The sequence below is a fragment of the Ewingella sp. AOP8-B2-18 genome (genome assembly GCF_052376015.1).
GTDB classification, from domain to species: domain Bacteria; phylum Pseudomonadota; class Gammaproteobacteria; order Enterobacterales; family Enterobacteriaceae; genus Ewingella; species Ewingella allii.
The window spans coordinates 287,520-345,062 of sequence record NZ_JBQSVB010000004.1 but is presented as its reverse complement, the minus strand read 5'-3'; the positions used below and the strand labels follow the sequence as shown (position 1 = coordinate 345,062).

Annotated in this window: 54 protein-coding genes (2 of these 54 running past the window's edge); 30 read left to right on the top strand and 24 right to left on the bottom strand. The window is 54.6% G+C overall.

Translation table 11 applies throughout. From position 1 onward, the window contains the following. The 9 genes from fliN to fliF form a co-directional block, all read right to left on the bottom strand. A protein-coding gene (gene fliN, locus ACT3RR_RS11295; protein WP_353501909.1) for a flagellar motor switch protein FliN crosses the window boundary here: on the bottom strand, positions 1-271 show its 5' portion. The gene continues 149 nt to the left of window position 1, outside the view; 271 of the gene's 420 nt are visible here — the first part of the coding sequence; the start codon lies at positions 269-271; its stop codon lies beyond the left edge, outside the window. Then, positions 264-1,280 carry a flagellar motor switch protein FliM gene (fliM, locus tag ACT3RR_RS11290; RefSeq protein WP_353501910.1) on the bottom strand — a complete coding sequence of 339 codons (1,017 nt, stop codon included), beginning with the start codon at positions 1,278-1,280 and terminating at the stop codon, positions 264-266. The genes fliN and fliM overlap by 8 nt, the downstream gene beginning before the upstream one ends. A gap of 7 nt (positions 1,281-1,287) precedes the next feature. Next, positions 1,288-1,782 carry a flagellar basal body-associated protein FliL gene (gene fliL, locus ACT3RR_RS11285; RefSeq protein ID WP_353501911.1) on the bottom strand — a complete coding sequence of 165 codons (495 nt, stop codon included), beginning with the start codon at positions 1,780-1,782 and terminating at the stop codon, positions 1,288-1,290. 149 nt (positions 1,783-1,931) lie between these two features. Beyond that, positions 1,932-3,290, bottom strand: coding sequence for a flagellar hook-length control protein FliK (locus tag ACT3RR_RS11280; RefSeq protein WP_496200335.1), 1,359 nt, complete (start codon positions 3,288-3,290; stop codon positions 1,932-1,934). Beyond that, positions 3,287-3,733 (bottom strand): flagellar export protein FliJ, encoded by a 447-nt coding sequence (gene fliJ / locus ACT3RR_RS11275; RefSeq protein ID WP_353501913.1) that lies wholly within the window; start codon positions 3,731-3,733, stop codon positions 3,287-3,289. Before fliJ ends, ACT3RR_RS11280 begins: the two co-directional genes overlap by 4 nt. Positions 3,734-3,751: 18 nt before the next feature. Then, positions 3,752-5,116 (bottom strand): flagellar protein export ATPase FliI, encoded by a 1,365-nt coding sequence (gene fliI / locus ACT3RR_RS11270; protein WP_353501914.1) that lies wholly within the window; start codon positions 5,114-5,116, stop codon positions 3,752-3,754. After that, on the bottom strand, positions 5,116-5,916 hold the full coding sequence (gene fliH / locus ACT3RR_RS11265) for a flagellar assembly protein FliH (RefSeq protein WP_353501915.1): 801 nt from the start codon (positions 5,914-5,916) through the stop codon (positions 5,116-5,118). The genes fliI and fliH overlap by 1 nt, the downstream gene beginning before the upstream one ends. Beyond that, entirely contained in the window at positions 5,909-6,901 is a 993-nt protein-coding gene (fliG, locus tag ACT3RR_RS11260; protein ID WP_034790081.1) for a flagellar motor switch protein FliG, read from the bottom strand. The genes fliH and fliG overlap by 8 nt, the downstream gene beginning before the upstream one ends. Beyond that, entirely contained in the window at positions 6,898-8,622 is a 1,725-nt protein-coding gene (fliF, locus tag ACT3RR_RS11255) for a flagellar basal-body MS-ring/collar protein FliF (protein WP_396130809.1), read from the bottom strand. Before fliF ends, fliG begins: the two co-directional genes overlap by 4 nt. Positions 8,623-8,938: 316 nt before the next feature. On the opposite strand from fliF, the gene fliE reads away from it, so the two are divergent. Continuing rightward, positions 8,939-9,253, top strand: coding sequence for a flagellar hook-basal body complex protein FliE (gene fliE, locus ACT3RR_RS11250; protein ID WP_353503957.1), 315 nt, complete (start codon positions 8,939-8,941; stop codon positions 9,251-9,253). A gap of 67 nt (positions 9,254-9,320) precedes the next feature. Here the strand turns inward: fliE and ACT3RR_RS11245 are convergent, their stop codons facing one another. Continuing rightward, positions 9,321-9,521 (bottom strand): DUF7736 domain-containing protein, encoded by a 201-nt coding sequence (locus ACT3RR_RS11245; protein ID WP_353501917.1) that lies wholly within the window; start codon positions 9,519-9,521, stop codon positions 9,321-9,323. Positions 9,522-9,839: 318 nt separating this feature from the next. Here ACT3RR_RS11245 and ACT3RR_RS11240 point away from each other — a divergent pair, with 318 nt between their 5' ends. After that, the gene (locus ACT3RR_RS11240) at positions 9,840-10,112 is read left to right on the top strand and encodes a hypothetical protein (RefSeq protein WP_353501918.1); all 273 of its coding nucleotides are present in this window, start codon (positions 9,840-9,842) and stop codon (positions 10,110-10,112) included. 111 nt (positions 10,113-10,223) lie between these two features. Here the strand turns inward: ACT3RR_RS11240 and ACT3RR_RS11235 are convergent, their stop codons facing one another. Together ACT3RR_RS11235 and ACT3RR_RS11230 are read right to left on the bottom strand one after the other, a co-directional pair. Then, entirely contained in the window at positions 10,224-10,508 is a 285-nt protein-coding gene (locus ACT3RR_RS11235) for a hypothetical protein (protein WP_034790093.1), read from the bottom strand. Between the two features lie 252 nt (positions 10,509-10,760). Next, complete coding sequence (locus ACT3RR_RS11230) at positions 10,761-11,282, bottom strand: DUF1003 domain-containing protein (protein WP_353501919.1); 522 nt, start codon at positions 11,280-11,282, stop codon at positions 10,761-10,763. A gap of 213 nt (positions 11,283-11,495) precedes the next feature. Here ACT3RR_RS11230 and ACT3RR_RS11225 point away from each other — a divergent pair, with 213 nt between their 5' ends. Continuing rightward, on the top strand, positions 11,496-11,654 hold the full coding sequence (locus ACT3RR_RS11225) for a YqaE/Pmp3 family membrane protein (protein WP_034790096.1): 159 nt from the start codon (positions 11,496-11,498) through the stop codon (positions 11,652-11,654). A gap of 252 nt (positions 11,655-11,906) precedes the next feature. After that, positions 11,907-13,130, top strand: coding sequence for an MFS transporter (locus ACT3RR_RS11220; RefSeq protein WP_496200334.1), 1,224 nt, complete (start codon positions 11,907-11,909; stop codon positions 13,128-13,130). A 51-nt stretch (positions 13,131-13,181) separates the two neighbouring features. On the opposite strand, the gene ACT3RR_RS11215 is transcribed toward ACT3RR_RS11220, so the two are convergent. Continuing rightward, positions 13,182-13,580: a nuclear transport factor 2 family protein gene (locus tag ACT3RR_RS11215; RefSeq protein ID WP_496200333.1), complete on the bottom strand. Its 399-nt coding sequence runs from the start codon at positions 13,578-13,580 to the stop codon at positions 13,182-13,184. A gap of 99 nt (positions 13,581-13,679) precedes the next feature. Between ACT3RR_RS11215 and ACT3RR_RS11210 the strand changes: the two genes are divergently transcribed. After that, entirely contained in the window at positions 13,680-14,426 is a 747-nt protein-coding gene (locus tag ACT3RR_RS11210) for an AraC family transcriptional regulator (RefSeq protein ID WP_496200332.1), read from the top strand. 12 nt (positions 14,427-14,438) lie between these two features. Here the strand turns inward: ACT3RR_RS11210 and ACT3RR_RS11205 are convergent, their stop codons facing one another. From ACT3RR_RS11205 to fliD, 5 genes are all read right to left on the bottom strand, one after another. Beyond that, positions 14,439-14,615, bottom strand: coding sequence for a GhoT/OrtT family toxin (locus ACT3RR_RS11205; protein ID WP_034790125.1), 177 nt, complete (start codon positions 14,613-14,615; stop codon positions 14,439-14,441). 167 nt (positions 14,616-14,782) lie between these two features. After that, on the bottom strand, positions 14,783-15,604 hold the full coding sequence (locus ACT3RR_RS11200; protein WP_353501923.1) for a helix-turn-helix transcriptional regulator: 822 nt from the start codon (positions 15,602-15,604) through the stop codon (positions 14,783-14,785). 214 nt (positions 15,605-15,818) lie between these two features. Next, positions 15,819-16,178, bottom strand: coding sequence for a flagella biosynthesis regulatory protein FliT (gene fliT, locus ACT3RR_RS11195; RefSeq protein WP_353501924.1), 360 nt, complete (start codon positions 16,176-16,178; stop codon positions 15,819-15,821). Further along, positions 16,153-16,590, bottom strand: a complete 438-nt coding sequence (gene fliS / locus ACT3RR_RS11190) for a flagellar export chaperone FliS (protein WP_034790131.1) — start codon at positions 16,588-16,590, stop codon at positions 16,153-16,155. Before fliS ends, fliT begins: the two co-directional genes overlap by 26 nt. Before the next feature lie 9 nt (positions 16,591-16,599). Then, positions 16,600-18,036: a flagellar filament capping protein FliD gene (gene fliD, locus ACT3RR_RS11185; RefSeq protein WP_496200331.1), complete on the bottom strand. Its 1,437-nt coding sequence runs from the start codon at positions 18,034-18,036 to the stop codon at positions 16,600-16,602. 292 nt (positions 18,037-18,328) lie between these two features. Here fliD and ACT3RR_RS11180 point away from each other — a divergent pair, with 292 nt between their 5' ends. The 8 genes from ACT3RR_RS11180 to tcyN all read left to right on the top strand — a co-directional run bounded on the left by ACT3RR_RS11180 (position 18,329) and on the right by tcyN (position 26,015). Next, entirely contained in the window at positions 18,329-19,456 is a 1,128-nt protein-coding gene (locus tag ACT3RR_RS11180; protein ID WP_496200330.1) for a FliC/FljB family flagellin, read from the top strand. Between the two features lie 111 nt (positions 19,457-19,567). After that, the gene (gene fliB, locus ACT3RR_RS11175) at positions 19,568-20,773 is read left to right on the top strand and encodes a flagellin lysine-N-methylase (RefSeq protein ID WP_496200329.1); all 1,206 of its coding nucleotides are present in this window, start codon (positions 19,568-19,570) and stop codon (positions 20,771-20,773) included. Between the two features lie 224 nt (positions 20,774-20,997). Beyond that, a complete protein-coding gene (locus ACT3RR_RS11170) occupies positions 20,998-21,720 on the top strand; it encodes an RNA polymerase sigma factor FliA (protein ID WP_034790139.1) in 723 nt (240 codons plus the stop codon). A 55-nt stretch (positions 21,721-21,775) separates the two neighbouring features. After that, on the top strand, positions 21,776-22,282 hold the full coding sequence (gene fliZ / locus ACT3RR_RS11165) for a flagella biosynthesis regulatory protein FliZ (protein WP_034790141.1): 507 nt from the start codon (positions 21,776-21,778) through the stop codon (positions 22,280-22,282). A gap of 197 nt (positions 22,283-22,479) precedes the next feature. After that, a complete protein-coding gene (locus tag ACT3RR_RS11160) occupies positions 22,480-23,490 on the top strand; it encodes a D-cysteine desulfhydrase (protein WP_496200328.1) in 1,011 nt (336 codons plus the stop codon). Between the two features lie 197 nt (positions 23,491-23,687). Next, positions 23,688-24,491, top strand: coding sequence for a cystine ABC transporter substrate-binding protein (gene tcyJ / locus ACT3RR_RS11155; protein ID WP_496200327.1), 804 nt, complete (start codon positions 23,688-23,690; stop codon positions 24,489-24,491). Between the two features lie 106 nt (positions 24,492-24,597). Further along, positions 24,598-25,266: a cystine ABC transporter permease gene (gene tcyL / locus ACT3RR_RS11150; protein WP_496200326.1), complete on the top strand. Its 669-nt coding sequence runs from the start codon at positions 24,598-24,600 to the stop codon at positions 25,264-25,266. Continuing rightward, entirely contained in the window at positions 25,263-26,015 is a 753-nt protein-coding gene (gene tcyN / locus ACT3RR_RS11145; protein WP_100938354.1) for an L-cystine ABC transporter ATP-binding protein TcyN, read from the top strand. The genes tcyL and tcyN overlap by 4 nt, the downstream gene beginning before the upstream one ends. Here the strand turns inward: tcyN and ACT3RR_RS11140 are convergent. Then, positions 26,012-26,188 (bottom strand): hypothetical protein, encoded by a 177-nt coding sequence (locus tag ACT3RR_RS11140; RefSeq protein WP_496200325.1) that lies wholly within the window; start codon positions 26,186-26,188, stop codon positions 26,012-26,014. The two genes, tcyN and ACT3RR_RS11140, sit on opposite strands and share 4 nt — an antisense overlap. Positions 26,189-26,257: 69 nt before the next feature. Continuing rightward, positions 26,258-30,229, bottom strand: coding sequence for a trifunctional transcriptional regulator/proline dehydrogenase/L-glutamate gamma-semialdehyde dehydrogenase (putA, locus tag ACT3RR_RS11135; protein ID WP_496200324.1), 3,972 nt, complete (start codon positions 30,227-30,229; stop codon positions 26,258-26,260). 418 nt (positions 30,230-30,647) lie between these two features. On the opposite strand from putA, the gene putP reads away from it, so the two are divergent. From putP to phoH, 7 genes are all read left to right on the top strand, one after another. Then, positions 30,648-32,132, top strand: a complete 1,485-nt coding sequence (gene putP / locus ACT3RR_RS11130) for a sodium/proline symporter PutP (RefSeq protein WP_496200323.1) — start codon at positions 30,648-30,650, stop codon at positions 32,130-32,132. A gap of 316 nt (positions 32,133-32,448) precedes the next feature. Beyond that, positions 32,449-33,297, top strand: a complete 849-nt coding sequence (efeU, locus tag ACT3RR_RS11125) for an iron uptake transporter permease EfeU (protein WP_496200322.1) — start codon at positions 32,449-32,451, stop codon at positions 33,295-33,297. Positions 33,298-33,380: 83 nt separating this feature from the next. Next, positions 33,381-34,520: an iron uptake system protein EfeO gene (gene efeO, locus ACT3RR_RS11120; RefSeq protein WP_353501934.1), complete on the top strand. Its 1,140-nt coding sequence runs from the start codon at positions 33,381-33,383 to the stop codon at positions 34,518-34,520. A 218-nt stretch (positions 34,521-34,738) separates the two neighbouring features. Then, on the top strand, positions 34,739-36,058 hold the full coding sequence (gene efeB, locus ACT3RR_RS11115; RefSeq protein WP_496200321.1) for an iron uptake transporter deferrochelatase/peroxidase subunit: 1,320 nt from the start codon (positions 34,739-34,741) through the stop codon (positions 36,056-36,058). 151 nt (positions 36,059-36,209) lie between these two features. Continuing rightward, on the top strand, positions 36,210-37,379 hold the full coding sequence (locus ACT3RR_RS11110; protein ID WP_496200320.1) for an N-acetylmuramoyl-L-alanine amidase: 1,170 nt from the start codon (positions 36,210-36,212) through the stop codon (positions 37,377-37,379). A gap of 95 nt (positions 37,380-37,474) precedes the next feature. After that, complete coding sequence (locus tag ACT3RR_RS11105) at positions 37,475-38,743, top strand: chloride channel protein (protein ID WP_496200319.1); 1,269 nt, start codon at positions 37,475-37,477, stop codon at positions 38,741-38,743. A 742-nt stretch (positions 38,744-39,485) separates the two neighbouring features. Further along, a complete protein-coding gene (phoH, locus tag ACT3RR_RS11100) occupies positions 39,486-40,274 on the top strand; it encodes a phosphate starvation-inducible protein PhoH (protein WP_034790157.1) in 789 nt (262 codons plus the stop codon). A gap of 79 nt (positions 40,275-40,353) precedes the next feature. On the opposite strand, the gene chaA is transcribed toward phoH, so the two are convergent. Further along, positions 40,354-41,454, bottom strand: a complete 1,101-nt coding sequence (gene chaA / locus ACT3RR_RS11095; RefSeq protein WP_353501937.1) for a sodium-potassium/proton antiporter ChaA — start codon at positions 41,452-41,454, stop codon at positions 40,354-40,356. Positions 41,455-42,050: 596 nt separating this feature from the next. Here chaA and chaB point away from each other — a divergent pair. The 8 genes from chaB to ACT3RR_RS11055 all read left to right on the top strand — a co-directional run bounded on the left by chaB (position 42,051) and on the right by ACT3RR_RS11055 (position 50,976). Continuing rightward, on the top strand, positions 42,051-42,281 hold the full coding sequence (gene chaB, locus ACT3RR_RS11090; protein WP_396130792.1) for a putative cation transport regulator ChaB: 231 nt from the start codon (positions 42,051-42,053) through the stop codon (positions 42,279-42,281). 316 nt (positions 42,282-42,597) lie between these two features. Next, positions 42,598-43,287 carry a gamma-glutamylcyclotransferase gene (locus ACT3RR_RS11085; RefSeq protein ID WP_353501938.1) on the top strand — a complete coding sequence of 230 codons (690 nt, stop codon included), beginning with the start codon at positions 42,598-42,600 and terminating at the stop codon, positions 43,285-43,287. Positions 43,288-43,451: 164 nt separating this feature from the next. Next, positions 43,452-45,674, top strand: coding sequence for a TonB-dependent receptor (locus ACT3RR_RS11080; RefSeq protein ID WP_496200318.1), 2,223 nt, complete (start codon positions 43,452-43,454; stop codon positions 45,672-45,674). A gap of 220 nt (positions 45,675-45,894) precedes the next feature. After that, entirely contained in the window at positions 45,895-47,463 is a 1,569-nt protein-coding gene (locus tag ACT3RR_RS11075) for an ABC transporter substrate-binding protein (RefSeq protein WP_353501940.1), read from the top strand. Next, positions 47,463-48,515, top strand: a complete 1,053-nt coding sequence (locus tag ACT3RR_RS11070) for an ABC transporter permease (RefSeq protein WP_353501941.1) — start codon at positions 47,463-47,465, stop codon at positions 48,513-48,515. The genes ACT3RR_RS11075 and ACT3RR_RS11070 overlap by 1 nt, the downstream gene beginning before the upstream one ends. A gap of 13 nt (positions 48,516-48,528) precedes the next feature. Beyond that, positions 48,529-49,398: an ABC transporter permease gene (locus tag ACT3RR_RS11065; RefSeq protein WP_496200317.1), complete on the top strand. Its 870-nt coding sequence runs from the start codon at positions 48,529-48,531 to the stop codon at positions 49,396-49,398. Continuing rightward, a complete protein-coding gene (locus tag ACT3RR_RS11060; RefSeq protein WP_051899443.1) occupies positions 49,388-50,302 on the top strand; it encodes an ABC transporter ATP-binding protein in 915 nt (304 codons plus the stop codon). The genes ACT3RR_RS11065 and ACT3RR_RS11060 overlap by 11 nt, the downstream gene beginning before the upstream one ends. Next, on the top strand, positions 50,299-50,976 hold the full coding sequence (locus tag ACT3RR_RS11055; protein ID WP_353501943.1) for an ABC transporter ATP-binding protein: 678 nt from the start codon (positions 50,299-50,301) through the stop codon (positions 50,974-50,976). The genes ACT3RR_RS11060 and ACT3RR_RS11055 overlap by 4 nt, the downstream gene beginning before the upstream one ends. 53 nt (positions 50,977-51,029) lie before the next feature. Here the strand turns inward: ACT3RR_RS11055 and ACT3RR_RS11050 are convergent, their stop codons facing one another. Next, positions 51,030-52,991: a glycoside hydrolase family 3 protein gene (locus ACT3RR_RS11050; protein ID WP_496200368.1), complete on the bottom strand. Its 1,962-nt coding sequence runs from the start codon at positions 52,989-52,991 to the stop codon at positions 51,030-51,032. Positions 52,992-53,247: 256 nt separating this feature from the next. On the opposite strand from ACT3RR_RS11050, the gene ACT3RR_RS11045 reads away from it, so the two are divergent. Continuing rightward, complete coding sequence (locus tag ACT3RR_RS11045) at positions 53,248-54,822, top strand: ABC transporter substrate-binding protein (RefSeq protein WP_496200316.1); 1,575 nt, start codon at positions 53,248-53,250, stop codon at positions 54,820-54,822. 74 nt (positions 54,823-54,896) lie between these two features. Here the strand turns inward: ACT3RR_RS11045 and ACT3RR_RS11040 are convergent, their stop codons facing one another. Continuing rightward, positions 54,897-56,624 (bottom strand): alpha-amylase family glycosyl hydrolase, encoded by a 1,728-nt coding sequence (locus tag ACT3RR_RS11040; protein WP_496200315.1) that lies wholly within the window; start codon positions 56,622-56,624, stop codon positions 54,897-54,899. A 218-nt stretch (positions 56,625-56,842) separates the two neighbouring features. Between ACT3RR_RS11040 and ACT3RR_RS11035 the strand changes: the two genes are divergently transcribed. Further along, complete coding sequence (locus ACT3RR_RS11035) at positions 56,843-57,508, top strand: DUF998 domain-containing protein (protein WP_496200314.1); 666 nt, start codon at positions 56,843-56,845, stop codon at positions 57,506-57,508. Between the two features lie 18 nt (positions 57,509-57,526). On the opposite strand, the gene ACT3RR_RS11030 is transcribed toward ACT3RR_RS11035, so the two are convergent. Continuing rightward, positions 57,527-57,543: the final stretch of a YbhB/YbcL family Raf kinase inhibitor-like protein gene (locus tag ACT3RR_RS11030; protein ID WP_496200313.1), read on the bottom strand. It continues 550 nt past the right edge of the window; the window shows 17 of its 567 coding nt (coding positions 551-567); its start codon lies off the right edge, out of view; its stop codon occupies positions 57,527-57,529.

The following is a 57,543-nucleotide window of genomic DNA, read 5'->3' as shown; positions in this document are numbered from 1 at the left end:
GCGCCACTACAGAACCCTGCGAAAGACGCAGCAGCTCTTTGATGGTCATCTTGGTGCGGCCCAGTTCCACCGTCAGCTTGACCGGAATATCCAAGATCATGTCGATATCTTGCAGGCTGCCGGTGCCTTCTTGCGCGCCCAGCGCCGCGAATACGCCATCGGTGGAAGCTTTTTCGTTGCCACCGGCGGCTTGCTGTTCGTTAAACGCATCAGCCCATAAATCGTCTACGTTTTCCGATCCGCTGTCAGACGGTTTATTGATGTCACTCATGGGGCTGTTCCTCATCCAGGGAATTCAAAATTGGGTTAATCAAATGTTCAACGCGCAGGGCGTATTGTTCGCCAAGCGTGCCGTATTTACTGGTCAAGACCGGGACGCCGTCGACGTGAGCGATCAGGCGGTCCGGTTTCTCAATCGGTAAAACGTCACCCGGCTGTAATTTGAGGATTTGCGACAGTCGCAGTGGAATATCGACGAAGTTTGCCACCAGTTCGAGCTGTGAATGCTTCACCTGATGTACTAAGTTTTCGCGCCACTGACTCTCTTCATTGCGAGAGTTTTCTACCGGTGGGTTGGTTAACAGCTCGCGTATCGGTTCAATCATGCTGAACGGGATACAGATGTTGAAATCGCCGCTCAGCGCGCCGATCTCCACATGGAAGGGGGTCGTCACCACAATGTCGTTTGGCGACGAGGTGATGTTGGTGAACTTCACCTGCAACTCGGCGCGCACATACTCCACGCTGAGCTTATACACGCCGCTCCACGCATCCTGATAGGCGTCGAGCGCCAGCGTCAGCATGCGTTTAATCACGCGCTGCTCGGTATGGGTAAACTCGCGGCCTTCCACTTTGGTGGGGAACCGACCATCGCCGCCGAACAGGTTGTCCACCGCGATAAACACCAGACTTGGCGCGAACACGAACAGCGCCGAACCGCGCAGCGGCTTAAGGTGAATCACGTTGAGGTTGGTCGGCACCGGCAGGTTGCGAGCAAACTCATGGTAGGGCTGGATCTTGATCGGGCCAACCGTGATATCCGGGCTGCGGCGCAATAAGTTGAACAGCCCCATGCGGAAGTGACGGGCAAAGCGCTCGTTGATGATCTCCAACGCCTGCAAACGCTCGCGGATAACGCGTCGCTGCGTGGTCGGGTCAAACGGCTTTACGCCATCGTCAGCCTTGAGGGGACTGGTATCAACCTGTTGCGCACTGTCGCCGTCGCTATCGCCGTTAAGCAGTGCGTCAATCTCGGCCTGTGAAAGAATGCTGTCGCCCATAATTTGATTATCGCAGTATGAAAGCAGTGAAAAGCACGTCGCTGATCACCTGATTAGGCTGACCTTTGACAAAAGGAGTACTCAAAGCTTGTTTAATGTCCGTGATCAGCTGCTGTTTGCCCGCTTCGCTGACCAGATCAGAGCTTTTCTGGCGAGAGAGCAATAACAGCAGGCGGCTGCGGACTTCTGGCAAATATTCGTTCAGCGCGGCGCGGTTTTTCTCATCCGGCAGGCGCAACGTCAGGCCGATATATAGCACGCGATCCGGGTTGTTATCCGCGTTTTGCAGATTAACCGTGAAGGTGTCCAGCGCCAAAAAAACAGGCGGAGCAGGCGGTTCCTCTTTCTTAACCTGAGCTGCGCCCGGCGCAGACGAATGACCTTGCAGCATCCACCAGGCGTAACCACCTCCGGCCGCGGCAATCAGAGCCAGCAGAACCAATATGATGATTAATTTTGAGCGCTTACCTTTTCGCTTGGTCGCAATAGCAGAGTCAGACATGGATAAGGGAATTTCCTGTAAATGATAATTCTGTGGATGATTATCCCGCCTATCCCCAATTTCAATAGAGGGAATAGGCGGGTTAAACGCGGTTAGCTCTGCCGTTTACCCGCGATCTTTCAACGTATAGCGGGGGCAAATAGGGTCAATCAGGCGAAGATATCGACGCCGCCTTTGCCGCTGGCTAACTGCTGAAGCGAGGCTGGAACGGGAAGGGCGTCGCTGGCGGAGGCCGCGCCAACGCCGTTAAACGCGGCCCAGCTGGCGTCGCTGCCTTGCGATGAACCTGACTGCTGGCCAAATTGCTGCTGTGCGCCGTTAGAGGCTTGCTGCCACTGCGAGGTATCGCTGCTGACGTTGGTCTGGTTCAGGTTGATGCCGCTATCAGCCAGCGAGGTGCGCAGCTGAGGCATGGCCGCTTCCAGCGCGGCACGCACGCCGCTGTGGCCGGAAACAAAGTGCATCTGCGCCTGACCGTCTTCAATCTTCATGCTGATCTGGATAGAACCCAAATCTTGCGGATGCAGGCGAAGTTCGGCGGTCTGCTGGCCTTGACGATTAAACATCAACACCTGCTGACCTAGCTGCTGCTGCCACTCCGGGCTACCCAACTGGGCGTTGAGCTGCGGCACGTTAGGGGCGGATACCAGCGTGGTGCTGGTTGGCGTGCTGGACACCGGCACCGAAGAGGCCGCCATCGCCGCGCTGTTGATCTGATTAATATTTTGCAGCAGTGCGCCGTTATCGCTGTTTTTCAACTCGCTATTCGGCTGCTGGCTGGCTGCGCCGTTAGCCGTGCTCATTGCCGTCAGGGCATTATTGAAATCGCTAGATTTGCTGCTCGCCGCGCGGGCATCGCCGTGCTGGCTGACCCCTTTGCCGCTGGTGTCGGTCACGGCGGTTTTATGTTCAGCAGCCTTGTCGTCACCCTGCGTGAGCAGTGATTTGGCGTCGCCACTGAGTGACTGAAGCAGGGCGGTTTTATCTTTGCTATCGCCGCTATTTGGCAAAGCGCCATTTTGCGCCGTCGCTGGCGTCACCTGGGCCGCCGGTTGGGCGGCGAGCATGGCAAACAGTGCCTGAATCGGCAGGGCGTTGGCGTCTTGGCTTGTCGGGTCTTTGGCGTCTTCTTTATCGCTCAAAGCGGCATTTTTCAGCTGGCTGGCATCGGCGGTTTTTAAATTGCCGTTTGGCAGAGCCTGAATCGCCGCCATGATTTGGCTTAGCTGATTGTCATCGAGCGACAGCGTGCCCTCCTGCTCGCCGGTATTCACGGCTTGCGTCAGGCTGTTTTTATCCACCACCTGCCCCTTGGCTGCGAGCTGCTGGCCTAACTGACCCAGCTGGGAACTGAGTTTTGGCCCGAGCTGGGCTTCCAGCTGGCTGGCAAAATCCTGCGTCGCGTTACCGGCGTCGAGATCGGCCAGCAAGGCGGCTGCCCCCGTAGGTTTGCTGTGACCGGCACCTTTCACCGTGGAGGCCGCGGCGGGCTGAATATTCATATTCATGACTGTGATTTCCTATAGGTGCCGCGCTGGGCGAATTCATCCGTTTGCTTTTGATCCAGCCGATTAGCCTGCACGCGTTGCTGCTCGCTGGCGCGACTTTGCAGGGTCTGGTAGGCATTGAGCCGCTGCTGCTTGTCCTGCCACTGGCTGACGGCGGCGTCCAGACGCTGGTTCCACTGCATTAGCTGCTGGCGATGCTGGTCAATAGCCACTTCCAGCGTCGAAATAAACTGCTGGTAGTTTTGCCACGTGTTGGCGGCAATCCCGCCGGTCATGGTGGTGTTGAGCTTCTGCCGGTACTCATTCTGGTAATTAAGTAGCATCGACAGCTGTTCTTGCACCTGACTGTGCGACTGTCGGACCTGACCTAAATGGTTGGTCGCCTGATCCAAGGCTTTCTGCGCCAGAGAGCAGAGAGTGACTAAAGGTGATGAACTTTCCATACACAAGTCCTCTGGTTATTAGCTCGGTAACATCATCTTCAATTGCAAACAGGCATCTTCGTAGGAGCTGCGCTCCATGATGTCCTGCTGCAAGAAGTCTTCCATTTGCGGGTAGAGCCGAATGGCGCGATCCAGCATCGGGTCACTGCCTGCGGCATAAGCGCCGACGCTCACCAGATCGCGGTTACGCTGGTAGCTCGACAGCAGTTGTTTGAAATCGCGCACGCGCCCGTACTGGGCATCGTCAATCAAGGCGGTCATGGCGCGGCTGATAGAAGCTTCAATATCAATCGCCGGATAGTGGCCAGATTCCGCCAGACGGCGCGACAGCACCACGTGGCCGTCGAGGATGGCGCGCGCGGAGTCGGCAATCGGATCCTGCTGGTCATCACCCTCGGTCAGTACCGTGTAGAAGGCGGTGATCGAGCCGCCGCCGCTGATGCCGTTACCGGCGCGCTCAACCAGCGCGGGCAGTTTGGCGAACACGGATGGCGGATAGCCTTTGGTGGCCGGAGGCTCGCCGATGGCCAAGGCAATCTCACGCTGGGCCATGGCGTAGCGTGTCAGGGAGTCCATGATCAGCAACACGTGCTGGCCGCGATCGCGGAAATCTTCCGCAATACGGGTGGCATAGGCCGCGCCCTGCATACGCAGCAGCGGCGACACGTCGGCCGGGGCGGCGATCACCACCGCGCGAGCGCGGCCTTCGTCACCCAAAATATTTTCGATAAAGTCTTTAACTTCGCGCCCACGCTCGCCAATCAGCCCGACCACGATCACGTCGGCCTGGGTGTAGCGCGCCATCATGCCGAGCAGTACCGATTTACCCACGCCGGAGCCGGCGAACAGGCCCATACGCTGCCCGCGGCCGACGGTCAGCAGGGAGTTAATCGCCCGCACGCCGACGTCGAGCACGTCAGTGATTGGCGTGCGCTGTAATGGGTTGAAAGGAGGGGTTATCAGCGCGGCGCGATAGCCGGTATCCGGCGGCGGCAGGCCGTCGAGCGGCTTGGCACTGCCGTCGAGCACGCGGCCAAGCAGCTGTGGCCCGAGGGGCAGCTGTTTACCGGCGGTGTGGCCCTCTGGCGAGATGCGGGCATACACCCGCGCGCCCGGCAGAATGCCTTCCACTTCTTCCAGCGGCATTAAAAACAGGTGTTGGCCGTTAAAACCGACCACTTCGCTTTCGACTTCCTGCACGACGTTGCCGTCATGGCGTTCAATCAGGCAGGTCGCGCCAAGAGGGAGTTGCAGGCCGGTGGCTTCGAGCACCAGCCCGGTCGCGCGGGTTAGGCGACCGTAGCGGCGCAGCGCGGGAGTACGCTCCATGCGCTTTTCAGCATCATCGAGGGTTTTCAGCAATCGGCTAAGGCGGGCGGTCATCAGAGATCACCCGGCGCCGCGAGGCGGCAGAGTTCGTGCCAGCGAGTGGCTAGCGAGGCGTCCATGTCGCCATCTTCTGCGCTGACTTTGCAGCCGCCGGCGTGGATCTGGCTGTCAGCCAGCAGACGCCAGCTGTGCAGGCTCAGGGTGACGCCAAGGTGCTGCTCAACGCGTTCGAAATCAGCCGGGTTAACCCGCAGCTGCGGCTTGCCTTTGAACATCGGCTCTTGCTGGATCAGCTGTTGAATTTGGGTCAGCAGGGCGGAGCCGTCGCAAATCGGCGGCTGGCCGAGCACCTGCTTGGCGGCGGTCAGCGCCATTTGCATCAGGCGCGAGGCGATCACGCTGTCCAGCGCGTCCAGCGTCTGCTGGAAGTCAGTGACCAGATGCTGCCAGTGCTCGGTGAGCACCGCCTGATGCTGTTGGGCTTCTTGCAGCCCTTGCTGCTGGCCCGCTTCCTGACCGGCCTGATAGCCAGCCTGATAACCTTGCTGCTTGCCCGCCTCAAAGCCTTGCTGATGACCCTGCTGCTGTGCCTGAATTTGCAGACGTTGCAGCTCGTTCTGGTCAACCTGAAACTGACTCAGAGGCTCGCTGCTCTCAGTGTCATGCTCTTCGCCATCTTCTTCACCAAACAGCGGTTCGATGGCGTTTTTATACTCTTTACTAGAGTAAGAGGGCGTATTGAGGTCGTTGAGCTTCCACGGCTGCCACGGCAGGGCGTTGAGCTGTTCGGCTTTGCGCTCGGCCAGCGTCTTTTTCTCGGCCGGCGGGTCTTGTGGCGTCAGGGCATCAGACATAGGTATCCTCGCCTCCGCCAATCATCATCTCGCCAGACTCGGCCAGACGACGCACGGTTTGCAGAATGGCTTTCTGTTCGTTTTCCACCAGCGACATGCGCATCGGGCCACGGTTTGCCAAGTCGTCGCGCAGAATATCGGCAGCACGCTGGGACATGTTGCGCAGGAATTTCTCGCGCAGCGGCGCTTCGGCACCTTTCAATGCCACCAGTAGCGACTCGCCCTCGATCTCTTGCAACAGGCGTTGGATGCTGCGGTCGTCGACATCCACCAAGTTCTCGAACAGGAACATTTCGTCGATGATTTTCTGCGCCAGCTCGCCGTCGTAGCCACGCATGGCTTCGATAACCGCTTCTTCCTGCTGGCTTTTCATCAAGTTGATGATTTCCGCCGCAGTACGAATACCGCCCATCTTCGAACGTTTGAGGTTTTGGCCGTCGAGCAGGTTGTTGAGCACTTCGGTCAGCTCGGCCAGCGCGGCTGGCTGTACGCCGCCGAAAGTGGCGATACGCAGCATGACGTCGTTACGCTGGCGCTCGTCGAACAGGGCCAGAATATCGGCTGCCTGGCCGCGTTTCAGGTGCACCAGAATGGTGGCGATGATCTGCGGATGCTCGTCGCGGATCAGGTCGGCCGCAATCTGTGGCTCCATAAAGTTGAGCGTTTCCATGCCGGTGGTGGTTTCGCGCGACTCGAGAATGTCTTCCAGCAGGCTGGCGGCGCGCTCTTCACCCAAGGCTTTGGTCAGGACCGAACGCAGGTATTCGCTGGTGTTGACACTCAGCGCGGCGTACTGCTCGGACTCATCTTCAAACTCGCTCAGCACGTCGCTTAGCTGTTTGTTGGAGATCTGATGGATGTTGGCCATCGCGCCGCTGATTTGCTGAACTTCACGCGGGTTGAGGTGCTTGAACACCTCCACCGCGCGGTCTTCACCCAGCGTGACCATTAGGATGGCGCTTTTTTCGGTTCCGGTCATAGTCATGGTTGTTCTGTACTCATCCATTGGCGGATAACCAGGGCGACGATGCGAGGATCTTTATCCGCCAGCTCCTGAATTCGTTGGGTTTGAACTTCAACACTGACGCGCTGCTGTGAACGGCGGCGTTTGGCCAGCTCGTCGTTAGACAGTTTGGCTGGCTGCGTGCCTTCCGGCGCTGGCATGGCTGCCGCGACGGTCGCCGCAGCTTGGGCTTCGCGGTCGGCCTGCTGTTTGAGCAGGAGAGGGCGAACCATCTTGCGCCACAGCAGCCAGGCAACAATCAGTACCAGTAACCAGCGACCGGCGTTCAGCAGTTGGTCGAAGAAGGCCGGAGATTTCCAGAACGGCAGTTCGGTGGATTCATCGGCGGTTTCATTAAACGGCGTGTTGACCACGTTCAGGGTATCGCCGCGTTCGGTGGAGAAGCCCATCGCTTCGCGCACCAGAGAGTCAACCTGCTTCAGCTGCTCATCGGTCAGTGGCTTGGCTTTGCCATCCACGCCCGGCTGATAGTTAACCACTACCGCCGCCGACAGGCGCTGGATGCCGCCCGCGCTGTGCTGGGTGTGGGTGATGGTGCGATCCAGCTCGTAGTTGGTGGTTTCATCATGGCGATTGCTGCTCGGACCGGACGGCGCGGCGGTGGCCGCATTGCGGTTAGCCGCGTTGTTCTGCCCATTCGCCTGCTGGCCATTGGCGGCGTTCGGGTTATTAACGTTGGTCGCCTGATTAGTAATAGGCGCTGTCGCCGGAGCCGTGGGCTGGTTGGAGAGGGCACCCGGCACGCCGCCGACGCCTGAACCGCCAATTTGCTCATTGGTGCTCAACTGGCGGGAGCGCACTGCGGCTTTATCTGCCGAACCGTTCGGCTGGTAGTTTTCGTCAGTCTGCTCGCGCACGGCGTAGTCAATCTGCGCGGTGATTTGTGCATGCACGTTGCCGCTGCCGACCACGGGTTGCAGGATGGCTTCGATCCGGCGCTGCAGGCGGCCTTCCACTTCATTGGCGTATTTCAGCTGCGCGGCGTTGAGGTCGCGCCCGTTGCCGTCGGCCTGAGTCAGCAGGTGGCCGCTCTGGTCAACCACGGTAACGCTGGCCGGAGGCAGGCCGGAGACGCTGCTCGATACCATATAAACGATGGCGTTGATCTGGCCGTCATCCAGCGCGCGGCCGGATTGCAGATTCAACGTCACCGAAGCTGAAGGGTTCTTCTGTTCGCGCACGAACAGTGAAGGTTTAGGGATAGCTAAGTGAACGCGGGCGCTCTGTACCGGCCCCAAAGTCTCAATGGTGCGCGAGAGTTCGCCTTCCAGCGCGCGCTGATAGTTGATCTGCTCGCTGAACTGGCTGATACCAAACTTCTCTTGGTCCATCAGTTCGAAGCCTACCGCGCCGCCCTTTGGCAAGCCGGAAGAGGCCAGTTTCAGGCGAGTTTCATAGACTTTATCCGCCGGGATCAAGATGGCACCGCCGTTATCAGAGAACTGATAAGGGATGTTCATTTGGGTCAGCTGGGTGACGATGGCGCCACCGTCTTTGTCGTTCAGATTGCTGAACAGTACGCGATATGTCGGCGCTTTGGCCCACAGCGTCAGGACAACAACAATGGCCACTGCGGCGGCTGCGGCAATGGCCAGAGGGATTTTTGGATTCGCACGCAGGCGGTTGATAAACGCTGTCAATCCGCTTTCAGGGTTTTCTGCGCCAGCAATTGCAGAACTCATACCAGATCCCTATTCAGCTGTTGAACGTTGATGTTCGTGTTGTGTCGTGACAAAACAGACTCCCAAGTGCGCAATCCTGCTGATGTAAAACAGACAAGCGTGTCATTTTTTTAGCCCCTCTCCACAATAAGAGAAGAACCTGATTTTTCAGGTGAGCCATTATTTGCTGCTTTATGCAAAGTTAATGGCCCGATAAGCCATGGTTTTTGCGGTCAATTAGCGCGTTTAGGGAAATTCCTATGTGATAGGGTGTCGTTCCATGAAACACAAATCGGTTTCATCCCCCATTCAGAACCGTGCGAAAATTGAGGAATCTATGGCAATTCAAGGCATTGAGAGTGTTTTGCAGCAGTTGCAGGCCACCGCGCTGCAGGCAGGAATGAAGCAACCTGTCGAACCCCTACAGGAAGCCGGTTTCGCCAGCGAGATGAAAGCCGCGCTGGGCAAGATCAGCGAAACGCAAAACACCGCCAAATTGCAGGCGCAGAAATTCGAACTCGGCGTGCCGGGCGTAGGCTTAAATGACGTGATGGTCGATATGCAGAAATCATCAATTTCTCTGCAATTGGGCATTCAGGTGCGTAACAAGCTGGTGGCGGCGTATCAGGATGTGATGAACATGAGCGTCTGATTGCTCAGAAAGCTTTTTGCCCACATGCAGCGATGGCCTGTGGGCGGGGGCGAAAAAGGCGTGATGCTTACTCCGGCATCAACCCATTAAAATCTTCTTCATACAGTGCCTTACACTCGTCCATAAACTCTGGATAGCCAAGTTCAGAGGTTTGTACTTCGCGGCCGAGGCGGGCTTCCAGATCAGCGTGGAACCACTCAAACTCGCCGTGGAGAATGCCGGTAAACCCGGTGAGGATCACACACTGCTCTTGCGTTAACTTTTGCATTTCAATTCCTTGTTTCGTTTCAGGCTGACGGTAGCGGGCCATCGACAGGACATTCATTTCACAAATCTTCCATCAGCAGAGATCAACACTCCGCCCTCGGGTGGTCAGGGATGCCGTCATTATTACGGCCATGGCTATGCCATGCAATCACCCATTCTCAGTATAGGTCGACGGCGTCAATCTCAGGTTACGCAGCGGCTCGCGGTGCAAATCCACGACGGTCTGCGACACGGATTCCAGAAGACTTTCATTTTCAAGCGGCGGCACCGGAATTGTTCTATCCTCTTATTAATCAACCTGAAAATAAGGAAAAGCCAGATGAACGAGGACATTTTCGAACAAGCCCCATTGCCGATGCTGACCCGCTGGCAAGTTGGGGATAAGGTGAAACTGCTGACTTTTCCCGTGGGTGATGACTCGGCGAGCTACCAGTTGGATGTCGCCATTCGCCAAATCATCGATGGCGAGTTTGAAGGGGAAGTGATTAAAGCCGCGCCGGTAGGGCGCATTCCAGCCTCGGCAAAACGCCATTTCGAAGCCGGGACGGTAGTGGAGTTCCGCGCCGCGCATATTCAGGGCAATGCCGGGTGAGATTAAGCATTCCGACCCGCTAAAAACAAGAAACCCCGCGAAGGCGGGGTTTTTACTTCATTGAACGTCACTTCACAGCGCTGATGAGAGTAGAACTTAGCAGCCGCTGTGTTACATCATGGGCTTAACGTTGTTATCCAGTATCAAATCAGTCAGTTCATCCACGGGGATCTCAGGTCTTGCCCCACAGTAACCGACCAGATACCAATTGCCGTCAGCACATTTCTCTGGAGATACTTTATAACGCTCGTTTTGCACTGCAAAAATTGCTGAGTCAGACTGACGCTCTTCGAGCCGATTGTCTGCCCAGAAATAGAGTGAAAACTGATGACAACGGTCGACATGTTTCTGTCCATGCCGACTTCCTCCCAGAAGCAAATAATGGTATTCAGACATTATTACTCCTCCAAATAAGTGATTGATGATACAAGCACTTTCTCCCACACGGGAACGCTCAAATGAGGCGCTGCGAACAATGAATGAAATCGCGCAGCAAAAACAGGACATCAAGCAACCCGCCAATTACCTGCCTGAATGGCAGATAATTAGCTTGGTATAAATTATAGGGCAGGACTGAGAACACGACTTAAGCAAAAACTTAAATGTGATCGCTATCACAAAATGTTTTTGGCAGTAGAAGGGCGACAATTACTGTTCGAGCATTTTCTTATGTAGCTGCGAGGTCAGGACTTCAATCCGTTCGCTTAGCTGTTTAGTGATATTGGTCAGGTCAGTATTCTGTTTTAACAGCTCGAGCATCTGCTGAGTGTGCTGCGCCGCCATCTCCTGCCGCTGCTCATTGGCCTGAGCTAACTCTTCGCGATGCTGGGCATCGGCATCGGCATGGGCCTTATCGCGCTCCGCCTGGCGAGTTTGCGCCAGTAGGATCAGCGGCGCGGCATAGGCGGCCTGCAGGCTGAAGGCCAGATTGAGTAAGATAAACGGGTAAACGTCGAACTTCACTAGCCCGGTGACGTTGATGATGATCCACACGGCCACCACCAGAGTTTGTGCGCCTAAAAACAGCGGCGTGCCGAAGAACCGGGCGAAAGCTTCTGCTTTCAGCGCAAACCAGCCCTCGCCGAAGGTCGGAGCTAAATGGGAATGTTTACGGTGAAAACGGAAGGGGTCACGTTTTTTGGCTGGCGTATCTGAAGAGATGGGCTGCATAAATACTTCCTTTATGGGTGCTGAGTAGCGTGCTGATAAGAGTCACCTTAGGATGAAATGCCAGAAACCGATATCTTATTATTGTCACCCTTGCTGTTTGTTGACTGATTATTTATCTATCAGGAAGCTCGGCAACTTTTCCCGAACTATCTGATTGTTAGGTCGGATTTACTGCGCTACTTTTAACTCAGCAATCATGAAAAGGAGAGAAGCATGGGTTTTTGGAGAGTTTTGATTACGATTTTGGTACCGCCGCTGGGCGTGTTGATTGGTAACGGCCTTGGCTTGCAGTTCCTGCTGAACATTGTGCTGACACTGTGCGGCTATTTGCCAGGTTTGATCCACGCATTCTGGATCCAGACGCGTAAGTAATGAATTAAGGCGCTTTTTGCCTAAAAGTTCCTCAATTTCATAAGCCCGACCAATAGGTCGGGTTTTTTATTGCCTAAATATCACAAACATTTAACACGAAACGAAAAGACTCTTTATTGCCTCTCAGGCATCATGTCGCCTCTAAATTGAGCTTTATATTGATGTTTTTGTTAGCCGCCGCGTGCATTGGGCAGGGTATTCGGCTGCTCTTTTTAATTGAAATCATGCCTCTCTGTGAAATAAGGAACTTTCATGTCTAATCCATACGCCGAGATATTCCGGCGCCCAGGAACCAAAGGCTTTTCTGCCGCAGGCTTTATTGCTCGTCTGCCTCTGCCGATGACCACCATTGGCATTGTGGCGATGTTATCCCAAACCCATGGTGAATATTGGCTGGCCGGCGCGGTGTCTGCCACCTTTGCCATGGCCAATGCCTTTATCGCTCCACAGATTTCGCGCTGGGTGGATGTCAAAGGGCAGGCGAAAGTGCTGATCCCGATGGTGACCTTGGCCTTTTTGGCATTAATCGGTTTATGTCTGGCGGCGTGGCTCAATGCACCCAATGAAATGCTGTTTATACTGGCGTTAATCGCCGGCGTGATGCCGAGCATTGGCTCCATGGTGCGCGCGCGCTGGACTGAGATTTATCGCGGCAAGTCGCAGCTGCACGCGGCCTTTGCCTTTGAATCCGTGCTGGATGAGCTGGTGTATATGGCCGGGCCGGTGTTTGGCATCGGCCTGAGCATCGCGCTGTTCCCCGAGGCGGGCGTGCTGGCGGCGGCGACCTTCCTCGCCGTCGGGGCATTGCTGTTTGTGGTACAGAAATCCACTGAGCCAAAAGTGAATCCTATCAAGCAGAAGCGCACGCAGTCGGTAATGAAGCACGGCGCGATGTGGTACGTGGTGACGGTGTTTGTGGGTATCGGCATGATTTTTGGCACGGTGGAAGTGGCGGTCATTGCCTTCGCGCAGGATCTAGGTAACAAGGGCGCGGCGACCTATATCTTATCCACCTATGCTCTAGGTTCTTGCGGCATTGGGCTGGTATTCGGCGCCATCAAATTCAAAAAGCCGTTGGCGAATCGTCTGTTAATCGCAAGCGTGGTGGCGGTGCTGACTACCTTGCCTCTGCCTTTCGTCACGTCGCTGTGGATGATGACGCTGATGGTGTTTGTGGGCGGGGCGATCAGTTCTCCCACCTTCATTACCGGCATGACCCTGATCGAGCGTATCGTGCCCACCACGCAGATAACCGAGGGTATTACGTACGCCATGACCGGCGTGCTGATTGGCTTCTCCGCCGGATCGGCCGCGTCGGGCTGGACTATCGATAACTTCGGCGCTTCAAACGGATTCTGGATCGCGGTAGTGGGCGGCGGTGTGGCATTAGTCGCCATGCTGACGGGTTATCGCCTGCTGGCGGCCCTGTCGCAGCAGGGCGCGCAGGAAAATGACTTTCATCTGAGTCACGAGTAATAACACCCTTCCGGCAGAGAGCAATCTGCCGGAAGGGGCCTTGGCCTAAGCCTAATGGTGGCGCGTGCCTAAATCCCTGTCTCCATCCTCCCCTTCGAGCAAATGACTGAGTTCATCCACGCGACAAATTAGCCCATTTTCCACCTCATACAGCGCCACGACTTTCACTTTTAACCTCTGCCCATTGTGTTTGATGGCATCAACGATGTGTACGCTAGCCAGTGACTGGCCGCAGGCGATCACCTTTTCAAAAATGACGGTGGCGGATTGAAGCGTGGCCTTTAAGGTGCGGGCGTGCTCGACGAATAAGGCGTGATCTAACACTTTCCCATCGGCGAATTGCAGATACTCCGGGGCGAAATAGCGGCCCGTCTGCTCCGCCGTTTCAGCAGGATCAAACAGCGAATTGAAAATCTGGCCGAGAAATTGGCGTGCCTGAGTGTGTGTCATAGGATGTTCCTCGCGTTGGTTGCATTGACGAGGTTGACTATAGAGGGTTATTTTTGGCGTCATGACTGCTATCAGGCCAACTTATACGGTGATTACGCCATGATCTCAGAATCTGACATGGGGAACGGATTGCGCTGGACAGATTTCGTCGAGCCGCAAGGAAAAACCACGCCTGTACATCACCACGCTGACGGCCAGCTGCTGGGCACTCATCGGGGGTTGCTGAGTCTGGATTTTGAGCATAGCCAGCGGGCTATCCCTTCAAGCTACGCCGTCTGGGTGCCTTCTGGCTATCCTCACGGTATGCGTTCGCACGGCGCTTTTGACGGCTGGAGCCTCTACATCCGTGGAGATTTGACCCGCGAGCTGCCGCAAACGCCGAAAACCTTTCGTGTGGAAGGGTTACTGCGCGAAGCGTTAAAGCGCGTAAAAAGCTGGGGCGAAGAGAGTGTCCCGGAGCAGGCCAGAGGGGCATTGACGCAGGTCATTTTGGACGAAATCAGGACGTTGCCCGCAGCGGCGTTGGAACTGCCGATGCCCCAGGATCCGCGTTTAATGCGTCTTGTGCGGCGATTGCTGAGTGACGTGAGTGTGCAACTGCGGGAAGAGCAGTGGGCAGAGTATGCAGGATTATCTGTTCGGACGCTGGTGAGGCTATTCCCGGCGCAGACCGGTCTAACTTTTACCGCCTGGAGGCAGAGGGCCAGGATGATGCGGGCGATGGAGCTTTTAGCTCAGGGGATGGCGGTGCAGAACGTCGCGCTGGAGGTGGGTTACGACAACGCCAGCGCTTTTATCGCGGTGTTTCGTAGGCTGTCCGGCACGACGCCGGGTCACTATTTCTGAACAATTCAGTCGTTAGAACAGAGAAAACAGCACCACCACGGGCAAACTCATTGGCCACGTAAAACCGATCAGCGCCGAGGTTAACAGACGGATTTTGAACGTATCGCGGCTGACCAACAGGGTAAACACCGCTGCCAGCGCCAAACCACCCCAGTAAATTGTTTTAATGACTTCCCACCACACGTGCACGACATACCCCTAATACAGCCAAAATAGATAAAGCAGGGCATATTCTAGGGCGTTAACATTTGGTAATCAAATAATGTGTGTTTTAGGTCACATTTTTACAGAGTTTACATCTGCACATGAGATTTACGCGTTGAAATAACAGGGCGTTAACCTTCCGCCCTGAAAGCTTACAGCGAGCGCAGGTGGCCGCGGATCGAGGTGGGCGCAAAGCCAAAGCGTTTGCGAAAACGTTCGGCAAAGCGTGAGCTGCTTTCGTAGCCAACCTGATGGGCAATGTGGGAAATGGCTAAATCCGTGCATTGCAGCAGGCGCAGGGCGTGGGTCATGCGCACATCTATCATCAAATTACGCAGCACGCTGTTCTCTGTCGCCAGCCTGCGGCGCAGCATCACTTCATTCATCATCAATTTTTCAGCCACTTCGGCAGCCGTAAATGACTTGTGCAGATTGTTGACCAGTAAATCGCGAACTTGCTGAGTGATGCTTTCACTATGCTGCCTCGAGTAGCTGATCCCCAGATGAGACAGCCACAGCAGTTGCTCAATCATGCGATGGCGGGCAATGGTCGGCGGCAGGCTCTTGTGCCACATCATCGAATGGTGGGTATCAGTAAACGATTGCCTAAAGGCCGGCGGAATGTGCGGGATGACGCGAATGTCTTCGACCGTGGTCAGTACGCCTTCAAATGGCGAGACGTAGAGGCGGGAATCGCAAAAAAGCGAGCTGTCCCACGCCATAATCGCGCAGCTGAAAATGCCCTCATCAGAGGGAACATTGGTAATGCTCAGCGAGTGGCCGCTATTGACCGCCAGCATCTCGCCACTTTGAATGCGGCTTTCTTGCATGCCGTGGCGCAGTGTGGAATGCCCCTGCAGGATTAATATGAGTTCGGGTTTATCGACGAAAATATCGCTGGTAAGCAGCTCACTGTGCTGAATAAGCAGTGAGGATGTACCAATCCCTGGAGATACTTTTATTTTACGAACCATCGCGATTTTGCCCGAAGCCGCACGTCATATTGCCGACGTTGTTCCAGAGTTTAATTACCCTTGAACAGTTGCCGATATTTTCGTCGGTGAAAACGATATTAGTGAGGGCGACAGAGAAAAGACACCGGGTAAGGGCGGCTTATTCTCTGTCTCTGAAGCCTTTAATATACACAAGAAGCTAAGAAAGTGGCTAGCAATGGTATTAGGGAAACTATTATTGATCGCGCATAGCGATTGCTCTGTCGGTAAAACGCCCATAGGTCGAATTGACCTCCTGCTGTTTTACGGACTGGCCAATAAGCTCAGCCAGCTGATCCATTCGTGCCTGCAATAGCGTTTTAATCTGAGTTTCATTATCCAGAATACGTCGCAGACTCTGACGAATAATATTCTGGATATTTAATGAGGTCTCTTCTGACAGCGGCAGTGTAGTGGTTGCCTCTACCGCCTTCAGGTAACTGACTTCAAGTTCTACCAATTCATCCCACTTTTCGTCTTTCGCCAGCAGCAACATTTGTTCGCTTAGCGTCAGGATCATCTGATACTCATTAACCAGGTACTGATGTCGATCCATTATATTGGTCCTGCGAGGGGTGATAGTTAGGGCCGATTTGCCGCCAGGCATCGGCTATATTTTCCAGCAATGCCATAACTTCAGTAATAGCCTGCTGATCGTTATGCAAATTGGCATGAATTAAACGGCGAACCATGTAGGAATAGAGCGCCTCCAGATTATCAACTAATTCTGGATCGCCTTTCTCACGGCTTAAGCCAGCAATGAGTCCGTTATCGATAATATTAATGGCCTTCGACAGCGCATTGCCTTTCCCTGGAATATCCCCCTGCTGGATAAGAATACCGGCGCGGATAAGGGCGCTGCGCGCCCCGTCAAATAACATCACCACCAGCTGATGGGGTGATGCACTCATTACCGCACTTTCCAGACCGACTTGCGCATAGGCTTTAGCGCCGGAGTTCTTGTACATAATCAGTCCTTATTGACTTCCACTCATCGCGGCAAATTGCTGCGTTAAGTAGCTACCGGTGTTGGTTAATTTGTTAACCAGTACGGATAGGTTAGTAAATTGGTTTTTGTAGTTAGTCAGATTGAGCGTGATGCTGGCTTGGGTCTTGGTCATCTGATCTGACAGGTTTTTCAGCGATTTATTGATACCGTCTTCAGCGGCTTGCACTGTGCCGTTGGTTGGGTCGAGCATCTTGGTCAGCATGTTGGTCGCTTGCGTACCGAAACCGGTAGTTTTGCCGTCGCCCGCGAAGAACTGCACCACGCTGCCCGGCTTTTTAGTGATCGCGTTGTTTAATTTGGTGCTGTCTACCGTCAATTTGCCATTGACGTCTTGGGTGATACCCATGCTGGCTAAGGTTGAGAAGTCAGTATTTGGCTGGGAAGACGCAATACTGCCGCGCAGCTGGGTAGAAATAGTACGCACGGTGCCGTCGCCGAACAGGGCGCCGTTGCTGGCGTTTTGGCTATCAGCCCCTTTATCAACCGCGGTGTAAGCAGTCTGGCTGGCGATAGTGGTTTGCAATGAGTTATAGGCATCAACGTAGTTTTGAATCGCCTTGGTCATCGCGCTAGGATCTTGCGTCAGCGTTAAGGTCTCAGGGCCAGAACTGTTGGCGTTGGCGCTGGTCAGCGATTTTAAGGTCAGCGTCACGCCATCCAGCGCGTCGGAAATCACGTTGCTGCTACGGGTGATTTCAACATTATTATTGATAGTGAATTTGGCGTCTTGCGCTGCCGTGGTGACTTTCATGCCGTTGGTGCTGGAAGAGGGGTTGTAACCCACTACGCTGTTCAGCGCGTCATCACCAGATACGCTGACGGTCATGGCATTCGCTACGCCGGTATCATTTGCGGTGATAGACAAATAATAGGTGTTGTCGTTCGCTTTAATCACGCTGGCCGTGACGCCGGCCTGCTTGGCGTTGATGGCATCGCGCATACCGTTCAGGCTGGTTTGATCATCCGTCAGCGGAATAGTGACCGGATCTTTGCCCGTCTGCGCAATAGTGATAGAGCGGTTAGCTGCGCCCGTGGTGCCTAACGCGGCTTTTGGGTCAGACTTTGAAGCCGACAGCAGAGACTGCGCCTGCGCCAACTGCGTGACATTGATTTGGTATGAGCCTGCCGGAGCAGAAGCATTTGGCGTCAACGCTGCGCTAAAAGAGGTATTGGTGCTGGTAACAGAAGTGCCCGCGATTTGGCTGGCGTTTTGCAGCGCGGTGGCGGCAGTCTTCAGCTTATCCAATGATGTTTGCAAAATACTGAAAGAGGTCAGCTTCGCTTTATAAGAAGTTTGTTGATTGGTCAGCGGTGTTAGACGGTCATTTTCAGCTTTGGTCAGTGAATCCATCAAGCTGTTAAGGTCAAGACTGGTACCTGCACCGAGAGAACTTACACTAGCCATTATTTATATTCCTTAGAGAGAAGGGTGTTACCAGTGTTATCGGCAAGGATGGCACGAAGTTTATACCCGGCTGGATAAATTTTATGGCAAGAATAACCGCGCATATTAGGGGCAATTTGCGCCATTATTTGCAGGTGCAATAAAGGAAAGAATTTGCTTTCGGGGATTATTTTATAATTTTTTTAAATTCTGACTAAAGGTTCTGGGTGTAGCGCCGATACAAGTTTGGACGGTGATAAAGCCGTAGGCCGAAAGCCTAAACCTAAATAACAGAATTTAAGGAAATCATACTATGGCGGTAATCAACACTAACAGCTTGTCCCTGATGACTCAGAACAACCTGAACAAATCTCAAGCATCCCTGGGCACCGCCATTGAGCGTCTGTCTTCAGGTCTGCGTATCAACAGCGCAAAAGACGATGCAGCGGGCCAGGCGATTGCCAACCGCTTCACTTCTAACATCAATGGCCTGACCGTTGCTTCCCGTAACGCAAACGACGGTATCTCTCTGTCACAGACCGCTGAAGGCGCACTGAGCGAAATCAACAACAACTTGCAACGTGTTCGTGACCTGACCGTTCAAGCGCAGAACAGCTCTAACTCCGCATCTGACATCGACTCCATCCAGTCTGAAGTTAACCAGCGTATGGAAGAGATCAACCGCGTAACTAAGCAAACTGACTTCAACGGCATCAAAGTTCTGGACAACCGTACTGCGGCGACCAACAACTATGATTTCCAGGTGGGTTCTAAAGATGGCGAGCAAATCAGCATCGGTATCGGTTCAAGCGCTGGCTGGAACCTGGCTGCTTCTAACGGTGACGGCACTTCAAGCGACAACATCAACACCTATGCTCCTACTACTTTGACAGCTCTGAAAACAGCTCAAACTGCAGCGACTACATCTAACACTGCTTACTTAGCTGCTAAAGCAATTTCTGACGCAGATCCAACTGATACGACTAAAGCAGGTAACACAGCAACTGCTAAAACTGACTTGGATGCTAAAAACACCGCAGTAACTTCAGCATTGAAAACTTCAACTGATGCTAAAGAAGCAGTAAACGGCAACGCGCGTACTGTTGCTGCAGAAGGCTTCGACGTTCTGAAAGGCACTGTTGATAAAACTGGTAAAGCTGCAGGCTCAAGCCCACTGGCTGACATCGATGCTGCTCTGAAAGCGGTTGATACTCAACGTTCAGCTCTGGGTGCTTCTCAGAACCGTTTCGAATCTACCATCACTAACCTGAGCAGCACTGTTGATAACCTGACTTCAGCTCGTAGCCGTATTCAGGATGCTGACTACTCTACCGAAGTTTCCAACATGAGCCGTGCGCAGATCCTGCAACAGGCTGGTACTTCAGTACTGTCTAAAGCTAACCAGGTTCCTCAGTCAGTGTTGTCTCTGCTGCAAGGCTAATAGCTTCTCAGTTTTAACCCTTATAAAGGCGGCCATTTGGCCGCCTTTTTCTTTGATTGAATGCCGAACTAACAGGGCATACTGCTGGCTGGTTATTGGAGGTATAACGCAATGAAAGAGATTCTGGTGAGCCAACCTGAGTATGTGCAGAACTTCAGCTGTATTGGGTCCGCATGCGAAGATCACTGCTGTAAACAATGGAATATCACACTGGATAAGAGTACCTATAAAAAATATCTAAAAAGTGAAATTCCCGGCGTTAAAAATATTGCGGTTGAAAGCATTATCAAGACTAAAAAAAGCCACAGTAATTGGGCGCTGGTTAAGCTCAATGGGGAGGGTAACTGTTCATACTTAGAGTCCGATAATCTATGCAAAATCCATAAAACTATGGGGCCGGAAGCGCTGAGTGATACCTGTTCTGACTACCCGCGACAATATGTATTATATAAAAAAGAGCGTATTGAGAGTCTCAGCCTCTCTTGCCCGGAAGCAACGCGCAAGGTGCTGCTCAATGACACCGCACTCAATATTAATAATCACTCTGTGGCGCAGACTAATTTCAATGCTAGAGCTGATATAAGCGTTGAAGGTAAAATTATTAATTTATTCTGTGCCAATCTCATGATGTCCAACCAGAATAAAGTCGAGCATAATCTCTATGCTATGGCGTGTTTCCTGCTTTACGCGGAGAAACTAACGGGGTCGCTAGATCACAAATTCTCCAGTATGGAGCAGGTTTACACAGCACTCGCTCAGCAATTGTCCAATGGCGAAATTTCGCAATCTATTGCGAAAATCAATGGTGAACCTTTACTAGAACTTGCTCTGTTTAGTGGAATACATGGCGCGATTCAAACGAACCCTCATACACGTGGAAGAGGGACGTTGTACCAATATACTGAGAGACTCAACCAGCATTTTGTAGGCACTTTCACTCAGTTAGCGCTTGAAGAAAATCTGAGCGCACTCAAACAAAGTTGGGACAATATTGTTCTGCCATGGCTGAACGAGCGTCCGTATATTCTGCGCAATTACTTCCAGTATCGGCTTTACCATGACCGTTTTGCTATCGATAAATCGGTGCCCATTCTTAAGCAGTTCTACTTGCTGGTGGTGGACTATTTCTACGTAAAATCCTTGTTATCGGCCTATGCTCTTGAGAAGGGGCAAATCGATGAGAAGACGCTTGTCGAGGTCATGTATAGCTACCATTCTTATCGCCAGCATAGTGATACGACTAAAGCGGAATTCATGGCAGGCATCGACAGCGTCAAACGCAATGACGATCTTTCCGTCCTCCAGCTTCTGGTTTAACCCGCATTTGCGGGTTTTTTCGTTTTTCTTCATCACTTATTCACTTTTACTTACTTTTTTACTGTAATCTGCGCGGCGCATTCACTGATATAGTCACTGTGCGTTATTTGTACAGGTGCGCCGACATAATCCAAATAGCCGCGCTTTTCAGTCCTTATTCTGGCGATTGGAAAAAGCGGGCATACGCATAATAGTACAGACCCTCAATTTGCCAGGTTACGACAGTGAGCGATCTGTATACCGCCAGCGGCGTGATAGACAAAAATTCTTTGTGGCAGCGCTATGTTCCTCTAGTGCGCCATGAAGCCCTGCGTTTGCAGGTTAGGCTTCCCGCCAGCGTAGAGCTGGACGACCTGCTGCAAGCGGGGGGCATTGGGTTATTGAATGCGGTTGAACGCTTTGATGCCATGCAGGGCACGGCCTTTACAACCTATGCAGTGCAGCGCATTCGCGGCGCGATGCTCGATGAGCTTCGCAGTCGTGACTGGGTTCCGCGCAGCGTGCGGCGTAATGCGCGTGAAGTGTCTCAGGCTATGCATCATGCCGAGCAACGGCTAGGACGCCCACCGAGCGAAGGCGAAGTGGCACAGGCGTTAGATATTCCCATTGAGGAATACCGCCAGATATTGATGGATACCAATAGCAGCCAGTTGTTCTCTTATGACGAATGGCGCGAAGAACACGGCGATACCGCCGAAGCGTTAATGGAAGGGCACGAAGAGGCCAACCCATTGCACCATTTGCTGGAGGGTAATTTACGCCAGCGGGTAATGGACGCCATTGACGCACTGCCAGAACGGGAAAAAATGGTTCTGACACTTTACTACCAGGAAGAGTTGAATTTAAAAGAGATCGGGGCAGTACTGGACGTCGGGGAATCCCGCGTTAGCCAGCTACATAGCCAAGCGATCAAGCGTTTACGCGCTCGCTTGGCAAATGACCATTGATCCGCTTTTTCCTGGCCGGTTTTACATTTGATCATCCTTCACCAGGAATAAGTTTATGCCAGCCGGACTCAAAACGCGGCCGTTAAGCCGTTACTTAAAAGACTTTAAACATAGCCAGACTCAATGTTCACAATGTGGCAAGGAGCTGGATCGCATGGCGTTGGTGTTTCGCGGCCAGATCATCAATAAAGAGGCCATCGCCAAGATGGACCAGCCTATTGATGACGAAGTCTGGAACAACCTGTCGCAAGAACTGACCGCACTATGCCGCTTTTGCAGCGAAATTAGCTGTAACAGCCATTGGTCTTACTTCGACATCATGGCGTTCAAACAATATCTGTTCGAACAAACCGAGATGAACCACAGCACGGTGCGTGAATACGTTGTCCGATTGCGTCGTTTGGATGAGATTCTGGTTGCCCAGAACTATCCGCATGAGCGCACCAAGGGTGATAGCATTCACGAGCGTATTATCAATGACTTGCCGGTGGCAGCTCATGATAACTACCGTATCGCGCTGCGTAAGTATGACCAGTATTTGGCGTGGCAAAAATCAGCCTAATCGGCAGATTCGTTGCTTACATCATGCGAAATATAAGAAGCAGGCTCCCCCGGGAGCCTGTTTTTTTTGCCTGACATCTGTCATCGCTTGTATAAATTCGCTATATAATTTATTGATATCAACCTGAACATCTTATCTCGATCTGACTTTATACATCATAACGATAGCGGCTTTCGCAAGCGCTTCAGGGGAACACTGTGCCTGCTCAAATTTCATTGCTTAAAAATCGGCTGGAAGCCTTCTCGCGCGTGGACTTGTTGGGTAGCGTCACGCCGCTCGAAAGACTTAACCGTCTTTCCGACTATTTTGGTCGCCCGATCTACATTAAACGTGACGACGTCACGCCGTTGGCGCTCGGTGGTAACAAACTGAGAAAGCTCGAGTTTCTGGCCGCCGCCGCGTTGGAAGAGGGGGCCGATACCCTGATCACCGCCGGGGCCATTCAATCTAACCACGTGCGCCAAACCGCCGCCGTCGCCGCCAAGCTGGGCTTGAAATGCGTCGCGCTGCTGGAGAACCCGATTGGCACCACGCAGGCTAACTACCTGACTAACGGCAACCGTCTGTTGCTGGACTTGTTTAATGCTGAAGTAGTGATGTGCGACGCGCTGTATGACCCGATGAGCCAGTTAACCGAAGAAGCCGAAAAGCTCGAAGCACAGGGTTTCCGCCCCTATATCGTGCCGGTGGGCGGCTCTAACGCGTTGGGCGCTTTGGGCTACGTGCAGTGCGCGCTGGAGATTGCCGAGCAGAGCGCGTCCAGCTTTGTTGATTTCAGCGCCATCGTCGTGGCATCGGGCAGTGCGGGAACCCATGCCGGGCTTGCCGTTGCATTAAAGCATTTGATGCCGGAAACCAAGCTGATTGGCGTGACGGTGTCACGGACTGCCGAGGCTCAGCGCCCGAAGGTTGAAGCTATTGCTCGCGATGTCGCCAAAAGATTGCAGTTCGACGAGGCTTTGCCAGAGATCCACCTGTGGGATAGCTATTTCGGCCCGCGCTACGGTGAGCCGAGCGAAGAGGGGTTAGCCGCCATCAAACTCCTCGCTGAGAAGGAAGCCATGTTGCTGGATCCGGTTTATACCGGCAAGGCGATGGCCGGGCTGATTGACGGTCTGGAACGCGGGCTTTTCCCCGGATCCGACCCGATTCTGTTCATCCATACTGGCGGCGCACCGGCGCTGTTTGCCTATCATCCTCAGGTTTAAAACTGTCCTAACTGGCTGATATTTATTGCAAGCGGGGGCGGCAATGGCATTGATAGGCCTAGCCTTTTGCCGCGCTTATGCTTGCTGGCTCCTACTTATGCATTTCTGCACTAAGATTAGAGGATTATATTCCTGATAATCTTTTCAACCGATGCTAACGTGCGCCACTAACAAAATAATTAATTCATGAGGTGAATATGGGTTTCTCAACACTGCGTCGTCGTTTACTTCTGGGTGCGGTCGCTGTCACGTTGACCAGCGGCATGGTTACAAGCAGCTTCGCGGCTGACGAAGGCCTGCTGGCTAAAGTCAAAGAGCGCGGCTCGCTGATTGTCGGCCTTGAGGGAACTTACCCGCCATTTAGTTTCCAGGGTGAAGACGGCAAACTGACCGGCTTCGAAGTCGAATTCGCACAATCTCTGGCCCAGCACATGGGGGTTAAAGCCAAGCTGCAACCGACCAAATGGGACGGCATGCTGGCCTCGCTGGAATCTAAGCGTATTGACGTCGTTATCAATCAGGTGACTATCTCTCCCGAGCGCCAGAAAAAATATGACTTCTCCACCCCGTATACCGTTTCGGGTATTCAGGTGCTGACTAAGAAGGGCAACGAAGACAACTTCGCCACGCCTGACACGCTGAAAGGCAAAAAAGTTGGCGTTGGTTTGGGCAGTAACTACGAGCAGTGGCTGCGCGCTAACGAGCCGGGCGTGGACATCCGTACCTATGATGATGACCCGACTAAATACCAAGACCTGCGCGTAGGCCGTATCGACGCGATTCTGGTTGACCGTCTGGCAGCATTGGATCTGGTGAAGAAAACCGGCGACACCTTAGCGGTTGCGGGTAAACCTTTTGCTCGTCAGGAATCTGGCGTGGCGCTGCGTAAGAACAACCCAGAGCTGCTGGCTGCGATTGATAAAGCCATTGCTGATATGCAGAAAGATGGCTCACTGGCCAAAATCTCCGATAAGTGGTTTGGTGCTGACGTAACTAAGTAATGTCGGCCAACGCTGGGGCTGTCTCTGCGCGACTAAGCGTGATTCAGCCCCAACGCTTTTGAGCTTAGAACTACGCTGAAGATGTAAAAAGACCTAAGGGTTATAGATGCAACAAAGTATTCAACTGGTGCTGGATTCAGCACCATTTTTATTGAAAGGTACGCTGTTCACGCTGCAACTCAGTTTGGGCGGGATGGTGTTCGGTCTGCTGTTGGGCTTTATCCTCGCGCTGATGCGCCTGTCCAAGTTCTGGCCGCTGTCATGGCTGTCGCGATTCTACGTGTCTATTTTCCGTGGAACGCCGCTGATTGCCCAACTGTTTATGATCTACTACGGCCTGCCGCAGTTCGGCATTGAGCTGGATCCTATTCCTTCCGCGATGATTGGTTTGTCGCTCAATACCGCTGCCTACACCTCCGAAACCCTGCGCGCCGCGATTTCGTCGATTGAAAAGGGCCAGTGGGAAGCCGCCGCCAGCATCGGCATGAGCTCATGGCAGACCATGCGCCGCGTGATCTTGCCGCAGGCCGCCCGCACCGCGTTGCCGCCGCTGGGTAACAGCTTTATCGGACTAGTGAAAGATACATCCCTTGCCGCGACCATTCAGGTGCCAGAGCTGTTCCGCCAGGCGCAGTTGGTAACGTCGCGCACGCTGGAAGTGTTCACCATGTATCTGGCCGCCTCGTTGATTTACTGGGTATTGGCCACCGTATTGTCCTTCCTGCAAAATCGTCTGGAAGACCGCGTTAACCGTCAAGACAGGGAGCAGCCATGAGCACTATTGACGTTAAACAGCTGACCAAGAAATTCAACGGTCAGACGGTACTGCACGGTATCGATTTACAGGTAAATTCTGGTGAAGTGGTCGCCATTATCGGCCCAAGCGGATCGGGTAAAACCACCTTGCTGCGCAGCATTAATCTGTTGGAAGAGCCAAATTCCGGCACCATTAAGGTCGGTAATATTGAGATCGACGGCAGCCGCTCTATCAGTAAGCAGAAAGAGAATGTGCGTAAACTGCGCCAACAGGTGGGTTTTGTATTCCAGAACTTCAACCTGTTCCCGCATCGTTCGGTTCTCGACAATATTATTGAAGGTCCGGTCATCGTGAAGGGCGAGTCGCGCGAGAAAGCCGTCGCCTATGCCCGCCAGTTGCTGGAGAAAGTAGGGCTAAGCGGCAAAGAGGACGCCTATCCGCGCCGTCTCTCCGGCGGCCAGCAGCAGCGCGTAGCCATCGCTCGCGCACTGGCCATGAACCCGGAAGTGATTTTGTTCGATGAACCGACATCCGCGCTCGACCCCGAGCTGGTGGGTGAAGTGCTCAACACCATCCGCGCCTTGGCGCAGGAGCACCGCACCATGGTGATCGTCACCCACGAGATGAGCTTCGCCCGCGACGTCGCCGACCGCGCGATTTTCATGGATCAAGGGAAGATCGTCGAGCAAGGCCCCGCCAAAGAGCTGTTCTCGAACCCTCAGCATGCGCGTACAAAACAGTTTCTTGAGAAGTTTTTAACTCGCTAGTTAAAAAGGTTTGGGCGGCTGCCCAAACCTGCAACTTCAACTTCAACTTCAACTTCAACTTCAACTTCAACTTCAACTTCAACTTCAACTTCAACTTCAACTTCAACTTCAACTTCAACTTCAACTTCAACTTCAACTTCAACTTCAACTTCAACTTCAAAACCGTGGGCCACGGCCCACGACCTTGATCTTAAAGATTTAAAGCGGGTTTTGGGCAGCCAGCCCTGCGCTGCCCCTGACTATCAGCCAATAGTCATCAAACTCGCATTACCCCCGGCCGCTGCGGTATTCACACTCAGTGAACGCTCGATCAACAGGCGTTCCAGCAGGATGTTGTCCTCACCGCGTGCAAAACCTTGAACCGACACAATAGCACCCGCGCGCTTAGCGATGGTCTGGCAAAGCTCGCGCAGCTGATCGGCGTCGCCGTGGTAGATAACCGCGTCGAATTCCGGCGCTTCGGTCTGCCACTCTTTAGCGAAATCAACGCGTTCTTGAACCGCTTTTGGCAGCTGTTTGAACAGGTCGCGCTGTAAAGGGGCATCAGGCCACAGGATGCGACAGCCGGTGGCGGTGACGGCAGAGAGCTGGATCAGCGCGTCTTGCTGATTATCCGCCAGCGCCAGTACGCGCTCACGCGGTAGCAGGGCGTAGGTGTTGCGTTCACCCGTTGGGCCCGGCAGAGTGCGGACGGTGCCGCCCTGAGCCGACAGAGCGAAGCGTTCAGCCAGCGCGGCCAGTGAGTCATCCTTCTGCTCAACGGCCCACTGTTGCAGCGCACGGTGCGGCGCTAGCAGGGCTTCGCGCAGGGAGACATCCAATGGCAGCGACTTATCCTGTACGCTCAGGGTTTGCGCCACGGCTTCTTGTGGACGGCTGCACAGCAGGCGATACAAGTACATAGGGCCACCGGCTTTCGGGCCAGTGCCGGACAGACCTTCACCGCCGAATGGCTGCACGCCAACCACGGCGCCAACCATATTGCGGTTCACATACAGGTTGCCGACGTTGGCTTTCGACGTCACGCGGTTAATGGTTTCATCGATACGGGTGTGGATCCCGAGCGTCAGGCCATAACCCGCGGCGTTGATTTGGTCGACCAACTTATCCAAGTCTTGACGGGCATAGCGCACCACGTGCAGCACTGGCCCAAAGATCTCTTTCTTCAGTTCGCCAAAGCTCTCCAGCTCAATCAGAGTTGGCTGGATAAAGGTGCCGCGTGACCACTCTTGCTGATCTTCACCTTGCTGCTGGGCGGCTTGATACACGGCGCGGCCTTTAGCGCGCATGGCGTCAATGTGCTTCTCAATGCCCGCTTTGGCTTCCTGATCAATCACCGGACCGATGTCGGTGGACAGGCGCTCAGGGTTGCCCATGCGGCACTCGGCCATCGCGCCGCGCAGCATTTGCAGGGTGTGCTCTGCCACGTCGTCCTGAATACAGAGCACGCGTAGCGCAGAGCAGCGCTGGCCCGCGCTGTCGAAGGCGGAAGCAACCACGTCGGTGACTACCTGCTCAGTTAAGGCAGAGGAGTCAACAATCATCGCGTTCAGGCCGCCGGTTTCAGCAATCAGCGGAACAGGGCGGCCCTGCGGATCCAGACGCCCGGCGATGCTGCGCTGGAGGATGCCAGCCACGTCGGTGGAGCCGGTAAACAGCACGCCGCGCACGCGTTCGTCATTCACCAGTTGAGCGCCGACGGTTTCGCCTTTACCCGGTAACAGTTGCAGCACCCCTGCCGGAACCCCGGCTTCGTGCAGAATGCGCACGGCCTGAGCGGCAATCAGCGGCGTCTGCTCGGCAGGTTTAGCCAGCACGCTGTTACCCGCGGCGAGGGCGGCGGCAATCTGGCCGCTGAAAATCGCCAGCGGGAAGTTCCACGGGCTGATACACACTACGGTGCCCAGCGGGCGGTGGGTATTGTTATCAAACTGCTCGCGAATTTGACCCGCATAGTAGTGCAGGAAGTCGACCGCCTCGCGCACTTCGGCAATGGCGTTATTAAAGGTCTTTCCGGCTTCGCGTACTAGCACGCCAAGCAGGCTTTGCAGCTCGCCTTCCATCAATTCTGCGGCACGTTGCAAGATTGCAGCGCGCTCTTCGGGAGGTGTCGCAAACCAGATAGGGCCAGCGGCGGCAGCGGCGTCCAGTGCGCGGCTGACTTCACCCTCGGTGGCTTCGCGAACTTGGCCCACGACGTCAGTCGGTTCAGCTGGGTTAATCACATCCATAAATTGGCCTTCATCTAACTCGGCATCGATCATTGGCTGTGCGGTGATTGGCTGGGATGCGCCGCTGAGCAGGGCGCTGGACAGGGAGGCCAGACGATGCTCGTTGGACATATCCAAACCGGACGAGTTGACGCGTTTTTCACCATATAAGTGACGCGGTAACGCAATGCGCGGATGCGGCAGGCCAACCTGACCTTCACTGGCAGCCAGCGTTTCTACGGCTTTCACCGGATCTGCGACCAGCTCGTCTAACGGCAAGGTGGCGTCGGCAATGCGGTTAACGAAGGAGGTGTTAGCCCCGTTTTCCAGCAGGCGACGCACCAGATAGGCCAACAGGGTTTCGTGAGTACCGACCGGGGCATAAATGCGGCACGGGCGGTTGAGTTTTCCATCGGCAATTTTGCCCACCACCTGCTCGTACAGCGGCTCACCCATGCCGTGCAGGCACTGGAATTCATACTGGCCGGGATAGTAGTTGTTGCCCGCCAGTTGGTAAATCGCCGCCAGCGTATGGGCGTTATGGGTAGCGAACTGCGGGTAAATCAGGTTTGGCACCGCCAGCAGTTTGCGGGCGCAGGCCAGATATGAGACGTCGGTATAGACTTTGCGGGTATAAACCGGATACCCCTCAAGGCCGTCAACCTGCGCGCGTTTGATTTCGCTGTCCCAATAGGCGCCTTTAACCAGACGGATCATCAGGCGACGGCGGCTACGCTGGGCCAGATTGGTCAGGTAATCAATCACCATCGGGCAGCGTTTTTGGTAAGCCTGAATAACGAAGCCGATACCGTTCCAACCCGCCAGCTCTGGCTCGAAGCAGAGTTTTTCCAGCAGGTCGAGGGAGATTTCCAGACGGTCAGCCTCTTCGGCGTCGATATTGATGCCGACATCGTACTGGCGGGCCAACAGAGTCAGTGACAGCAGGCGCGGGTAGAGTTCGTCCATCACGCGCTCATACTGGGCGCGGCTGTAGCGCGGGTGCAGGGCGGAGAGCTTGATGGAAATGCCCGGGCCTTCATAAATACCGCGACCGTTGGAGGCTTTGCCAATGGCGTGAATCGCCTGCTGGTAAGAGAGCAGGTAAGCCTGCGCGTCTTTTTCGGTCAGGGCCGCTTCGCCCAGCATGTCGTAAGAGTAGCGGAAGCCTTTCTCTTCGTGCTTGCGCGCGTTGGCGAGGGCTTCGGCGATGGTTTCGCCGGTGACGAACTGCTCGCCCATCAGGCGCATCGCCATATCCACGCCTTTGCGGATCAGCGGCTCGCCGCTTTTACCGATAATACGGTTCAGCGAGCGGGAGAGGTTGGCTTCATTGTGGGTTGCCACCAGTTTACCGGTGAATAACAGACCCCAGGTCGCGGCGTTGACGAACAGCGACGGGCTGCGGCCAAGGTGCGAATGCCAGTTACCGGTGCTGATTTTGTCGCGGATCAGCGCGTCACGGGTCGGTTTATCAGGAATACGCAGCAAAGCTTCGGCCAGACACATCAGCGCCACGCCTTCCTGCGAGGAGAGCGAGAACTCCTGCAACAGGCTCTGTACCATACCGGCACGGCCATTGGCGCTTTTCTGGTTACGCAGTTTGTTGGCGAGGTCATAAGCCAGTTTGTGCGCGGCCTGCGCCATATCCGCTGGCAGGCGAGCCTGCTCGAGCAGCATAGAGACGGCTTCTGGCTCTGGGCGGCGGTAGGCAGCGGTGATAGCCGAACGGCTAACCGACTGCGGCAAAATCTGCTCTGCAAAATCGAGGAATGGCTGATGGGTTTCCAACAGGCTCAGGGCCGGTTGTTCTTCATGATCGCTCATGCCCGCCGCATTTAAGGCAGGGATTTCCGGCAGAGTATCACCATTTTCCAGGCGTTCCAGATAGGAATAAATAGCCTGCTTAATCAACCAGTGCGGCGTGCGATCGATACCCTGCGCGGCCACTTTCAAACGGTCACGCGTCACTTCGTCCAGCTTCACGCCCATTGTCGTCATTCCCATCTTTCACTCCATAAGTCAGCCTGATAGGGCAATCGTTGATGTTTTCTGAGCAGCAATATCTTCTATGTTGCAACTTTGTGCAACCCTGTTAATTGCATGATGTGCAGCAATGCTAAATCTGGCTCAATTATTAACATTTTTAGCTGTGACGGGGATCGCTAAAGGCTTTGGTTAATGGGAGTTGTGGGCGGTACAACTACCCGTAATGTAAGGTGCAACCCGCAATCATAATTAATGTGATAGGGGATCTGTTTCATGTGACTGGCATGTTAAAAATCTTGTAATTGCGGTTTATGTCGATAACTATCCTGCCGGATTGGATTTATACGCTGATATTTTTCACTAATAAAACGGCCCACAGAGGCATATCAGCAGACAGGGGTTTTTACAGATTGAAAATTACAAGTGGAGAACTTGCATGACAATGAATACACCTATGGCGGTGACGTTTTGCGTTTATATCTTCGGAATGATTCTGATTGGGCTGATCGCCTATCTGCGCACTAAGAATTTCGATGACTATATTCTCGGCGGCCGCAGTCTGGGCAGCGTGGTGACAGCGTTATCAGCCGGGGCCTCGGACATGAGTGGCTGGCTGCTGATGGGCCTGCCGGGCGCGATTTTTATCTCTGGAATTTCAGAAAGTTGGATTGCCATCGGCCTGACGATCGGCGCTTATCTCAACTGGAAGCTGGTGGCGGGGCGCCTGCGGGTGCACACCGAAGCCAACAACAACGCGCTTACCTTGCCGGACTACTTCACCCACCGTTTTGAAGATTCCAGCAAGTTACTGCGCATCATCTCAGCCATCGTAATTTTGGTATTTTTCACTATTTATTGCGCTTCTGGCATCGTGGCCGGTGCGCGCCTGTTTGAAAGCACCTTCGGCATGACTTACGCCAACGCGCTGTGGGCTGGGGCGGCGGCTACCATCATTTACACCTTTATTGGCGGGTTCCTGGCGGTTAGCTGGACCGACACCGTACAGGCCAGCCTGATGATATTCGCGCTGATCCTCACGCCGATTATCGTCATTCTGGCGGTTGGCGGGATTGATACTTCGATGATGGTGATCAACGCCAAAAACCCAGAATACACGGATATGTTCAAAGGCATGAATCTGGTGGCGATCCTGTCGCTGCTGGGCTGGGGGCTGGGCTACTTTGGGCAGCCGCACATTCTGGCGCGCTTCATGGCCGCTGACTCGCATCGCACCATTCGCAGCGCCCGCCGCATCAGCATGACGTGGATGATCCTGTGCCTCGCGGGTACTATCGCGGTGGGTTTCTTCGGCATTGCTTACTTCCACAACAATCCGGCGCAGGCTGGAAACGTAACCGAAAACGGCGAGCGAGTGTTTATCGAGCTGGCAAAAATCCTCTTCAACCCTTGGGTGGCGGGCGTGCTGCTGTCGGCAATTCTGGCGGCGGTGATGAGTACCCTGAGCTGCCAGCTGCTGGTGTGCTCCAGCGCGATCACAGAGGATTTGTACAAAGCCTTCCTGCGTAAAAATGCCAGCCAGTTTGAGTTGGTGTGGATTGGCCGCGTGATGGTGCTGGTAGTGGCGCTGGTGGCGATTGCGCTGGCGGCGAACCCGGATAACCGCGTGCTAGGGCTGGTAAGCTATGCGTGGGCAGGCTTCGGCGCGGCATTTGGCCCGGTTATTTTGATCTCAGTGATGTGGCGTCGCATGACCCGTAACGGCGCTCTGGCCGGTATGGTGGTAGGCGCGGGCACCGTGCTTATCTGGAAACAGTACGCCTGGCTGGACCTGTACGAAATCATTCCGGGCTTTATCTTTGCTTCCATTGCCATCTGGGCGGTGAGCCTGATGGGCCGCAAACCTTCAATTGCGGTGGAAAACCGTTTCAACGCCGCAGAGGCAGAGTACAAAACCGTCTGATCACTGCCGTTTTGTATTGAACATGGGTCCTAAGTAATAGGGCGGAGCGGGGAAATCGGCTCCGCCCTTTTTTATCTCAGCCATTTTCTGGCGTTTTCTCTGAAATAATCAGCAATAAAATTTCCTGCTAAAAGCCCTCAGTTGGCGCAAAAAAGCGCGGGTAGCCACTTGTTTTTATTTTTGCAGGAATGATAATCACTATCGTTTTCATTTTTACTTATCTTTACATGCTTTGCCTTGAACCTCGGCTGTTCGACGGTGACAGGAAAGTGGGTAATCTTAGTTCTTCAGCACCGCGGTGCCGGGAGTTTTAGCTATGTTCGTTCCCTTTCTCATCATGTTTCGCGAAGGGCTTGAAGCCGCGCTAATCGTCAGTCTGATTGCCAGTTACCTCAAGCGCACCCAGCGCGGGCAGTGGCTGGGCATCGTATGGATTGGCGTTTTCATCGCCGCCGCGCTCTGTCTGGCATTGGGCATTTTTATCAACGAAACCACCGGCGAATTCCCGCAGAAGCAGCAAGAGCTGTTTGAAGGCCTCGTGGCGGTGATCGCGGTGTGCATTCTGACTTACATGGTGTTCTGGATGCGTAAAGTGTCCCGCTCAATCAAAGTGCATCTGGAAGGGGCTATCGATAACGCGCTGAACTCGGGGCGCGGGCAGGGCTGGGCGCTGGTGGCGATGGTGTTCTTCGCCGTGGCGCGTGAAGGGCTGGAGTCGGTCTTCTTCTTGCTGGCCGCGTTCCAGCAGGATGTAGGCATTGCCGCGCCAATCGGGGCCATTCTCGGTCTGGCCGCCGCCGTGGTGCTGGGCTTCTTAATTTATTACGGCGGTGTGAAGCTGCACCTCGCCAAATTTTTCAAATGGACCAGCCTGTTTATTCTGTTCGTGGCTGCCGGTCTGGCGGCCGGGGCAATCCGCGCCTTCCACGAAGCCGGTTTGTGGAACAGCATGCAGGACATCGCCTTTGATTTGAGCAACGTGCTGTCGACGCATTCTCTGTTCGGCACCTTATTGGAAGGCATGTTTGGTTATCAGGAAGCACCGACCGTCAGCGAAGTCTCGGTCTACTTCCTCTACCTGATCCCAGCACTGATTCTGTTCTTCTTGCCGCAGGGGAAACAACCTTTGGTAGCACCTGCCGCTGGCCAGAAGACCCCGCGCTAAGCATGACGATTTCTTTGATAACAGTGGTTTAATAATTTTAACAACCGCCTTTAACAGGGCGTCTTTAATAGGGGTGTTACCCGATGTCCAAGTCAAACACGCTGTTCCGCCGTACCGCTTTGCAGGTTGCTCTGCTCTCCTTGCCGCTTTTCGGCCTGAGCGCCAATGCGCTTGCGGCGGATATTCCACAAGTCAAAATCACGGTGAACGATAAACAGTGTGACCCAATGTCACTGACCGTGCCTGCCGGCAAAACGCAATTTGTGGTGCACAACGCCAGCCAGAAAGGGCTGGAGTGGGAGATCCTCAAAGGCGTGATGGTGGTGGAAGAGCGTGAGAACATCGCGCCGGGCTTCACCCAGAAGATGACGGCCAATCTGGAGCCAGGCGAATATGACATGACCTGCGGCCTGTTGAGCAACCCGAAAGGCAAGCTGACCGTAACCAGCGAAGGCGCAAACACAGCCACCAAACCTGACGCCATGGCGCTGGTGGGGCCAATCGCGGAATATAAAGTCTATGTGACTCAGCAAGTGGGCGAACTGGTTTCCCACACCAAAGCTTTCACTGACGCGATTAAGAAAGGCGACCTGAAACAGGCGCAATCTTTGTACGCCTCTACCCGCATTTACTACGAGCGCATTGAGCCAATCGCCGAGCTGTTCTCCGACCTCGACAGCAGCATTGACGCCCGTGAAGATGACTTTGAGAAGAAAGCCGAAGACCCGAAATTCACTGGTTTCCACCGCCTGGAGAAAATCCTGTTTGCGGATAAAACCACCAAAGGTACCGAGCCTTACGCCGATAAGCTCTACACCGACGTACAGGATCTGCAAAAACGCATCACTGACCTGACCTTCCCACCGAACAAAGTGGTTGGCGGCGCGGCGGACCTGATCGAAGAAGTGGCCTCCAGCAAAATCAGTGGTGAAGAAGACCGTTACAGCCGCAGCGACCTGTGGGACTTCCGCGCCAACCTTGATGGTTCGCAGAAAATCGTTAACCTGCTGCGCCCACTGTTGGAAAAAGCCGACAAGCCGCTGCTGGATAAGATTGACGCAAACTTCAAAACCGTCGATGCGCTGTTGGATAAATACAAAACCAAAGATGGCTACGAGAGCTATGAGAAGCTGACCGATGCCGACCGCATCGCGATGAAAGGGCCGATCACCACGCTGGCGGAAGATCTGGCTAAGCTGCGTGGCGTGTTGGGCTTAGATTGATTCCTCTTCATACTTCGCGCAGCAGGTGCATTGGCTGCCCTTAGTTACTCGAATCACTGACTTGAGTCAGCTCATCGGGTTCCTTCGGTTGCCGCCTTCCTGCAACACGAATTATTTTGGGGAAGTGACTAGTTAGGCGTTTGAAATATCACAATAAAGGAGCGCCGCGGCGCTCCTTTCGCGTAGTGGCAAGCAGTAGAGTTTGTTGAGGCAAAGCAATGAGTGACAAAAATGATAAAGCCCCTGAATCTCAGGACGTCTCTTCCTCACGCCGCCGTTTGTTGAAGGGTGTGGGTTTGATGGGCGGCGTGTTGGCCCTTGGCGGCGCGGCGGCGGCCGGTGTTGATAACCAGCAGGCGTCGAAGACCACGGGTTCAAAGCCGGGCTATGCGCCGGGCACGGTTTCCCCCGATGAGCGCTGGAGTAAACAGCCTTTCCACGGCGTGCATCAGGGAGGGATTCTGACGCCACAGCAGGCGTCGATGATGCTGGTCTCATTTGATGTGCTGGCAACCAGCAAGGCGGATCTTGAGCGCCTGTTCCGTTTACTGACCAGCCGTTTTGCCTTCCTCACCACGGGCGGCACCGCGCCGGAGGTTGACCCGAAATTTCCTCCGATGGATTCAGGCGTGATGGGGCCGGAAATTTACCCGGACAACCTGACCATGACGCTCTCCGTCGGCGACTCCCTGTTCGATCAGCGTTTTGGCCTCGCCGCGCACAAACCGCTGAAGCTGCAACGCATGGAGCGTTTCCCGAACGACTCGCTGGACGCCAAGCTGTGCCACGGCGACATGCTGCTACAGATTTGCGCCAACAACAGCGACACGGTGATCCACGCGCTGCGCGACATCATCAAGTACACGCCGGATTTGCTCAGCGTGCGCTGGCGTCGCGACGGCTTTATCTCTTCCCACGCCGCGCGCAGTCAGGGCAAAGAGACGCCAATCAACCTGCTGGGCTTTAAAGACGGCACCGCCAACCCAGACACCAAAGACGCGCCGCTGATGGATAAAGCCATCTGGGTGACGCCAGAGCAGGGCGAACCGGCGTGGACCGTGGGCGGCAGCTATCAGGCAATGCGCATTATCCCGATGCACGTCGAGTTCTGGGATCGCACGCCGTTGCAGGAGCAGCAAACCATCTTTGGTCGCCACAAACACAGCGGTGCGCCCTTGGGAATGGCGAAAGAGCACGACGTGCCGGACTACAGCAAAGACCCAGAAGGCAAGGTGATTCCGCTTGATGCCCACATTCGCTTGGCCAACCCGCGCACCAAAGCCACCGATGACAGCCTGATGCTGCGTCGCGGCTATAGCTACTCGCTGGGGGTGACTAACTCCGGCCAGTTGGAGATGGGGCTGCTGTTTGTCTGCTTCCAGCACGACCTGGAGAAGGGCTTCCTCGCGGTGCAAAAACGCCTGAACGGCGAGCCGCTGGAAGAGTACATTCGCCCGGTGGGCGGCGGCTTCTTCTTCACGCTGCCCGGCGTACAGGATGAGAACCACTATTTGGGTCAGTCGCTGATCGAAGCATAATTCAGCAAACCGCAGAATATCCCCCTTAGCTCTGTCAGGATAAAGGGGGATAGATTTCATTTTCTTACGCCTCGTTACCGAATTCACCGCCTGTTAATACTCCCGCTAATTCATAAAAATCTGAGGAATGTCATGATGCTAAGTCGTCACGATGTCCGAGGAAACCCTGTTTATGACCATCAACCATCAGCGCCGAAAACTGCTTATTTTAGGTATGGGCATGGCCCTGACCGCGCCGCGCGTGTATGCCAAATCTGTTGCCGCGCCGGTCTCGCTGACCTCTGACGCCGCGCAAATTAACGTGACAATTCCGTCTGCTGATAAACGCAGCCGCGTGTTCACCCTCGATAACCCGCAGCGAGTAGTGATTGATGTGCCGATGGAGGCGTTTCCTCCCGCGCTAATCCACTCGCTGACCGTGTTGAAGCAAAAATTCCCGTGGCTGGTTCATACCCAGATTGCCCATTTCACGCCGCAAATCACCCGGATTGTGCTGCAACTGAGCGCCGCGCCGCGTTTGCAGCGCACCAAGACGGCGGGCCAGTTGCAGGTCGGCATTAGCCTGCCGGGAGGGGCCGTCAGTCAGGCTCTGCCAACCGCCGCTGCGCCCGCCGCCAAGAAGCCGTTGCTGGTGATGATTGATCCCGGCCACGGCGGTAAGGATCCGGGAGCAATTGGCAATGAAGGCACCTATGAAAAACACGTGGTACTGCATATTGCCAAACGGCTGCAAAGCCTGCTGGATCAGGAACATGGCATTCACGCCGTGCTGACGCGGCAAGATGATGTGTTTATCCCGCTATATCATAGGGTGAGTCTGGCGCATCAACATCAGGCCGACCTGTTTATCTCGATTCACGCCGACGGCTTTACCAATGATGATGTCTCGGGCGCGTCGGTGTTTGCGCTGTCGCCACACGGTGCGGGGAGTGCCATGGCTCGCTATTTGTCGCAGAGTGAGAACAGCGTCGACGTGCTGTATGACGATGATTTCAAGACTGACGATCCCTATCTCAAAGAGACGCTGTTTGACCTCGACCAGCGCGAAACCATCAGCCGCAGTCTGGATTTCGGCCGCCATTTGGCGTCAAACATTATCAAGGTTCACCCTATGCACAGTCCGCACCCCGAGCAGGCGGGCTTTGCCGTGCTGAAGTCACCGCGCATCCCGTCGGTGCTGGTGGAAACCTCCTTTATCACCAATAAGCATGAAGAAAAGTTGCTCGGCGAGCCGGTATTTCAGGAGAAGATGGCCCGCGCGATGGCCGAGGGAATCAACAGTTATTTCCTCAATGAAAAGAAAAATAATCTGTTGAGCTGAGCTGTCGTTTAACCGTTTTCTTGTAAATTGAATGAGTAAGCTAGAAAAATTTACTCGTTGGCGCAGTAGCTTAGGCCAAATTACGGAGAGAACAGTTGAGTCAGACACCAATTTCCAGCCCGATTTGGCGCCTAACCCTCGCCACGGTCGCTACCGGCATTCTAGCCGGGCTAGGCGGCATGACCTTGGCGCTCATTCTTCACAGCATTCAGCACCTGGCGTTTGGCTACAGCCAGAACGCTATTATCAGCAATGAAAGCTTTTTGCAGGGGGTGACTGCCGCGACGCATGGGCGGCGCTTTGCCGTGCTGGTGGTGTGTGGCTTGGTGGCCGGGATCGGCTGGTGGGCGCTCTATCGCTGGGGCAAGCCGCTGGTGAGCATTGCGGCGGCGGTGAAATCCGATAAGCCCGATATGCCGTTCTTCAGCACCACGATTCACGCCTTGCTGCAAATCATCACCGTGGCGCTGGGTTCACCTCTGGGCCGCGAAGTGGCACCGCGCGAAATTGGCGCTATCTCCGCTAACTGGCTCTCCCAACGTTTTGCTCTCACCGTGCGTGAAACCCAAATCATGATTGCCTGTGGCGCAGGCGCGGGGCTGGCGGCGGTGTATAACGTGCCGCTCGGCGGGGCGGTCTTCGTGCTGGAAGTGCTGCTGGGCGCTTTTAGCTGGCAGCTGCTGCTTCCGGCGATCTGTACTTCTTCGATTGCCGCCCTGGTGGCCTGGATTGGGCTAGGCAATGAGTCGCAGTACCACCTGATGCCGCTGGATATCACGCCGTCGCTGCTGGTCTGGTCGGTGGTGATGGGGCCGGTGTTCGGCTTCGCGGCCTACTGGTTTACGCGCCTGACCAACAAGGCCAAAGCGCAGGCCCCGCGCAACGCCAGGCTGATCGCGCTCAATCTGATTAACTTTGCGATTATCGGCATTTTGGCCGGTTGGCTGCCGGAACTATTGGGCAATGGTAAAGGCCCGGCGCAAATCAGCTTCGACAATCAGATCACCATCGCGCTGGCGGCGCTGCTGCTGGTGGCGAAAGTGGCTATCACCTGGAGCACGCTGCGAGCAGGCGCGCAGGGCGGGTTGCTGACGCCGGGGCTGTCTAACGGCGCGTTGCTGGCCTGCGTGCTGGGCGGGCTGTGGAATATTTATTGGCCGGGCACCTCTCTCGGCGCTTTTGCGATTATCGGCGCGGCGGCCTTTTTAGCTTCCTCAATGAAAATGCCACTGACGGCGGTGGTATTAATTATGGAATTTACCCGCGTTGGGCATGATTTTTTGATCCCGATTTTATTCGCGATAACGGGTTCAATCGCGGTGCAAAGCCTTTGCAGCAAGGCCTTCGAGGCTAAAAAGAGTTAATCACTGGGTGCGGTAGGACAATGGGATCTTTTTTAGATCGTGAAAGATCCTATTGACCAACTCAACAAACTTTCTTACATTTCAGTAACAGGTTAGTAATGAAAATTCTTAGCAAAGATGGCAGCTGTCACTATACTGTCATTATCAAGCGGTACTTTTTAGTTAACGCTCAGTAGGTTCAAATTAATAAATTGAATTGAGCAGGATTAAAAAGTTTACTCGGTGAGCGGCCAAGGTCGTAAATATCACAGCGGGGATCGCGAATGAGAAAGTCCTATTTTGGGCTGAGTAATAAAAAAACATATTTACACCTCTCCACTCGTTGTCACTGCTTAACCGCAAACGAGGGCCAAGACTTCGACTCTCTGATATTAACCGACCAAACCTTTTCCACGTCTTTATTATTTTGTCACTTTTCAACCACACAACAGCGCCTCCGTTCTTTAACTGACCCCACACTTACACTGCAACCAACTGGCTATTTGTCTGGCCGTTTAACTGGCTCCAATGCTTTGAAGGTCAGCGGTTTGTCATTAATGGCAATGCCTCCTCGTGAACAGACAGTATGTCTAAAGAAAATAGCAGGGCGCTCATTTATTCATCACCCGACGTTATTTTCCTCTTCACGTTATTCATTGGCTCAACTTGGTCTAAAAGGAGACCAAAACCTCATTTGTTAGTGAAACATAACCGTGCGGGCCTATGCCTTAGCGTTAAGTGAATCAAACTGTAAGGTGCCACTATGGGAAGACAGAAAGAAGTGATCAAAGCTCGTCGTGAAGCGAAACGTGTTATTCGTCGTGATTCACGCAGTCACCGCCAACGTGAGGAAGAATCTGTGACCTCTTTAATCCAAATGGGCGGTGTGGAATCGATTGGAATGGCTCGCGACTCTCGCGATACCTCTCCAATCCAGGCACGAACTGAAGCTCAAGGTCATTACTTATCAGCCATAGAGAATAAGCAGTTAATTTTTGCTACCGGCGAAGCAGGCTGTGGCAAAACATTTATTAGCGCGGCGAAAGCTGCAGAGGCATTAATACATAAAGAGATAGATAGGATTATTGTTACCCGCCCAGTATTGCAGGCCGATGAAGACCTCGGTTTCTTGCCCGGCGATATCTCTGAGAAGTTCGCACCTTATTTCCGTCCGGTATACGACATCTTATTACGTCGTCTGGGTTCATCATTTATGCAATATTGCCTGCGACCGGAAATAGGCAAGGTTGAAATTGCACCTTTTGCGTATATGCGCGGGCGCACTTTCGAAAATGCAGTGGTTATTCTGGATGAAGCCCAGAATGTCACGGCCAGCCAAATGAAAATGTTCCTGACCCGTCTCGGCGAAAATGTGACGGTAATAGTTAACGGGGATGTTACCCAATGCGATTTGCCGCGTGGGGTAGTATCAGGGCTTAGCGATGCAATGTCTCGCTTCGAAGAAGACGAGATGGTTGGCATCATTCAGTTTGGTAAAGAGGACTGCGTGCGTTCAGAGCTGTGTAAACGCACCCTGCACGCCTACTCTTAATTCTTCCCTCGCACCTGTCTCTAATAAAAAGGCCGCCCAATGTGAATTGAGGCGGCCTTAGTTTTACCTGTAAGCAGGCTTACAGCATGATGATCATCATGTACGCCACAAACAGCGCCAGGTGAGCAGTACCGTTTAATACATTGGTACGGCCAGTGGAGAAGGATATCTGGCACAGAATCAGCACTGACAGCATCACTACGATGTTCGCCGGCGCCAGACCGAAGATCAGCTCCTGCCCGGTCAGGGTGGCAATCAGGGTAACGGCAGGTACGGTCAGGGAAATGGTCGCCAGAACCGAACCAAAGAACAGATTCATCGCGCGCTGCACCTGATTCTTCATCACGGCTTTCAACGCACCCAGACCTTCAGGGGAGAGGATCAGCAGCGCGACCAAGAAGCCGGTGAACTGCGCCGGGGCGTTCAGCTCGGTTAACAGCTCTTCCAGCGGGTCAGCGTTGAATTTAGTCACCGCGATAACCAGCGCCAGATGGACAATCAGCCACAGGGTGTGGGTCAGATTGCTCTTGGAAGAAGGCTTGCCGTGGCCGTCTTCTTCACCTTCATCTTCGTGCTCATAAATGAACAGGCTTTGGTGCGTCTTAGTTTGAATCAGCAAGAACACGCCGTACATCGCGGCAGAAATCACGGCGACGATCAGCGCCTGCACGGTAGTGAAGTTACCGTCGGGCAGGGCGGCAGGCAGAACCAGCACGATGATCGCCAGCGGGAAAATCGCCATCAGGTACTGCTTAATACCACCCAAATTCACATACTGAGTCGCGAACTTACGGCCACCCAGCAATAAAGAGAAACCAACCAGACCGGCGGTCACGATCATGATGATCGAGAACAGCGTGTCACGCATCAGCGCCGGGGCGGCGTCACCCGTTGCCATTAGCGCGGAAATCAGACTCACTTCGAGGATAACCACCGACAGGCTGAGGATGAGTGAACCATAAGGTTCGCCTAAGCGGTGGGCAAGAACGTCGGCGTGGCGCACAACGCTGAAGGCGCTGGCGAGAATACCCACCAGTGCGATGGCGTTGATGCCGATGACGGCGAGGAAATTGCTGCTATCACTCCAAAAGACCAAGACTAATAAGGCAGCAATAGGGAAAACGAGTGAATATTCTTGATGGCGGGATTTATGCTTCGGATGCTCCTGAGATGACACCATGATGATTATTCTCCTGTGCAAAACTTACGTGGCTCGGACGAACCGGCTTCACGAAACAGCAGTGTTTTCACTGCCAGCAAAGAACGCGTCATAGAGCACAACAAACTCGTTATGCCATGGCGCGTTAACTCGTTCACTATATAAGAAAAACGACTTAATTGATAGATATAAGCTTGCTTTGGTAATAAAAAATCATAAGACATCGATTTTAAGCGCTATAACTTAATATAAGACGCTAATTAAGTCTGGTAGATGTGTTTTTGAATAATTTAAATAATATTAAAAACAAAGAGTTAATTTAATAAGTTAGAGTTATGACGATGATGAGAAGTTTTCATCTGAGTCATCGAATAACCCCATTTTTTAATGGATTTCCTGCCTGCACTTACGCTGCTTTACGTTTACTGAATTATCTTTATCATTTTCAGCCCTATTGGGCTTATCGGAACATTACCTATAACCCTATTTAGCGTAGCAGCTAGACTTTGTTATGTAGCAAAACGGGTGATGAAACACCGATAGAGGCAGCAAAAAGTGGGGTTTTTAGACTTTGTTGCTTTATCAAATAACCCAGACGACTAACGAGGAGACTGGAAATGCCTTATGACAACCGATCATCTTTACCGGATTCCGTGCGTAATGTGCTCCCGCCTCATGCTCAAGACATCTATAAAGAAGCCTTTAACAGCGCGTGGGATGAATATGCGAAATCCAAAGACAGGCAGGGTGATGACAGCCGGGAAGAAACCGCGCACAAGGTAGCCTGGGCGGCGGTTAAGCACGGTTATCAGAAAGGGGATGACGATAAATGGCATCCCAAAAAGTAATGCATACCTTGGCTTTCTTACACTAAAAAGCTTTCCGCCCGGCCCTCGTGCCGGGCTTTATTTGTCTCTCATTGCCATTCCCGCCGCGCTTTTATCAATGTTCACTAAATGTTCATCATATTTTCGTTTTGTGATCACCTTCAATCTTGATTGCTGACGCAGAAACGCATAAGGTTTGAACTATTAACGACATAAAGAAATTCTTATGTTTTTTTCCTTTTTTAGAGCGATAAAAAGGAATAAAGCGCAATAACGGAGAAAACAGCGTCAACAGTATGGCAAGTTCTATAAGCAGTGGTTTTGAAGGAGGCGATGAATGTTAACCCGAGATTTTCTGCGTAACGCAGATTGCAAAACAGCATTCGGCAGCATCGACGAGTCGATGTTATTGACCTCCGAACAACGTTCCGCCTCGCTCGACTGCACGCTGGCGCGACGCCCGGACAATAGCCCGGTATGGATATTCGGTTACGGCTCTCTGATGTGGAATCCGGTGTTTGACTCGGATGAGGCGCGCCCGGCGACACTTAACGGCTATCACCGCGCTTTCTGTCTGCGCTTGACCTCGGGACGCGGGACGCATACCCAGCCGGGCCGCATGCTAGCGCTGAAAGAGGGTGGCCGCACCACGGGTCTGGCATTCCGCCTGCCGGAAGATAAGCTGCGAGAAGAGCTGGAACTGCTGTGGAAACGTGAAATGGTCACCGGCTGTTACTGCCCGACGTGGTGCGAGCTGGATCTCGACGACGGCCGCAAAGTGACCGCGCTGGTGTTCATCATGGACCCGGCACACCCCCTGTTTGAAGCTGACACCTCATATCAGGTGATCGCGCCGCTGATTGCCAAAGCCAGCGGGCCGCTCGGCACCAACGCGCAATACCTGTTCGCGCTGGAGAAAGAGCTGCAAACCTACGGCATGCGCGACGACTGCATGAGCGAACTGGTTAATCAGGTGCGCATGCTGCTGGCGGTATCTCCGGCAGAAGGGGTTCCCGGCCTCGGCTAAGACTTACTGCTGCAATTAACGCAACCCACTAAACCGCCATTTGATGCACTTCAAAAGGCGGTTTTTTTTATGACCAATTTTATTGCAATCGAGCAGTCAATGCGCATAATCCCAATCTTTATGAGAATCATTGGCATTCTCATTTTGTTCATTGGGGAACCTCTATGCAAACGTCACACCGCACACCGTCGGCGGGTCGCCTGACCCGTAGCCTATTATCCGTGCTTATCTGTTCGGCTATCACTGCACCTCTGGCCCACGCCGCTGCGCCATCGCCAGCTGCGCCAGACAGCGCGAGCAGCCTAAAGGGAGAAGATACCCTGACCGTCACCGCCGTGGCGGATGACTTCAAGGCTGGGGGCAACACCCCGGTGCCAGCCTATCTTGACGGCGGCGTGGCGAACGGTGGAAGGTTGGGGATCTTGGGCGAGCAGGATGCTAAAAACGTGCCGTTCAACGTGATTAGCTTCACCGACAAACTGATTCAGGACCAGCAGGCGCGCTCGCTGGCCGACGTGCTGAGCAACGATGCCTCTGTGCAGAGCGGCTACGGCTACGGCAACTTCTCCGAAACCTTTATGGTGCGCGGCTTCTCGCTCAATGGCGATGATATCTCCTACGGCGGCATGTACGGCGTGCTACCGCGTCAGGTGGTCGCCAGCAACTTCGCTGATCGCGTCGAGCTGTTTAAAGGCTCCAACGCCTTTATCAACGGCGTCACGCCAGGCGGCAGCGGGGTAGGCGGTGCGATTAACGTCGAACCAAAACGCGCCTCTTCCGCACCACTCACTCGCGTCACGATGGATTACACCAGCTCCTCGCAGATTGGCACCGGCATTGACGTCGGCCGCCGCTTTGGCGACAACGATCAGTGGGGCGTGCGGGTCAACGCCCTGCACCGCGAAGGGGACGCGGCGGTGGACGATGAATATCGCCGTACGACCCTTGGCTCTATCGGTCTGGACTATCGCGGCGATCGTTTCCGCAGCTCACTCGACCTTGGCTATCAAAAGCAGGTCGTCGGCAATGGCCGCCCGCCGGTGTATCTCAGCCCGACGCTGACCAAAGTTCCAGATGCGCCATCATCAACCCTTAACTACGCGCAGCCCTGGTCGAACACCCATACCGAGAACGAATTCGGCATGTTGAAAGGGGAGTATGACCTCACCGACCACTGGACGGCCTACGCCGGGCTGGGTGCCAGCCATGCGCACGAAACCGGCGATTACGCCTCGCCAACCGTGACCGATGTTAATGGAAACGGCACCATTGGACGCCTCAGCGTGCCTTACTTCGCCGATCGCATCTCCACCATGGCGGGGCTGCGCGGCGACTTCGACACCGGCTTTGTGTCGCACAAGGTTAACGTCGGCTTCTCCAGCGTCTATGTGAAGACTCGCACCAGCTACACCATGCCGAAAACCGCCGATCGCGGACCGTTCAACCTCTATGATCCTGAGCCTATAAACTACCCGCCAACCAGTTTTACCGGCGGCCATATGGATGACCCGAAAGTGCGTAACCGCAGCCGCAGCAGTGGCATCGCGGTTTCTGACACCCTGGGCGTGTTGGATGACAAAGTGTTGTTGACGCTGGGGGCGCGCCGCCAAGAGGTTCTGACGCGTGGTTACACCTATGACGGCGTGCAGAATGCGGCCTTCGACGACACTAAGGTCACTCCGGCTTACGGCCTGTTGGTCAAGCCGTGGGAGCATGTCTCGCTCTACGCCAACCACATAGAGGGCCTTCAGCCGAGCGACCCAGCGCCAAGCTCGGCGTCCAACGCTGGCGCGGTATTCCCGGCCATTACCTCGAAACAAAATGAAGTGGGCGCTAAGTTTGACTTCGGCACTCTCGGCGGCTCGCTGGCGCTGTTTGAAATCAAAAAACCGGCCTCTTACACCAATAGCGTGACGCGCGAATATGGCCTGTACGGCATGCAGCGCAACCGTGGCGTCGAACTGAGCGTGTTTGGTGAGCCGATGTACGGCGTGCGCCTGCTGGGCAGCGCCATGTGGCTTAAGCCGGAGCTGACGGACACCAACGGTGGCCTGAATGATGGTAACGACGCCATCGGCGTGCCGAATTATCAGGTGGTGTTCGGCGGCGAGTGGGATGTCCCGCGCGTGCAGAACGTGACGCTGACCGGCAAGGTGATCCGCACCGGCTCGCAGTATCTCAATGAAGCCAACACGCAAAAAATAGATGCCTGGACTCGCCTCGACCTGGGCGTGCGTTACGCTATGCCGATGCAGGAACATACTCTGACATGGCGCGCCAATCTGGAAAACGTCACCAATGAGAACTATTGGGCTTCGGCCACCGGCGGCTATTTGACGCAGGGCACGCCGCGCCAGTTTAAACTCTCCGCCACCTACGATTTCTAATCGCCAATGCCTCCCCTAACGGGGGAGGCAAGGCTTTTTGGCACCTTTCCCTCCTCACTTTGATACTGAACATATGGCTAAACGCCGCTTTAATAACCATACTCATAATCTTATGCGATAAAAGCATAAGGTTAGTCGTTAAACGACTTTCTTGTGAGTTAGCGACTCACATACACTCAGGAAATTATTAGCAATTTCGCTATGTTGGAGAGTCATCACCATGAAAGCCTTTATCCCTTCCGTTCTGTTCGCGGCTATCGCGGCCAGCTTTACCGTTCAGGCCGCCACGCCGGCGAATACCTTGGTTATTGCGCAATCTATCGATGACACGTCAAGCTTTGACCCGGCGCAGGGCTTTGAGCTGACCACCGTGCAGGCGTTCAACAATATTTATCAGCGCTTGGTGCAGTCAGACCCGAATAACCCAATCGATTTAAAACCGACGCTGGCGACCTCGTGGGAAGCAGGCAAAGACAACCGCAGCCTGACCTTTACCCTCGACCCTAAAGCCGTGTTCGCCAGCGGCAACCCGCTGACCGCCGACGACGTGATTTTCTCCCTGTCTCGCGTGGTGAAGCTCAACCTCGAGCCATCCTTCGTGCTGACCCAGCTGGGTTGGGATGCCAAAAACGTCGACAGCTTCCTGACCAAAGTTGACGATCACCACGTGAAGGTGAGTTGGACCGCCAACGTCAGCCCGAACTTCGTGCTGAGCCTGCTCTCTGCGCCGGTTTCTTCCATCATCGACAGCAAGCAGGTTAAAGAGAATGCCAAAGGCACCGACCTTGGCCATGAGTGGCTGGCCAGCCATTCCGCGGGCAGCGGCCCGTACAAAATCCGCACCTATGTGCCGCATGAAGTGGTGGTGCTCGACGCCAACCCAAGCTCGCCAGAGGGCGCGCCTAAGTTGAAAACCATCTTGATCAAAAACGTGCCGGATCCGGCTGCTCGCCGCCTGCTGATTGAGCAGGGCGATGCCGATATGGCGCGTAACCTCGGTGCTGACCAAATGGCCGCGCTGGAAGGCAAAAAGGGCGTGAAGCCGCTGGCGATCCCTTACGCGTCACTGTACTTCCTGCAATTTAATGCTAAAGCCTCTCCAGCCTTGGGCAATCCGGCATTTTGGGAAGCAGCGCGCTACCTGTTTGACTACAAACACATCGCCCACGATCTGATGAAAGACACCTTCCAGGTGCATCAGGCGTTCCTGCCAGAGGGCTATCTTGGCGCGCTGAATGACAACCCTTACACCTATGACCCAGCCAAGGCTAAAGCCATTCTGGAAAAAGCCGGGCTGAAAAACGTCACCTTCACCATTTCAACCTCCAACCAACCGCCGTATTTGGACATCGCTCAAGCCTTGCAGGCGAGCTTCGCGCAGGGCGGGGTGACGGTGAAACTGGATCCGGGCCTGAGCCAGCAGATTTCTACCAAGGTTAAAGCCCACGAGTACGACGCGTACATGTCCTCATGGGGCCCGGACTACTTCGACCCGAACACTAACGCCTCGGCCTTTGCCTATAACGCAGAGAATGGCGGCCAGACGCTGGCATGGCGCGCCAACTGGTCAATTCCAGAGTTGAATAAACTGACGCTGGCGGCGACCGCCGAGCCTGATCAAGCTAAACGCGTGGCGGATTACCGTAAACTGCAATTAGAAGTGCAGAAAAGCTCGCCGTTCGTGATTGGTTTGCAGGCCAAGAGCCTGATTGCCGTGCGTGACAACATTCAGGGCTACGTGCAGGGTATCAACCCTGACATGGTCTTCTACAGCAAGGTCACTAAGTAATGACTGATAGTTCAACACCCGCCGGATTCGTCCGGCAGGGTTGGCGCTGGTCAGGCCGTCTGCTGACCGGCCTGATTTCACTGGCGCTGACGCTGCTCGGCCTGCTGGCGTTTACCTTTACGCTTTCCCACCTCGCGCCGATTGACCCCACGCTGCAAGTGGCTGGCGACCACGCCAGCGAATCGACTTACGCCCAGATCCGCAAAGATCTCGGGCTGGATCAGTCGGTGCCGGTGCAGTTTGGTCGCTATGTTGAGCATCTGGCTCACGGCGATATGGGTATGTCGCGCATCACGGCGCAGCCGGTAGCGAGTGATTTGGCGCGCACCTTCCCGGCTACCGTCGAGTTAGCTACCTGCGCCATCATCTTCGGCGCTTTCTTTGGTATTTCGCTGGCGCTGCTGGCGGTATGGAAACCGGGAAGCTGGCTGGATAACGCCGCGCGGCTGATTTCGCTGCTCGGCTATTCGGTGCCGATTTTCTGGCTCAGCCTGCTAGGGCTGCTGCTGTTTTACGCCGTGCTGCACTGGGCCGGCGGGCCGGGGCGGCTGGACGATGTGTATCTCTATAGCATGGAGCCAAAAACCGGTTTTGTGCTGATTGACACCTGGCTGTCCGGCGATCGCGAGATGTTCTTCAACGCTATCAGCCACCTGTGGCTACCGGTAACCGTGTTGGCTCTGCTTTCCATGGCGGGGATCACCCGCCTGCTGCGCGCCTCAATGCTGGGCGAAATGAACAAAGAGTATGTGATTCTGGCGCGCTCGAAGGGCGCTGGCCGGGGCCGCGTGCTGCTGCGTCACGTCTTCCCTAACGTTTTGGGTACGCTCATCACCGTGTTAACGCTCTCCTACGCCAGCCTGCTGGAAGGGGCGGTATTAACTGAAACGGTATTTGCCTGGCCGGGCGTGGGGCGCTATCTGACCACCGCGCTGTTTGCTGCCGACACGCCAGCGATTCTCGGCGCGACGCTGCTGATTGGCACCTGTTTCGTGCTGCTCAATGCGCTGGCAGATGCTCTGACTTACCTTCTTGACCCGCGAACCCGATAAGTGGCTGACTGATATGACTCAACTTATTCCTGACCAGCCAACGCAGGTCGATGCCTCGACCGAATGGCGTCCGGCAAGGCGTATCACCACCTTGTCGATTGGCACCGTGCTGGTCATCATCCTGATTGCCTGCGCGCTGCTCGCGCCGCTGCTGGCACCTTACGACCCGAACATTCAGCATATTGAATTTCGCCTGCTGCCGCCGTCTGCCGAGCACTGGCTGGGCACTGACGGCTTTGGCCGTGATTTGCTCTCCCGCGTGATTTACGGCGCGCGGCCTACGCTGCTGCTGGTGTCGCTGATCCTGATCCTGACCATCCCCATTGGCCTGCTGGTAGGGATCAGCGCCGGTTATATCGGCGGCTGGTATGAGCGCATTGTTATGCGCCTGACCGACATCGTGCTGTCGCTGCCAAGCCTGGTTATCGCGCTGGCGCTGGTGGCCATTCTTGGTCCGGGCTTGATGAATGGTGCGCTGGCGCTGGCTTTCACCAGCTGGCCGCCGTTTGCCCGTCAGGCGAGGGCGGAGACGCTGGCGCTGCGCCGCAGTGACTATCTGGCGGCGGCGCGTATGCAGGGCATTGGCGGCTTACGCCTGATGTTCGGCCATATTCTGCCGCTGTGCCTGCCTAGCGCCGTGGTGCGCGCGGCGCTGAGCCTCGGCGGCATTATCCTGGCCTCTGCCGGTTTGGGCTTCCTCGGCATGGGCATCCAGCCACCGACCGCCGAATGGGGTTCGATGGTTGCCGAGGGCAGTAAAGTGATTTTCGACCAGTGGTGGGTCGCCGCCGCGCCGGGCGGTGCCATCCTGTTCGCCAGTCTGGCATTCAACCTGCTGGGCGATGGCCTGCGTGACAAAATGGACCCGCGACATGGCAAATGATTTCGAGAAGAACCAACAAAAGACGCTGCACAATGACGTGCTTGTTGCCAAAGACCTGACGGTCTATCTGCCCGGCCCGCGCCCGGTGGAGCTGGTGAAGTCGCTCTCTTTCAGCGTCGGCAAAGAGCGCGTGGCGCTGGTGGGGGAGTCCGGCTCGGGCAAATCCTTAACCGCCCGCGCCCTGATGGGCCTGTTGCCGCACCCGTGCGAAGTGCGCGCCAGCCAGTTAACCTTGGGCGACCAAGACCTGCTAACCCTGCGCGAACGCCAGTGGAACCAGCTGCGCGGTAATCGCGTCTCCATGGTGATGCAGGATCCGAAACACGCTCTCAACCCGTCGCAGCCTATTGGCTGGCAGGTGGAGGAGCCGCTGCGTCTGCACACTCGCCTTGGTCGCAAAGAGCGGCAGGAGAAGGTGCTGGAGATGCTTAACGCCGTGGGCCTGCCAGACCCGAAACGCCTGTGCAAGCAGTATCCCCACCAGCTTTCCGGCGGCATGGGACAGCGCGTGATGCTGGCGATTGCTCTGATCAATGATCCACAGTGGCTGATTGCCGACGAACCGACCTCGGCGCTGGACTTTGACATGCGCGAGCAGGTGCTGGGCTTGATTGAGCGTCTGGTGGAGCAGCGCAACATGGGGCTGATTTTGATTAGCCACGACTTGCAGCAGGTGTCGCAGTTCTGCGAACGCGTGCTGGTGATGTACAAGGGCGACCTGCTGGATGAACTGCCAGCTGACCAACTGGCGCACGCCACGCACCCTTACACTCACACTCTGTGGTCATGCCGTCCGAGCAAGTTCACCCACGGCGAGCGCCTGCCGGTGCTTGACCGCGCGCTGCTTGAGTCATTGAAATCCGCTTCATCGAAAGATGCTTCCTCACAGGAGCCACAGCCATGAGTCAGGTCGTTGCTGAATTAGACCACCTCAGCGTTTCACACCGTCACGGCTATGAGCTGCGCACCGTGGTGCATGACGTGCGTCTGAGCATTAAGCAGGGCGAGTGTTTTGGCCTAGTCGGCCCGTCAGGCTGTGGTAAGTCCTCGCTGCTTTGGGTGTTGGCTGGGTTAAATGGCCAGTGGGAAGGTGACTTAACCATGCTCGGTCAGAAGCTGGTGCCGGGTAAGCCGTTCACCGGCAGCCTGCGCCGCGACGTACAGATGGTGTTTCAGGACCCCTATGCCTCGCTGCACCCGAAACATCGCCTCAGCCGCACCTTGGCTGAGCCGCTGAAAATCTTGAAAGAGCAGGATATCGAGCAAAAAATTGCCGAAGGTTTTCGTCAGGTAGGACTCGATCCCAGCCTGATGAGTCGCTATCCACATCAGCTTTCCGGCGGCCAGCGCCAGCGCGTGGCAATCGTTCGCGCTCTGCTGCTTAAGCCGAAATTGCTGCTGCTGGATGAGCCGACGTCGGCGCTGGATATGTCGGTGCAGGCTGAAATCCTCAATCTTCTCAATGACCTGAAAGCCTCAACCGATCTGACCATGCTGCTGGTAAGCCACGACGCCGATGTGATTGACCACATGTGTGACAGGGCGGTGCATATGGCGAAAGGGCATATTGTCGGGTGATGTAGTCTACCGGCCCTAGCGCGAGGTAAGCGAGCGTTAGGGCCGGTGACTCATTAGCGCGCTAGCCCAAAACCAATTTCATACAGCGGCGATTGGCTGTCGTGCGGCATATCGGACTGCTGCTTGAGCACGGCTTCCATGGAGAAAGGTAGCTCGAAAGGCAGCTTGCCGGTGAAGGCTTCGCTGCTGGTCAAGTGGCTAAACAGCACCGAATCACTGACCCCAAAATTGCCGATAATGGCTTTGGCTTTATCTTGTACATTGGTCAAAATCGCCGGGCGATCCAGATACAGGCTAACCACCGTCGGGACGTGCTTACTGGCATTAATGATTGCCCGATAATCGGCATTGTCCTCAGTAAAGGCCAGCGAACCTTCATGATGGCGTTTGCCAAAGAACCAGTTCTGATGCAGCTTTTCATATGGCGCCTGGGCGCGGATCAGCGCGACATCGGCCTTTTCCGGCGAGTCGACGACGGTAAATCCTGCGTCCTGTGCCGCTTTCGCCGCCACGCCGTACAGCCAGATTTTTTTGCCTTTTTTCAGAGGTAAAATGGCGTCTTTGTTCTGCAACAGCACCAGCGAGCGCCACTGTGCGGCATCGGCCTCTTTCTGCCAGTCAGCCCGACCCACGGTTTGCGCGGCTTTCTGCACATCAACGTACGGATTTTCAAACAGGCCGGTTTGGAATTTTTGCTGCAGAATGCGCACCACGGACTCGTCAAGCCGCTGTTCGGTCAGCTGTTTTTCATTGACTGCGTTGACCAAAAGCTGGGAGTCGGTTACGCCGCCAAACTGATCGATACCGGCTTTCACCGCCTTAACAAAACGCTGCTGGGGAGTGAGCTGCTCGACGCCCCACGACATTCCGCCAGGTACCGGTTCTTTGCCGTCCGGCTCGCCGTTGATACACACCTCATCGCAGTCATTGGTGATCAGCCAGTCGCTAAGGATCACGCCCTTAAAGCCATATTGCCCGCGTAAAATATCCGTCAGTAGCTGGTGGCTAAAGCCCGCGCCGACCTGCTCCAGCGGTTTGCCCTCAATCGATACATCTTTCAGGATGGAGTAGGTGGGCATGACGCCAGCAACTTGAGATTCAAACGCGCCGGTGAAGGGGTAAATATGCTCTTTAAGATTGTTGCTGGGGAAAACGGCGTTCTTACCATAAACGCTGTGGCTGTCGAAGCCGTTTTCCGCCGCGCCATAGCCCACCCAGTGTTTAACCACCGAGATAACGCTGCCCTGATTCAGCCCGCTGTTGCCGTTTTGCATACCCGCAATGTAGCCACGCACCATGTTATGGACGCGAGCCGGATCTTCGCCAAAGGTGCCGCTGATTCGCGCCCAGCGGGGTTCGGTCGCCAGATCGGCCTGCGGAGACAAGGCTTCTCTAATTCCCACTGCCAGATATTCCTGACGGACAATATCGGCATAGCGGCGAGTGGTTTTTTCATCGCCGATGGCGGCCAGGCCCAGTGTTTCCGGCCATTTGGTGAATTTACCAGCTGATGAGCTGGCACCCACTAAATACTCAAACGCGTTGCGGGGATCACTGCTGATGGTGATGGGAATACCCAGCCGCGTTCCTTCGGCAATCTGTTGAAGTTTGTTATTTTCTTCGGCCATCGCCGCCGGATCCTCCCCGGTTAAACGGGTGATCAGGCTATTCACCTTGGCCCCGGCAATCATCTGTTTCGCAGCGTCAAGATCATAGTTGCTACCCGCGCCGATAGGGCTGTTAGCCGTGGGGGCAGAGCCGTGCATCATCACCCCGGCTTTTTCTTCCAGCGTCATGCGCTTCACCAGATCCGCTGCGCGCATCTCCGGCGTCAGCCGCCAGTCTTCATAAGGTTCCAGTTTTCCCGAATGATTGAGGTCTTTGAACTTCAACCCATCGACGGTCAACAGGGTGACATCGCGCTGGCTGAGTTCGGGCTGATCATCATTGGCGAAAGCCGAAGGGGTGGAGAGCAGTAAGGCCGAAACGGCGAGGCTCAGCGGTGTGATTTTCATCATTATCATCCTTAATAGTTGATTTATATACAAACAAGCCGCTCAGTAATAACCTACTTAGGGGATTGATATTGCGATAGAAGTCGCATATCCGAGGTGGCCGAAAAATCAGCACCAGCCTTTAACCGCGCTTTAAATTTGGCTTAACGCCGCCTTAGCTAATTTTCTGAATTATATTGCTTAATTTCATGGTTTTGCCTTGGAGTGAGTGTCCTTACACTCGAAAAACACTTAATTTTTCGGGAGTTTTGCCTTCATGAAAGTTCGTCTTCCTTCTTTGCTTTTCTTGGCCGTTGCGGCGGCGTTCAGTGCTCATGCGGCGACGCCGAAAGATACGCTGGTGATCGCCAGCACCCTTGAGGGCATTATCAGTCTCGACCCCGCTGAAAGCTTTGAAACCGTGAGTTCGGGGAATTTAATCAATATTTATCAGCAGATTGTCTCACCAGACCGCCAGCACCCTGACACGCTGGACCCTGACGTGGCCTCAAGCTGGACCAAAGGCGATAGCGAACACAGTTTGGTGTTTACCATCAAGCCGGGAGCGAAGTTCGCCAGCGGCAATCCGGTGACGGCGGATGACGTGATTTACTCTTACACCCGCGCGGTGAAACTCAACAAAAGCCCGTCGTTTATCCTCGGCGAGCTGGGCTGGACGCCGGACAACGTTGATGCCCAATTCAAAAAAGTGGGTGACGATAAGCTGCAAATCAGCTGGCCGGCGGATATCGGCAGCGAGCTGGTGCTGCGCGTGCTGACTGCGCCGGTGGCGGCGATTGTCGACAGCAAACTGGTGAAATCCCACGCGGAAAATAACGACTTCGGCAACAGCTGGTTGCGCTCTCGCTCGGCGGGCAGCGGTGCCTTTGAAGTGCGCAACTACGTGCCGCATGAGGCGCTGGTGCTGAAACGTAACCCGAATGCGCACCCTCTGGCGAAGCTAGAAAACGTGCTGTTTAAAAACGTCGCGGACCCGGCAACCCGCCGCCTGTTGGTGCTAAACGGCGATGCCGACATTGCCTATGACTTGGGTGCCGACCAGTTCGCCTCGCTGCAAAAAGAGAAGGGCGTGCGCGTCTCTGAATTCCCGGCGGCCAAGGTGTTCTATCTGGCCTTCAACACCGGCGACACCTCTCAGCCCGCGCTGAACAACCCGGCGCTGTGGCAAGCGGCTCGCTGGCTGGTGGACTACAAAGGCATCTCGCAAGACCTGCTGAAAGGCCAATACGCCATTCACCAAACCTTCCTGCCGGACGGTCTGGCTGGGGCGATTGACGACCAGCCGTTCAAGCTGGATGTCGCCAAAGCGAAAGAGATCCTGAGCAAAGCGGGTATCGCCGAAGGCACCAAAATTGACCTGCTGGTGATCAACCAGCCGCCCTATTCGGATATCGCCCAGTCGCTGCAAGCCAGCTTCGCCAAGGCGGGAATTAACTTAGTGGTACATCCGCTGGTGGAAAGCGACGTGCTGACTCGCATGCGTGCGCACAAATTCCAGTCCATCTTCACCTACTGGGGCGCGGATTATCTCGACCCGAATACCAACGCCAGCACCTTTGCCTATAACGTGCCGGACGGCCCGAAAACTCTGGCCCAGCGTATTCAATGGGTGATCCCGGAAATCAGCAAGCAGACCCGCGAAGCGGCGGCAGAGTCTGACCCAACCAAACGTCTGGCGCGCTACGCCGATCTGCAACGTGAAATACAGAACAACTCGCCATTCGTGGTGGCGCTGCAAAGTAAACTACTGGTGGCTTTACGTAACAACGTAACGGGCGCCAGCCAGAACGTCGCGGGTAGCCAGCTGTATTTGGATACGGTGAATAAATAAAAGTAGAGTGAAAGATAAAAAGCCCCGCGATGTTTAGCGGGGCTTTTTGCTTAAGTGGTAAAGCTTTTAGTAGCTTAATCCAGTTTATAAACCTGCGCAGAAATTGCGCCAGCGTGGATGGCATCGCTTTGCTCGCCCGGCTTATAGCTGCCTTGGGTGTTATCTCCGGCCACCAGTTTGGCGGTTTTTACCTTCAACGCGGGGACGGAAACATCGCGCGGCTGCTCGCTTGGGTTGAGCACCACCAGATAGCGGTCGTCGCCCGAGGAGCGCAAATAGACCATCGGGTAGGGCTGATTGACGTCGCTCACCAGCTTCCAGTCGCCATCTGCCGACAGCGCCGGACTGTCTTTGCGCAGCGTCAGTAGCTGGCGGGTGTAGTTGAGCAGCGAGGCAGGGTCTTTGTCCTCTTTGGCCACCGTCGGGCGATTAGCGTCTTTATCTACCGGCAGGTAGAGATTCCAATAATCCGCCGTGGAGAATCCGGCGTTTTTCGAGTCATCCCATTGCATTGGCGTCCTTGAACCCGCGCGGTTCTTAGTGGCGCGCCCCTGACTGCCTTCTTTATTCCACAGCCCGGTCTGGAATTTCATCCCAATCTCATCGCCATAGTAGATAAACGGCGTGCCCGGCATGGTGAGGAAGAAGGTCATGGTGACTTTCAGCTGGTCGAGGGTGTTACGGTCACCGGCGTTCAGGCGCTGAATATCATGGTTGCCGGTCGGCAGCGAGATATAGCTCTTGCCCTTGGTGGCGTTGTATTGCTCGGTGTAAAGATCGTACCACTCCTTGATTTGGCCTTTGCCCTGCTTGGCGAAGTAGCTGACCTGCGGCTCGAACTCGCCGCCGACCTTGTTAAAGAACAGCGAGGAGAAGTTATATTTGCCGGTGTGCATCATGAAATCGATGTTGAACCCGGCGGCGGAGGACTCCTTCGGGTTGCTCCATTCGGAGATAAGCACGCCTTCGGGATACTTGGCTTTGTACCATGAGGAGATGTCCTGCCAGACTTTGATGGAGGCCAGTTTGCCCGGATCGTTTTTCACCACGCTGGAGGCCATATCCACGCGGAAGCCGTCGGCACCCTTGTCCATCCAGAACGCGATAATGTTTTCGATTTCGCGGCGTACCGCCATCGGGCCGGGGGCGTCAATTGGCTGCTCCCACGCGTGTTGCGGATTCGGATTGGCGTAGCCGTAGTTCAGCGCTGGCTGGGAATCGTAGTAGTTTTTGATATAAAACGGCGAGCGACCTGAGTCGGTTTTTACAAAGCTATCTTCACCAATCACGCCGCTGATTTGGTCTTTCTGTTTTCCTTTTACGTCGTCAGGAATTCTGTCTGGCCAGATGTAGTAGTCGCTGTAGCGTTGGTCCGGGCCTTTTTTCGATTCTAAAAACCAAGCATTTTGGTCGGAAGTGTGTCCCGCCACCAAGTCCAAACAGACGCGCAGGCCGCGCTTATGGGCTTCTTCCACCAGTCGTTTGAAGTCGGCGTTGGTGCCAAAGCGTTTGTCGATGGAGTAGAAGTCGGTGATGTCATAGCCGCCGTCTTTGAATTCAGAGGAGAACATCGGGTTGAACCACAGGGTGTTCACGCCGATGGATTTTATGTAATCCAGCTTGTCGATCACTCCCTGAATGTCGCCGACGCCGTCGCCGTTAGAATCTTTAAATGAGGAGGGGTAAATCTGGTAAAAAACCGCTTTGCTGACCCATTCTGGGGCGTCGTTTTGGGCCTGCGCCTGCCCAGAAATTGCCGCGACGGCTAACGCGGTGAATATCGCAATGCTATGCTTCTTCATGTCACTTTCTCCTGAGTAAAAAAATAATAAAAAGTACTAATCGTGTTTCATTTTTAATACGAGGAGTTATGACAGTAGCAGCTATTTAGCCACGTCATTTCAATAGGCTAGGACAGAGCATAGCTTTGTGAGTAGGGTCACAATCAATGATCGCGCTAATGAAATGTTGCAAGTTGATAGAGGTTTTATCAGCTGAACTTTGAAGATTTAAGGGGCTTATGCAGCAGGTAAATAAGAGTCAAATTGGCGGCGCGCTGAGCTTTATGCTTGGCGGGCTGATCTACTTATTGGCAGAGAAAATCGCCGCGCTGGGTTGGCGGCAACCGGCCTACAGCTACGTTAATAATTACATTAGCGATCTGGGGGTTGCCGAGTGCGGCGTGATGCCGGACGGACGAGACATTTGCTCGCCGCTGTATGGGGTGATGAACGCCGGTTTTGCGATAGAAGGCGTGCTGTTTTTCATCGCCTGCTGGCTTTTGCGGCCGTTGTTTAGCGGCCTGTCGGCAAGGCTGATGCTGCTGTTTGGCCTGCTGCACGGCGTAGGCGGAATTCTTATTGCCCTGTTCCACAGTGAACCTTCAGACACTGTTTTTCATGGCGTGTCGCTGCATCAGTTCGGCGCATTTCTGGCGATCGTCGGCGGGAATCTGACCTTGCTGTGCGCGGGCTGGAGCCAGTGGAATAAAGCCTCTTGGCTGATTTTCAGCAGGTTAAGCTGGCTGTTGGGCATTTTCGGTTTGCTCAGCCTGGTGGTGCTAACGCGGGGTATTTTACCCACCGGCATTGCTGAGCGAGGCTCGGTTTACAGCATCACGTTTTGGCAAATTTTTACCGGCATCTCTCTGCTGGCGGTGCGGGGAAATAAGCAGCAGGCGGCCTGAAACCGCCTGCCAGTCGGCTTATTTGTTACCGAAAC

Bases quoted from the DNA above. Each gene is read 5' to 3' on its own strand.
- fliM (WP_353501910.1), bottom strand. From the start codon at position 1,280: ATGGGCGACAGCATTCTTTCACAGGCCGAGATTGACGCACTGCTTAAC.
- fliL (WP_353501911.1), bottom strand. From the start codon at position 1,782: ATGTCTGACTCTGCTATTGCGACCAAGCGAAAAGGTAAGCGCTCAAAA.
- ACT3RR_RS11280 (WP_496200335.1), bottom strand. From the start codon at position 3,290: ATGAATATGAATATTCAGCCCGCCGCGGCCTCCACGGTGAAAGGTGCC.
- fliJ (WP_353501913.1), bottom strand. From the start codon at position 3,733: ATGGAAAGTTCATCACCTTTAGTCACTCTCTGCTCTCTGGCGCAGAAA.
- fliI (WP_353501914.1), bottom strand. From the start codon at position 5,116: ATGACCGCCCGCCTTAGCCGATTGCTGAAAACCCTCGATGATGCTGAA.
- fliH (WP_353501915.1), bottom strand. From the start codon at position 5,916: ATGTCTGATGCCCTGACGCCACAAGACCCGCCGGCCGAGAAAAAGACG.
- fliG (WP_034790081.1), bottom strand. From the start codon at position 6,901: ATGACTATGACCGGAACCGAAAAAAGCGCCATCCTAATGGTCACGCTG.
- fliF (WP_396130809.1), bottom strand. From the start codon at position 8,622: ATGAGTTCTGCAATTGCTGGCGCAGAAAACCCTGAAAGCGGATTGACA.
- fliE (WP_353503957.1), top strand. From the start codon at position 8,939: ATGGCAATTCAAGGCATTGAGAGTGTTTTGCAGCAGTTGCAGGCCACC.
- ACT3RR_RS11245 (WP_353501917.1), bottom strand. From the start codon at position 9,521: ATGCAAAAGTTAACGCAAGAGCAGTGTGTGATCCTCACCGGGTTTACC.
- ACT3RR_RS11240 (WP_353501918.1), top strand. From the start codon at position 9,840: ATGAACGAGGACATTTTCGAACAAGCCCCATTGCCGATGCTGACCCGC.
- ACT3RR_RS11235 (WP_034790093.1), bottom strand. From the start codon at position 10,508: ATGTCTGAATACCATTATTTGCTTCTGGGAGGAAGTCGGCATGGACAG.
- ACT3RR_RS11230 (WP_353501919.1), bottom strand. From the start codon at position 11,282: ATGCAGCCCATCTCTTCAGATACGCCAGCCAAAAAACGTGACCCCTTC.
- ACT3RR_RS11225 (WP_034790096.1), top strand. From the start codon at position 11,496: ATGGGTTTTTGGAGAGTTTTGATTACGATTTTGGTACCGCCGCTGGGC.
- ACT3RR_RS11220 (WP_496200334.1), top strand. From the start codon at position 11,907: ATGTCTAATCCATACGCCGAGATATTCCGGCGCCCAGGAACCAAAGGC.
- ACT3RR_RS11215 (WP_496200333.1), bottom strand. From the start codon at position 13,580: ATGACACACACTCAGGCACGCCAATTTCTCGGCCAGATTTTCAATTCG.
- ACT3RR_RS11210 (WP_496200332.1), top strand. From the start codon at position 13,680: ATGATCTCAGAATCTGACATGGGGAACGGATTGCGCTGGACAGATTTC.
- ACT3RR_RS11200 (WP_353501923.1), bottom strand. From the start codon at position 15,604: ATGGTTCGTAAAATAAAAGTATCTCCAGGGATTGGTACATCCTCACTG.
- fliT (WP_353501924.1), bottom strand. From the start codon at position 16,178: ATGGATCGACATCAGTACCTGGTTAATGAGTATCAGATGATCCTGACG.
- fliS (WP_034790131.1), bottom strand. From the start codon at position 16,590: ATGTACAAGAACTCCGGCGCTAAAGCCTATGCGCAAGTCGGTCTGGAA.
- fliD (WP_496200331.1), bottom strand. From the start codon at position 18,036: ATGGCTAGTGTAAGTTCTCTCGGTGCAGGTACCAGTCTTGACCTTAAC.
- ACT3RR_RS11180 (WP_496200330.1), top strand. From the start codon at position 18,329: ATGGCGGTAATCAACACTAACAGCTTGTCCCTGATGACTCAGAACAAC.
- fliB (WP_496200329.1), top strand. From the start codon at position 19,568: ATGAAAGAGATTCTGGTGAGCCAACCTGAGTATGTGCAGAACTTCAGC.
- fliZ (WP_034790141.1), top strand. From the start codon at position 21,776: ATGCCAGCCGGACTCAAAACGCGGCCGTTAAGCCGTTACTTAAAAGAC.
- tcyJ (WP_496200327.1), top strand. From the start codon at position 23,688: ATGGGTTTCTCAACACTGCGTCGTCGTTTACTTCTGGGTGCGGTCGCT.
- tcyL (WP_496200326.1), top strand. From the start codon at position 24,598: ATGCAACAAAGTATTCAACTGGTGCTGGATTCAGCACCATTTTTATTG.
- tcyN (WP_100938354.1), top strand. From the start codon at position 25,263: ATGAGCACTATTGACGTTAAACAGCTGACCAAGAAATTCAACGGTCAG.
- putA (WP_496200324.1), bottom strand. From the start codon at position 30,229: ATGGGAATGACGACAATGGGCGTGAAGCTGGACGAAGTGACGCGTGAC.
- putP (WP_496200323.1), top strand. From the start codon at position 30,648: ATGACAATGAATACACCTATGGCGGTGACGTTTTGCGTTTATATCTTC.
- efeU (WP_496200322.1), top strand. From the start codon at position 32,449: ATGTTCGTTCCCTTTCTCATCATGTTTCGCGAAGGGCTTGAAGCCGCG.
- efeO (WP_353501934.1), top strand. From the start codon at position 33,381: ATGTCCAAGTCAAACACGCTGTTCCGCCGTACCGCTTTGCAGGTTGCT.
- efeB (WP_496200321.1), top strand. From the start codon at position 34,739: ATGAGTGACAAAAATGATAAAGCCCCTGAATCTCAGGACGTCTCTTCC.
- ACT3RR_RS11110 (WP_496200320.1), top strand. From the start codon at position 36,210: ATGTCCGAGGAAACCCTGTTTATGACCATCAACCATCAGCGCCGAAAA.
- phoH (WP_034790157.1), top strand. From the start codon at position 39,486: ATGGGAAGACAGAAAGAAGTGATCAAAGCTCGTCGTGAAGCGAAACGT.
- chaA (WP_353501937.1), bottom strand. From the start codon at position 41,454: ATGGTGTCATCTCAGGAGCATCCGAAGCATAAATCCCGCCATCAAGAA.
- chaB (WP_396130792.1), top strand. From the start codon at position 42,051: ATGCCTTATGACAACCGATCATCTTTACCGGATTCCGTGCGTAATGTG.
- ACT3RR_RS11085 (WP_353501938.1), top strand. From the start codon at position 42,598: ATGTTAACCCGAGATTTTCTGCGTAACGCAGATTGCAAAACAGCATTC.
- ACT3RR_RS11080 (WP_496200318.1), top strand. From the start codon at position 43,452: ATGCAAACGTCACACCGCACACCGTCGGCGGGTCGCCTGACCCGTAGC.
- ACT3RR_RS11075 (WP_353501940.1), top strand. From the start codon at position 45,895: ATGAAAGCCTTTATCCCTTCCGTTCTGTTCGCGGCTATCGCGGCCAGC.
- ACT3RR_RS11070 (WP_353501941.1), top strand. From the start codon at position 47,463: ATGACTGATAGTTCAACACCCGCCGGATTCGTCCGGCAGGGTTGGCGC.
- ACT3RR_RS11065 (WP_496200317.1), top strand. From the start codon at position 48,529: ATGACTCAACTTATTCCTGACCAGCCAACGCAGGTCGATGCCTCGACC.
- ACT3RR_RS11060 (WP_051899443.1), top strand. From the start codon at position 49,388: ATGGCAAATGATTTCGAGAAGAACCAACAAAAGACGCTGCACAATGAC.
- ACT3RR_RS11055 (WP_353501943.1), top strand. From the start codon at position 50,299: ATGAGTCAGGTCGTTGCTGAATTAGACCACCTCAGCGTTTCACACCGT.
- ACT3RR_RS11050 (WP_496200368.1), bottom strand. From the start codon at position 52,991: ATGAAAATCACACCGCTGAGCCTCGCCGTTTCGGCCTTACTGCTCTCC.
- ACT3RR_RS11045 (WP_496200316.1), top strand. From the start codon at position 53,248: ATGAAAGTTCGTCTTCCTTCTTTGCTTTTCTTGGCCGTTGCGGCGGCG.
- ACT3RR_RS11040 (WP_496200315.1), bottom strand. From the start codon at position 56,624: ATGAAGAAGCATAGCATTGCGATATTCACCGCGTTAGCCGTCGCGGCA.
- ACT3RR_RS11035 (WP_496200314.1), top strand. From the start codon at position 56,843: ATGCAGCAGGTAAATAAGAGTCAAATTGGCGGCGCGCTGAGCTTTATG.